Here is a 57,671-nt window from a genome sequence, read left to right as displayed (position 1 = left end):
TGAAAAAGGGATGAAGATAGACGCGGTTATCGCCCACCACCCCGAAGGGTGCGCCATGGTGAACTTTTATGAGGTAATGTCCATGCAGGCGGATATCTTTAACAGTTTCGGGGTAAACATAGCCGCCTCTGAAGCGCTGCTTGATAAAAGAAAAAAAGAAGTGGGAGAGCGCGTAAGCGCCGGCAACCATTACAGGGTACAGGACGCGGCAAAGCTCCTGAATATATCCATGATGAACATGCACACGCCGGCTGATAATAGCGTTGTAAAGTACCTGCAGAAAAGGTTTGATTCCGAAAAACCAAAAAAAGTATCCGATATTATAGACATGCTGATGGAAGAACCTGAATATAAGGAATACGCGAAAAGGGGCAACGGCCCGGAAATACTTGTAGGCAATAAGGACCGCTCTGTTAAGAAAGTAATGGTGGATATGACAGGCGGCACGGAAGGCCCCAAGGAAATTTATGAAAAAATAGCGGCCGCGGGCGTGGACACAATAGTGGGCATGCATTTTTCGGCTGACCACAAGAAAGAACTTGAAAAAGCAAATTTGAACGTTGTCATAGCCGGGCATATTTCTTCTGACGTGGTTGGAATGAACATTGTGCTGGATGCTATAGAAAAGAAATGCGGAAAGCTTAATGTGGTGGACAGCTCCGGTTTTATAAGGTTTAAACGTAAGTGAAAATAGTAATAGACGCGGACGCGCAGCCCTGCAGGAAAGAAATCATAAAACTTGCCAAAGCGCGCGGAATAAAAGCGGTGTCGGTAATGAGCTTTGCGCACCACACGGAAAAAGAAGACGGCGAAGAGATTATAAATGTTGAAAGCGAGCCTCAGGCGGCGGACATAAAAATAATGAACATAGCGCAGCCGGGCGACATAGCCATAACGCAGGACAGCCCGCTGGCATACGTGCTGCAGGGCAAAGGCGTAATTACGATAAACAGCCGCGGGTTTCTGCTTGACGCGGACACGGCGCGCGGCGCCATGGAAGCCGCGTCAAAAGCAAAAAAGTCGCGCAGAAAGAAAACAGGAAAAATAAGAATTAAAGGGCCGCATGCTTTTACGGATGAGGATAAAAACAGGCTTTTAACCGCTGTAGAAAAGGCAATAACGGGTTCACACATATGATACCGCCCGAAAAGATAGAGGACATAAAAAGCGCAAGCGACATAGTTGAAGTGCTTTCCGAATATCTGGAACTTAAGAAATCCGGGAGCAATTTTAAGGCAAGGTGCCCTTTTCACGGCGAAAAGACCGCGTCGTTTATGGTCAGCCCTGACAAGCAGATATATCACTGCTTTGGCTGCGGCGCCGGCGGAAACGTATTTACGTTCATTCAAAAACAGGAGAACCTGAACTTTGTGGAAGCGGTAAGGCTTCTTGCAAGGCGCTCCGGCATACAGATTGAAGAACAGCAGTACACGGGCGGAAAGTTTGATGAGCGTGAAAAAATAATAGCCATCAATAAAGCAGCTTTGGATTATTTCAGGGAAAACCTGGAAAAAAATCCTGCCGCCAAAGAATATATCAAGGCGCGCGGTATTTCACAGGAAACTGTGGATGAATTTATGCTTGGCTACGCGCCCCCGGGTTCGGGATTATTCGGCCTGTTAAAATCAAAAGGGTATTCAGAAGAACTTATATACAAAGCCTGGATTTGCAAGAAAGGCGACACAGGCGGCGGATATGACGTATTCAGAAACAGGATAATATTTCCCATTCTGAATGTCTACAACGACCCTGTGGCGTTTGGCGCAAGGGTGCTTGATGATTCGCTGCCAAAATACATTAATTCCGCCGAGACACCGGCGTATTCAAAAGGAAAGAACTTATATAATTTAAATAACGCAAGAAAACACGCGGCAGGTTCCGTGAACATTACCGAAGGGTATATGGACGCGATTGCAATGTACACTGCCGGGTTTAAAAATACAGCCGCGTCTTTAGGCACGGCTTTAACGCCCGACCAGGCCAGGCTTTTAAAAAGATACACTCAGAAAGCGTACCTTATCTATGATATGGATGAAGCCGGCAAAGCCGGAGCAGTGCGCGGAGGCGACAATCTTTTTGAAGCGGGAATAGACGCGGGTGTGGTAAGTTTTGAAGGTGCAAAGGACCCTGATGAGTTCATCAAAAAGTTCGGAGCTGAAGAATTCAAAAAACGAATTGATTCAGCCGTTCCGTTTTTTGATTTCAGGGTACAGCGCCTGATAGAAGCGGGTGATATAAAAAATCCTTATTATAAGGAAACGGCAGCAAGGGAGATTGCCTCCCTAATCGCGAAAGCCGACAGCCCCGTTATCAGGCGGGAGTGCGTAAAGCGCGCTTCTTTGCTTTTTGACATTCCGGAAGGTATAATTGATAGATATGTTTCCGGAAAAGAAAAACAGGAACCGGAAATAATTAAGGCGCCGGAAGAAAAAAAACCGGCGGGAATGAAAGAGAAAGGAAGAGAATCAGCGGAGCGGCTGTTGACCGTTTACGCGCTTTGCGCCTTTGAGCGCGACGATCGTGATGTCCTTTTAAGGCATCTGACAAACAAGCGCGAACTGTTAGGCATCGCACACGATGATTTTTTAAACGCTCTTTATTCCGCGGTATTAAAAAAGACGGAAGAGCTTTATGCTTTGGGTGAAAAAAACGTGATGTCGCGCCTGCAGATTGATTTCGGGCAGGACAATGACGCCATTGCTTTTATCTCTGAAGCGTTAAGCCGCGATACCGCAAAGTCGGCCACAGAAGACATTAAGAATATGATGGACGACTGTTTAGCCAGGATTCTTGGCGACAAGGTAACGGTAAAGTTGGCCGAACTGCAGGCAAAGATAAAGCAGGCAGAGCTGGAAAAAGATTTTGATAGGGTAACGCAGTATATAAAGGAAAAGCAGGAAATTCAGAACATACTAAGCCAAAGAGGTGAACATCTTGAGTAAGAATTTAAAGAATATGCCGGCAGTACAGGAACTGATAAAAAAAGGAAAAGAAAAAGGTTTCTTAACTTATGAAGAGTTAAACGATTCGCTTCCCAATGATTTTACGTCTGTTGAAGACATTGATAACATGCTTAATATCATGGAAGAGTTTGACATAGAAATAAAGGAAGACGGCAAGCAGCCGGTTAACGCGGAAAAACCTGCGGAAAAAGCGGAAGATGTGGACTATCTTGAAGCTGACACGGACGGTTTTTCGGCTGACCCCGTGCAGATGTACCTTCACGAGATGGGAAAGGTGCCGCTTTTAGAGCGCCGTGAGGACGAAGTCAGGATAGCAAAGAAAATAGAGACAGCGGAAATAAACGTAAAGAATATTATATTTGACACAAAGATAGGGTATGACGAAATAAAGAAGCTTGACGATGACCTTCATTCAGGCACGATAAAAATAGTTGATATAATCAAGACAAAGCTTGAAGGGGAAATCCCGCCGTCGGTGGAAAGCAGGCTTATAGACCGTTTCAGCAAGTATATTAAAAGCGCGGATAAAAAAGAAAAAGAAGCGGCAAAAGTAAAAGCAGCGCTTCAAAAGAAGGGGTTAACCCCGGCCAGAAAAGAAAAACTTGAAAAAGTACGCGACAGGCATATCCGTAAAAAACTTGATGATCTGCACATGCTTAAGCTTAATAACGAGCAGATTAACCTTATTGCCAAAAAGATAATGGGTATTGTGGGAAAAATAAACAAGGATGAACGCGACCTGCTTGTATATGAAAAGAAGTACGGCAAGACAGCGGAAGAATTTGTTTCGCTTGGCAGGGGCGGAAAACAGCTTAATGAATTTTTAAAAAAGAAAAGAATGAACAAGGCAAGGTTCACGGATGTTTTAAAAGAAGTAAAGGATATAAAAAACAGCATTAAACGGGAAGAAGATTTTGTAGGGATGAAAAAGGAAGATTTAAAGTCCATTGCCTACAAGATAAAAAAGAATATGCTTGAAGCGCGCATAACAAGAAAAGAACTTGTTGTGGCCAATTTAAGGCTTGTTGTATCCATCGCAAAAAAGTATATCAATAAAGGGCTGTCTTTCCTTGATCTTATTCAGGAAGGAAATATTGGGCTAATGCGCGCTGTAGAGCGGTTTGAATACAAGCGCGGCTATAAGTTCTCCACTTACGCCACATGGTGGATAAGGCAGGCAATTACAAGGGCTATCGCGGATCAGGCGCGCACAATCCGCATACCAGTGCACATGATAGAGACCATAAATAAACTAAATAAAGTGGCGCGCCAGTTTGTGCAGCAGTATGGCCGCGAACCAAAGCCGGAAGAAATAGCAAAAAAAATGGGTATGTCCGCGGAAAAAGTGCGTTCTGTGCTTAAAATATCACAGCACCCTATTTCGCTTGAAACACCCATAGGCGAGGAAAAAGATTCTCACCTTGGCGATTTCATTGAAGATAAAGACGCAATATCGCCGGCAGCAGCGGCGGTTAACGTACTGTTAAAAGAACAGATTGAAAAAGTGCTGCATACATTAAAGGAAAGGGAAGCGGAAGTCCTGCGCCTGCGTTTTGGAATAGGCGACGGAGTGCCGCACACCCTTGAAGAAGTGGGAAAAATATTCAAGGTTACGCGCGAACGCGTAAGGCAGATAGAGGCAAAAGCGTTAAGAAAATTAAGGCACCCTGCAAGGGCAAAAAACTTAAAAGGGTTCATGGACTAAAAAAAATAGCGTATTAAACATATAAGCAGTTAAGCAATTAAGATAAGCAAAGAAAAATATGAAAAGCAGCAGTGTTCTCGCTATAGCTTAAATGCTTAATTCGTTAAAGCGCTATTTTTTAAACGGAGCATAATGGAAAAAAACCGTAAAATCAGGATAGGCGTGATTAAAGCAGACGGAATCGGAGACGCAGTACTTGCGTCTCCGTTTTTTTTCGGTTTAAGGCAGCACTATAAACACGCGCACATTACCGCTTTTTTAAGCCCCGCGGGCAAAGAAGCGCTTGAAGGGCTTGGGTTGTTTGATAAAATAGAGGTAATAAATCCATTATGGCTGTCATATGAAAAGAAATCACTGTTTGAAAGGTGGGGTTCTGCTTTATCTGTTTTAAAACATGTAAACAAACACCATTTTGACACGCTTATTTCGCTTAGGTGGCAGGACAGGTTAAGCTCCTTAATACTGTCATTTTCAAATGCCCGCGATAAATACGGGTATGATGTAAACGGGGCGGGTTTTGGCATTAACAGAAAAATGGCATCTCCCAAAAGAAACATTCATGAAACTGAAAAACATATTTTATTTTTGCAGCGTATTACCGGAAAAAAATACCCGGTAAAACTTGGTTTTGCGCTGTCAAAACAGAGCGAAGAAAATATCACAAGGCTTTTAAAAAAAGGCGAAGTGGAAAAATTCGCCGTATTGCACCCGGTTTCCGGCCATTCTTCAAAGGACTGGGGGATTGATAATTACAGAAACCTTGCGGCCATGCTTGCAAAAAAAATCAACGTGGTGGTGGTGGGCAATAAAACAGACGGCGATATAATGTCAATTAAAGGCAAAAATATAGTCAACCTTTCGGGAATAATAACAGTAAGGGAGATGGGTTCGCTTATAAAGCGCGCGCAGATAGTGATAGGCAATGACTCCGCGGCTGTGCATATTGCATCCGCTTTTAACGTGAAATCACTTACCGTTTTTTCCGGCGCGGCGGATTATAAAGAGTGGGGTGCTTTGGGTAAAAATTCATACATAGTCACAAAAGACGTGCCGTGCGCTAAGTGCCAGCAGGCAGAATGCGACAGGGGAAAGATATGCCTTGAAATTCCCCCGGAATTCATCCATTCTATTGCGGACAGGATATTAAAAAACAAACAGAAACACAATATAATACAGTATGTAAAAGAGGACGAACTGTTTTAGGCAGCAGGAAAATGACATGAGAGGCAATCATGAAAAAAATTACAAAAATTCAAAAAGACCTGTATGACGGCAAAGACAAAGAATACAGGCCTATATATGAAGATAAAAAGTTTTTTATTGAATATATGAAATCCCACGTTGCTGACGCGCGTGATAACAGGATGCTGGGCGTAAGTTTTAAAGCCGCCCGTAATATTAAAGAACTTGAAAAACTTGAATTAAAGCCGGGTATGAAAGTTTTGGACGCGGGGTGCGGCCCCGGAGTCCTTATTAATCAGCTGGAAGCAATGTACAAAATAAAAGGGTATGGCTGTGACCTGTCCAAACTTGCGCTTCAGCGCGCCAAAGAAGCGGGTTCAAAAAAAATAACTTACAAAAATTCCGTGCTTGAAAAAATGCCTTTTGATAAAAACTATTTTGATGCCGTTGTTTCTTTTGATGTACTGGAACATGTGGAAAGCAAGGAAAAGGTTTTATCAGAAATGGTTAGGGTATTAAAACCCGGAGGAAAACTTTTAATTTATGCAATTTCCAAAAGGGATATATTCACATGGCACTGGTTCCTGCGTTTAATTACCTTTGGAAAACTTGGACAGGATACCGAAGGCGGCCATTTCAGGGAGCAGTTTGCCGAGCCATACAAAACAGCACATGCCGTATATAAACTTGGCTGCCCTGATGTTAAAATAGGGTTTCTTCACTCTTTTTTTACGTTGCTTGCGGATGAGTTATTGTTTAAAATGGTGAGGAATAAAATGAAAGGTAATAATGTTAAAAAAACGCCTGTGGATACAGCGGGCGGAAAAAAGAAGGCGGTATACCGTTTTTTTTACATACTGCGGCCGGTAATGGAATTTCTGGAGCTGCCGTGGAAACTTTTCGGGTTAAGCAACGGTTTTTTTGTTGGTGCGCGTAAAAAGCGGTAATTTTTTAGAAAATTTAAATGACAAGCGGAGGGCTTTTTGGAAGACAAAAAAAAGCAGTGGGAAGAGACGCAGTTAAAATGGGATGATAAGGATTTTCTAAAATATAAAGCCAATGCCCTTATGAAAAAAAGGTGGGTAAGGCTTAATAAAAAAATATGCCGTATTATTGCTGATGAAGTTGTGGAACAGAACGGATATATCACAATGCTGGATATCGGGGCGGGCAGGGGAGAGTTTTTTGGGGAAGTAAAGGATATTGTTAAAAGGTATGTGGGTATAGAACCTTCTGAAGCTATGCTTGAATTTGACATAAATGAAGAAGAATACCAGCTTAAAAGGGGTACAGGGGAAGAAATAACATATAAAGATGAATTTGACGCGGTTCTTATAAAAGAGGTGCTTGACCACTGTTATGAGCCGCAGACAGTGATAAAAAACGCTTATACCGCGCTTAATACAGGCGGCTCCCTTATAGTCACTTTAACCAATAAAAATTCTTATTATAAGGCATTATTTAAGAAAAAGGCAAAGCAGCTGGAAGAAGAACACAAAGACCACCTGTTTAACTTCAGCCCGGATGAAACGGCTGAACTTTTTAAAAACGCCGGTTTTCAGTCTGTTAAAATAATAAACACCAATTATTTAAGGCTGCCGTATGGCCTTGAAGACGCGCTTGGCAAAATGCCGCAGGGTTTTGTGTTTGGGCTTCTTAACCTGACAGATGCTGTAGGTTCGCTTTTGCTAAATAAAAAAGGCGGAAGTTTCATAGTGACGGGAAAGAAATGAAAACCAACAGGGATTTTATTATATGCGCATAGGGATAGACGCCAGAATAATGTACAGGCGGGGAGTGGGCCGCTATATTGCAAACCTGTTCAGCCATCTGCTTGCCGAAGACAGGGAAAATCATTATTTTATTTACCTTGACCGTAATACCGTGCTGGCCGACCTTATCACCGCAAAAAACTGCGTCATCCGCAGATTAAACACAACTAACGCATTTATGTATGAACAGTTTCACCTGCCTCTTGCCGCGGCAAAAGATAAAATAGACGTTCTGCACGGCACGGACAACACAATCCCATATATGATGCCGCTGTTTCGTGGCAAAAAAGTGGTGACCATTCACGATACAATGTTCATAAGGCCCATAACAAAAGCCATTTTAAAACCCAGTTTAAAACAGAGGCTGGTGGATATTTACAATAAGATTTCAATACCCATATCCGGAAAGACGGCGGATAAGGTGATAACCGTATCTGAGTATTCAAAAAACGACATAATAAAGCACGCGGGTGTTAAAGCAGAAAAGATTGCGGTAATAAAAGAAGGCGTTGATAAAAAATATAAAATAGTAAATGACAAAAACAGAAGCGAAAAAGTAAAAGCAAAATATAAAATTACCAAGCCTTATGTAATGATAAGCGCTGCCGCGGATTTAAGAAAAAATACCGAACGCGCGCTTCACGCTTTTAACCTTTTTAATAACATATGCGAGTATAAATACCAGCTGGTTATCACGTCCATAGGGAAAAAAGAACTTCAGACCACAAATATAGAAAAAGTAATAAAGGAAAAGAATCTTGAAAAATATGTAATCATAACTGAATATGTCGGGGATGATGACATGGTAATGCTGTATAATAACGCTTTATTTTTCTTTTTTCCGTCGATGTGGGAAGGGTTTGGCCTGCAGGTGCTTGAAGCTTTCGCGTGCGGCCTGCCTGTAATTACATCCGACAACACCTCTTTAAAAGAGGTGGCGGGGGATGCGGCCATGTTCATTGACCCTTTTTCCGCCGAAGACATGGTAAGGGCAATGACAGAACTGGAAAAAAGCGAGGCAAAAAGAAAAGCGTTAACGGAACTTGGACTTGAAAGGGTAAAAACTTTTTCCTGGAAAGAAACAGCACAGGAGACATTAAAAATATACCTATCAGCGGTGAAAAATGAAACTGAACATTAACGCAAACAGCGGGCTGTATCTTGTGCTTTTATTTCTGGCAGGGACGGCTTTAAGGGTAATCGGCATTTCAGGCCAAAGCATAGGGCCGGATGAATTTATAACCGCGCGTTTCGCGGCAGATTCAAATTTAATTACGGTTTTCTGGAACAGTTTCGCGTCACAGCCGCATCCGCCTCTGTTTTACATGATGCAGCATATTACCTGTAATATTTTCGGGTACTCGGAAACATCATTAAGGCTGCTGCCGCTTTTATTTTCAATTGCCTCAATGCTTGTGTTTTACCGCCTTGTGCGCGCGTTTTTCAGCGAGACAATAAGCCTTACAGCTTTCTTTCTGTTTGCTTTAAACCCGTACCTTGTTTATTACTCGCAGGAAGCCGCGGTTTTCAGTATGTTTTTATTTGTTTCCCTTCTTCTGACATATTATTTTCTGATGTCGGTAAAGTACAACAGTTTTCTGCTGAAACCTTTTGTCTTATGGTCGGTAGTGGGAATATATACCCACAGCCTTACCGCTGTGCTTCTTATTATTTTTAACCTGCTTATTTTCATAAAATACAGGGATGAAATCAGGATAAACCTGTGGATAAAGGCGCAGGTGATAATACTTATCCTTATTCTGCCGGCATTGCCTTTTCTTTTAAAGGGTGTTTCAGGGGTGGTTTTAAAGGCAAATACCCTGCTGGCGCCGTTTATAGCGCTTAAGGATTATCTGTTTGGCTTTACGGCTGATTTTAATTTTATTTCCGGAATAGGTTTTGCGGGAGTCCTTTACCTTATTATAATGGCGGTTTTCACATACAGGCATAAGAACATGAAAATTATTTCGGTTATCTCCTGGGTTACTCTTCTTTATTTTGTCATACCGTGGCTGGCAGCTGCTTTTGGCAGGTTCATATATCCGGAAAGCGGGCTTATCCTTTTATGCGCGCTTGTACTTGTGCTTTTAGCAATAGGCATATCTTATTTATCAAGAGAAGGCATTATACTGGCGCTGTCGGTGATGTTCATATTTTATGGCGTGGCTTTTTATAATTATTACGGAAATGAAAAATACAGGAAGATTGATTATAAAAAACAGTATTCTGAATTTGTTAAAGACGCAAAAGAAGGCGCGTTTGTCGTTCACAGCAGCATAAATTCCTATTCTGCCTTTGAATTTTATAACAGGGTTAAACACAGAAGTAATTTTGAAAACAGGTACATAGGCAAAGTAACTGAAACAAAGAAAAAAGGGTTAAGATATAACATAAGGGTAAAATGGGAAAAGTTCAGGGACGAAATTCTGGTAAAAAAGTTTAAACTTGAAATACGCGGCGGGGAAGACAAAAACCTTATAACAGAAAATGAACTTGCCGGTATTATCAGAAATTACAGGGAAGTGTGGTTTGTAAATGATGACAGTATCGGAATCAAACAGCCGTGGCTGCCCGCAGGCAGTGTGTGGCATTCCAAAAATAAATTTGAATCACCTTTAAACGCGGAAGAAATTAAATGGGTTAAAGACCGGTTTAATATAAAAGAGACAAAAAAGTATTACGGCACTGTAATATATAAAATGGAGCGCAGATGGCAATAGCGGCAAACCTGATATTTGCCGGGGGGTTTATATTTTTAGGTTTATTGTACGCAATACCGGATATTTACTTCACATCTCCTTTTATGTAAGGTTTTATTAATAAATGACAGGGGTGAGAAATGATATATGCATTTAGAGAGTTTTTTTACTACTTTAAAAGGTTAATCAGCAATTATAAAGGGAAAGAAAGGGTTGTAATGGCATCAACTTATACCGGGCTGTTCTTAAAATACATATTTTTTGTTAAACTTCTGCGGTTGAAAATTTTAAAAACCAAATTTCTTGGATTTAAAGTTAATTTTTTTGAGTTTTATACATTTTATGGATTATTTGAAGAAATATTTCTTACAAAACAGTATTATTTTGAAACCCAAGAGGCTGCTCCAAAAATACTTGACTGCGGCAGCAATATGGGGATGTCTGTTCTATACTTCAAATACCTGTATAAAAACGCGAAAATAACTGCATTTGAACCTGATCCGGAAACATTCAGACTGCTTAAAGAAAATGTAGAAATAAATGGCATTAATAATGCAACAATTGTAAATGCCGCTTTATATGACAGTGAAAAGACAATTGATTTTTATATTCCTGATAAAAATAAAGGCAGTCTGCAGATGAGTATATCGGAAAACAGAAACAGCAAAGGCAATAAATTGCCTGTAAAAACCGCAATGCTTTCTTCGTATATAAATGAAAAAATTGATTTTTTAAAAATGGATATTGAAGGCGCTGAAGATGCTGTGATGAATGAAATTACAGCGAGTAAAAAGATAAATGAAATTAAAGAGATGGTGATAGAAATACACCATAATATTGATATGAGCAAAGAAATAACATCTGTGATACTTGATCAGGCGGTTAAAGCCGGTTTTAAGTATCAGATAAGCACCAATATACTGCCTGTTTTTAAAAAAAATACATTTCAGGACATTTTGCTTTACGCATATAGGAATACAGAAAAGTAACAGTATTTAATTTAGCTTGCATCGCATTGACGTAAACCTATTAATCTTATATAATCTTGTTAGGTTCATATAACAAATAAAGGGTGGTTTAAATGGAAAATAAGCTGTCTGCCGCCATGGCGGATTATTTAAAGATAATATACCTGCTTGAAAAGGAAAAAAAGGTAGCCAGGGTTTCGGATATTGGGCGTAAAATGGAAGTGAGAAAAGCAAGCGTGGTATCCGCCGTCAACTACCTTAAAAGGGCGGAGCTTATTCAGCACGAGCGCTACGGGTTTATCACCCTGACCCCGCGCGGTAAACAGGCGGCAGAAGCCATAAACCGCAAATATGAAATACTATTGGACTTCCTTCAAAACACTGTAAAAACAGGTGAAAACAGGGCAAAAGAAGAAGCCTCCAAAATACAGCACTTAATAAGCGCTGAAAGCACGGATAAAATACAGCTGCTTGTAAATACGCTTAATAAAAGTTCAAAAGTAATTAAGGTAAAGCCAAAGTCAAAGGGTAAGACAAAAAAACGCGCCTAAATAATAAAATTATAAAAAGCTGAGAGGGATAAAATGAATAAAAAAGCTTTTATTACGGGCATTACGGGGCAGGATGGTTCTTATCTTACGGAATTTCTTATTTCCAAGGGTTATGAAGTTCATGGAATTATGAGGCGTTCAAGCGCGTTTAACACGGAAAGAATTGACCACCTTATGGACAATAAAGAAATAATGAATAATAAACTTTTTATGTATTACGGTGATTTGGCTGATGGAACAAACCTTTCCCGCCTGCTTGAAAAAATAAAACCGGATGAAATATATAACCTGGGAGCGCAAAGCCACGTAAGGGTCAGTTTTGATATTCCTGTTTATACAGGCGATATTACAGGAATGGGTACCACAAGGCTTCTTGAAGCCGTAAGGGAAACGCAGATAGAGACAAAATTTTATCAGGCGTCTTCAAGCGAATTGTACGGCCTTGCCCAGGAGGTTCCTCAGAAAGAGACCACGCCCTTTTATCCGCGCAGCCCGTATGGCGCCGCAAAATTGTACGCTTACTGGATGGCGGTAAATTACAGGGAAAGTTATAATATGTTTGCGTGTAATGGAATATTGTTCAACCATGAAAGCCCCAGAAGGGGCGGTACCTTTGTCACCAAGAAAATAACAAGGGCACTGGCAAATATTGCAGCCAAAAAACAGGATAAATTATTTTTAGGCAACCTTGATGCCAAAAGGGACTGGGGTTACGCGAAAGATTATGTTGAAGCCATGTGGCTTATGCTGCAGCAGGATAAACCGGATGATTATGTAATAGCAACCGGGGAAACCCATTCGGTTAAAGAATTTTTGCAGGAAGCTTTTTCATATGCCGGGCTTGACTGGAATAAATATGTTGAAATAGACCCGCGTTATTTCCGTCCGGCTGAAGTGGACCTTCTGATAGGCGATGCTACAAAAGCTAAAGAAAAGCTTGGATGGGTTCCAAAAACAAATTTTAAGGAACTTGTGAAAATTATGGTGGATGCCGATTTAAAGGAAGCCGGTGTAAATAAATAACAGGAGCCATATAATGATACACGTAGGAGACATGAAAATAGGGCCGGAAGAAAAAGCCGCGATAAACGCGGTTCTGGATTCAGGGCATATTTCCGAAGGCAAAAATGTAAAACAGTTTGAACGAGAATTCGCCGAAAAAATAGGCGTACGCCACGGCATAGCGGTATCGTCAGGCACATCGGCGCTTGTAGCCGGGCTGCTTGCCCTGATTTATTCGGGTAAAATAAAAAAAGGCAGCAGTGTTATTACAACCCCCGTCACGTATATCTCCACGGTAAGCGCTATTGTGCTTGCCGGGTTAAAGCCTGTTTTTGCGGATATTGAACCCGGCACGCTTAACATTGGGCCCGGTCAGATAGAAGAAGCGATAAAACGTGAAGGCGCGGACAAGTGTTCGCTTATACTTCCGGTGCACCTTATGGGATACCCATGCGACATGATTAAAATAAATGAAGTCGCGGCTAAATATGGCCTGCTTATTTTTGAAGACGCGGCGCAGGCACACGGTACAAAGATAAACGGCGTAAACGTGGGTAACTTTTCCATTCTCGCGGATTATTCATTCTATATAGCCCACAATATTCAGGTGGGCGAGATGGGCGCGGTGACAACCAATGATATGGCTCTTGCGCGCCTGGTAAGGCAGATAAAGGCAAATGGCAGGGTCTGCGACTGCCTTGTATGTACCAGGAATGACGGCATATGCCCGCACGAACCGGAAGATGAACGCGATATGGACCCAAGGTTCACGCATAATCTGATCGGGTATAATTTCAAAACAATGGAATTTACTGCCGCGCTGGGGCTTTTGCAGTTAAAGCGTTTTGATGAAATAATGGAAAAACGCAGGCAGAATATTGCGGCGATAAACAAAGCGCTTAAAAAATATGAAGATATATTCAGGCTGCCGGAATACATGGAAAATGTAAGCTATCTGGCTTATCCTTTGGTTATAAAAAAATCAGCCAAAATCAGCAGGCGTGACCTGCGTATAAAACTTGCAAAAAATAATGTGGAAAGCCGCCCGCTGTTTGGGTGCATCCCGACACAGCAGCCTGCTTATTCCTATCTGAAAGACGAATATGCGGGAAAATTACCGGAGGCCGAATTTATAGGGACTAATGGTTTTTACATCGGCTGCCACCAGTATATAGAAAAAGAGGATATCAAAATAATAGAAGCGGCGTTTGACGCGGCTTTAAAATAACGGGGGCAGATATGTCTTCATTCTGGAAGGATAAAAAAGTAACAGTCACCGGCGGCGGGGGTTTTATCGGGTCACATTTATGTGAAGCTTTGTGTGAAGCTGGCGCTATAGTGACATCAGCGGATATAAATGAAGGGCATATAGGGCAAAGCGTGCATAAAAATAAAATCAGGTTTTTAAAGACAGACCTTTTTGACTATAAGCAGGTTATTGAAAATTTTAAAGGGCAGGATATGGTAATGCACTTAGCGGCCAGGGTAGGCGGAATTGAATACAATATGAAATATATGGCTGAAGTTTACGCGGATAATCTGCTTATGCTGTCCGCGGTTACAAAATCCATAATAGAAAACAATATAAAAGAAGCGCTTTTTGTAAGCTCCGCTTGCGTTTATCCGCATGATGCCATAATCCCCACGCCGGAAACAGAAGGTTTTCGTTCTGACCCGGAAGAAACAAACGAAGGCTATGGCTGGGCAAAACGCGCGCTTGAACTTTCCGCTAAGTACCTTAAAAAGTATAAGGGAATAAATGTGGCTGTGGTCAGGCCGTATAACGCCTACGGGCCGCGTGATAAATTTGACCCAAAGCATTCGCATGTTGTTGCCGCGCTTATTAATAAAGTGTACGGCGCGGCTGACGGCACAATACAGGTGTGGGGAAGCGGCAATCAGACAAGGGCTCTTTTATATGTAAAAGACGCTGTTAAAGGCATGATGCTTGCTGCCGAAAAATATCCGGAAGCTGACCCCGTAAACCTTGGCAATGACAGGGAATACACAATAAGAGAAGTGGCAGAAACAATAATTAAAATATCGGGGCTTAATGTGAAGATTGTTTATGATACTTCAAGGCCGGAAGGTTATGAGAGAAGAAGTTCTCTTAATCAAAAGGCAAAGGACAAAATTGCTTTTGAAACCGAATATACCCTTGAACAGGGGCTGAAAGAGACCATGGAGTACTATAAAAATTTCATAATTAACAGTCAAAAAAAATAATTTTTTCAATACGGCAGATTGCGTGACACTATAAACGGAAAAGTAAGAAAAAGTATTATCTTTTTACTGATATAGTTTTGGACGCAGAACAGTCCTGCAGGTTTAAAGCATTGACATATCCGTGATTTTTCCTTGAAAGACAGCCATAGAAGTGGTAAAATTTAAAAAAAAATGGGAGGTTTAAATGAAAAAAATCATTCTTGTTTTGTTTGTTTTAGTTTTTGCTTCATCTTTAATTGCAAATGATAAATTAATTAAGATTTTCAGTCAGGCAGAGCAGACAGGTAATGTAATGGATTTAATGAAGGATAAAGAGTACAGGGATGCTGTTGATGACGGCGGAAGGACAGCCCTTATGTATGCTACATCAAAAGGCCAGGTAAAAATTGTAAATGCAATTCTTAAAGCGCTTGTTGCTTATAAAGGGGATATAAATGTTCTGGATAAAGACGGAAGAAGCGCGCTTTATTATGCCGTAGCCGACGGCAATGCTGACATTGTTAAAAGCCTTATAGCCAACGGAGCAGAAGTTAATATAGTTGATAAAGAAGGAATAACGCCTCTTCTTTATGCCGCGTTTAAAAAACACAAGAATGTTTTCCCTCTATTAATAGAAGCAGGTGCTGATTTAAATGCAAAAGAAAAGAACCAGGGAAATACAGCCTTAATTACTGCGCTTGCAACCGGAAAGGGAGACGGCAAGATAGGCCTGATGCTTGTTGAAGCCGGTGCTGACGTGACAATAAAAAATTCGCAGGGAATAGATGCTTTTTTAGCAGCTGCATGGAAAGGCAAAATAGATGTTTTGAATGCCATAATTGAAGGCGATAAAAAAAGAAAAGTGAAAGTCGCCAATCCAAATGCAAAAGATAAACAGGGTAATTCAGTTCTTATTTATGCGGTTCAGTCAAAAAAAATAGACGTGGTTAAAACTATTCTTGATATGGGCGCTGATCCCACTTATAAGGACAGTAACGGAAAAATAGCCAGGTCATACGCGAATCATTTGAAATTGTGGGATATTAAGGAAATGCTTGTTCAGGCGGAAGCTGACTGGGCAAAAAAGAATAAGTAAATACAGTTATTAAGTAAAAAAGGACGGCTTATTATAAGCCGTCCTTTTTTTATTGTTTGATTTATATTAAAATGTGTAATAATCTGTCAGATAAGGTTATTTTATCAATAAAAATAATTACAGCCGTAAAATGGAGCGACTGCATGAAAACATGGTACATGATACCCGTCAGAGGCGGTTCTAAAGATGTTTTAAGAAAGAATGCCAGGAATCTTGGAGGCAAACCCCTTTTGGCGTATGTTCTGGAAACTATTTTGAAAGTTGAAAATAAAAAACAGGTTGTTGTTGTTACTGATGATGCAGAACTGAGTGAAATTGCCCGCGGTTATGAAGTTAATATTGTAATGGAAGAAAAAACAACAGGCAAGGCAACCCTTGATAATGTGGCTTATAATACACTCAGTGAACTTTATAAATTAGGGGCAAAAGGGGATGATTATTTTTTTACTGTCCAGGCAACCTGCCCTTTTTTAAAGACCGAAACCATAATTAAAGCAAAAAAGCTTATAAAAAATAATGGTTCAATTTTGACAGCTGTGGATGACAGGTTTTTGTCATGGAAAATGAACAGCAAAGGGGAGCTGATTCCGGCGTATAAAAAAAGGGTAAACAGGCAGGAACTGCCTGCCAATTACATTGAATCAGGCGCAATTATAGGAGCCAGGGTAAAAGATATTCAAAAACATAAAACAAGAATAATAAAACCGGTTGCTGTTATTTCGGTTGATAAAGTTGAAGGCATGGATATCGATGATTATATAGACTGGTACGCGGCAGAGTATATAGTAAAAAGGAAAAGAATACTTATAAAAGCGGATTCAAGCCTGAAAATTGGCATGGGCCATCTGTACAGAAGTTCCGCAATTGCTTATGAACTTTCAGAACATGAAACGTATATTGTTTCAAATATTTATGGAAATAAAAAATTAAGCAGCTCTTTTTTTAAGGATATGCCCCATAATTTTATAGGCGTAAAAAGTGATTCTGAATTTGTAAAACTTTCCCAAAGAATGAAGCCGGACATAATTATTCTTGATCAGCTTGATACACGGTATGATTATGTAAAGCGGTTGAAGTCCACGGGTGCGGTTGTTATAACACTGGAGGATATGGGGCCCGGGGCTAAAATTGCGGATCTTCTTATAAGCGACCTGTATAAAAACCCGGAAGTGGAAGACGCCAAACAACTGACAGGAGTCCAAAATGCTTTTTTACACCCCTCATTTACTTGGGTTAATCCGGATAAGAAAATAAATAAATCTGTTGATAATATTCTGCTGCTTTTTGGAGGGACAGATCCTTCAAATCTTACAATAAAAGCCTTAAACGCGCTTAAAGCAATTAAATATAAGGGGTTTGTCAGGGCAGTACAGGGACTTGGCAGAAAAAACAGAAAGATAGATTTAAATGAATACGGTTTAAAAGGCGAAGTGCTTACCAATGTAAAATATATGCCAAAAATAATGAAAGAAGCGGATATTGCGCTTTCAAGCGCCGGAAGGACAATAACGGAACTTATGACGCTGGGAACTCCCGTGTTATGTATGTGTCAGAATAAAAAGGAAACCACGCACACGCACGCAAAAAAAGAATGCGGGGTAATAAATCTGGGGTTAGGCGCGGATATCAGCGATAAGAAATTATCTGAAGAGATAAATAAACTGATACAAAACTATGAATTAAGGAAAAAACTTCATTTTTACGCCAAAACAACGGTCAAAGGCCGGACAAACAGGGAAATAGTCAGAAAAATATCCAATATAATAAAAGTTGAATTATAAATCCGTGATTTTATCGGCCGGCTGCGCGTAATAATCTGAAATATTTGCCGCTAATCCGGCTGTGTTTATTTTTAAAGCCAGTTCTTCCGGTGTTTTTACAAGAATGGCGTCTTTTTTTTCAATAACCGGCGCCATATATTCGGATCCTGCCATGTCAATAAGTATAATTTTTGTATTAAGCACCATTCCTTCAAAAAGGGTGGTTGAGAAGACCCCCGCCTGATATTCTGACATTGCCAGAAGTTCAAATATGTTGTATTTTTTTTCTGTTAATGAAAAATTCTTTAAAGTATTTTCTGAAAAAAGTTTTTCATAATCATTGTAATTTTCACTTGGATGCGGGTTAAATTTGATGTTATAAGAAGGCAGTATTTTCGCGGTTTGAAGGGCAAAATTGAAAAGTTTTTCTCCAATAACGCCCTGAGAAACAAAAAGGACGGAGTTTTTTTCTTTTTGTGCGCTGTATTTTTTACCCGGTTCAAGGATAAAAGGGGCGCCTAAAACCGCTGTTTTTGTATTTGAAGGAAGGGGTGTTGATTCATACCAGTATTTTCCAAAACACAAAAGCTTGTCCGGCATGTAGTGTATATTTCCTTTGTCAGGATAACTGTAACCAAGGTGATATTTTGTAATTATACCGTGCTGAAGTTCTATGACTTCTGTATTAACGCTTTTAGCCGCGGCTATCAGAGGGGTATTAACATACCCCACGACCACATAAAGTTTTTTAACTTTTTTTTGCCTGAGAAATTTACGATATACGGCGAGAAGAAATTTAAAGTTGATTATGTTGTATTTAATAAGCGGTAAAAGGTCAAGGCGGACAGCGTATTCGGAATATATTTCCTGTTCTATGTTTTTAATTACTTCCAAATCGGCAGGGGAAAGCGAAATATATTTTTTATTGATAACCGCCCATATATGCGCGGCTTTTTTATATGGATCAAATGTAACGTAATCATTTTCAGGAGAACCCATAACATCAAATATGTAAATGTCCTTGTTAATTCTCTTAAATTCTTTTAGAAGTGAAGAAGAATATATGTCCTGCCGGGATATTTTTCTTGGATGAAGAAGGACAGCAGTGTCTGTGTTTTTTGTTTTTAAGAAAGGGTTATTAAATACAAAATAATAAAATTCTGTCAATAATTTTAAAGCCCTTCCCATAATTGTTTTCTTGCGAGGGGGAGCAGGAGGGGTAAAAAGGCCTATTTTGGCGGTTAATTTATAATATACGTCTATTCTTAAAGCCTGCCAGATATAAATTCCGTTAATGCTGCGGTTTAAAAGGTTATATTTTTTTTCTATGTTCCAGAAAAAACCGCATACATCATTAACGGAATGGTTTTTTCCCATTTATTTAACCCTTTTTAAAAAGAAAAGCCACGGCATCGGAAATCTGGAATTACTGAATATAAAGAGCAAAATAAACATAAGAAAAAATGCCGCCGCTGTCGCCTGTGCGGCGCCTATCATTCCGTAATACTTAACCAGGATAATGGTAAGTATTACATTGAAAACACCTGATATTACCGAAATTACGGAATAGATGTAAGTTATTCCAAGATAAGTCATATATGGAAAGATTGCTATGTAAAGCCCTCTAAAAAACGCCGCTAAAGCGGCCCAATAAAGGACAGGCACCGCTGAATGGTATTTTGGATCTATGAAGAAATTAATATAAAGGCTGCCTCCGGCACAGACCGCGATAAAAGCGGCCGTTAATACCGCAATAAAAATGTATGTATTTTTTACTATAAGAATTTTTATTTCTTCGGATATTTCCGTAAGCTTTTCATATATCCAGGGGCCCCAATTTTTGTTAAAGGCTTCAATAAAAATATTAACAGTCATTCCAAGGGCATATCCAACGGAATATATACCCACTATTTCCGTGGTGGTCATTTTTACAAGAATAAGGCGGTCGCTCATCGCGATTATTGAAGCGGCAGCCGCGTGAGGAAGCAGAGGTATTCCTATTTTTACAGCTGATTTTACCGCTTCTTTGGAAAATTTAAAAATAAGAAAACCATTTTTTCTGAAATATATAAGCGAAAATACGGTTATTAAAAAGGCGGATAAGACAGAACCGGCAAGCATGCCTTCCCATTTCATAATATCCGATATAATCAGCGCGACCGCGATTGTCCAAAGAATCAGGGTGCCGCTTAATTCAAAAACAGCGTAAAGAAGGGGTTTCTTTTCATATCTTAATATAGTGGTAAAATATTCGGAAATGCATGTTAAAAAGGCCAATAAAGGAATCAGGTATATACGGTAGTCCAGAAAAAAGTTTTTATAAAACAATGAAAATATTAAAGAAAGAAGAAAAATGGAAATGCTGCTTATCAGGGTTATAAAAATGACATTAGAAAGTAATTCCCCCATTTTTTCTCTGGATAATTTGTAATATGACCTTGCTATATGATATCTCATCATTAAGCCGGCAAAGGGGACGGTAAAAACCAGTATTGAAGAAAAAACCGACCATTTTCCGTATTCTGCCGGTATAAGAATTTTTGTAATTACCGGAAGCAGTAAAAAAGGTATTATCTTTGAAATAATGGTTGAAGTAAAGTATATTCCAAAATGAAAAGTAAAATGGTTTAATAAAGAATTTTTTTTCAATTATATGCCCTTTAAAAAATTTTTCATGACAGGAAATGTTTTTTTCATTTTATTTACGGCGCGTTTAATTGCCGTTCCTTTTGTATGAAAGTGGGCGTCAATTTCTTTTTTTAGGGCGGATACCGTATCAATTCCGCATATATCCGGGGTGCCAAGGGTGGCTGACTGCCCTTTGGCCCTGCTGTCTTCTGAAATAAGAAGTGTGGCTTTTCTTTCTGAAAGGAAGAATATATGGGCATGAACCCTGTAACCTATGTGAAGGTCCACATCGTCATAGATTTTAAATTTTGAAGAACTTGAATTCATATCTTCTGTTTTAAAGCCGTATTTTTTTGCGTAAGACGCGCATTTTAAAAAGCCAATCATGGTTTTAATGCCGTCCCTGTCAAATCTGGTGAAAAAACCGTGATGAAAAGTGCATATAAGTTTTTTTTCGGAAAATCTTTCTGATATATACTTCATTATTTTAATTGTATCCGCTGTTACTTTTGCGGGTACTGAAAAAGCAACTTTATTAATCTGCGATTCTTTTTTAAAGGTAAAATTTTTATTTAACTTATCCATATTATACCAAGCCGGGCATCCCGTCATTATAACGTTGTTGATTTTAATCTTTTTTAAAACTTCTTTTGTCATTATATCCCTGGCGCTTGAATTTTTAATTTTTTTATGTATAGTCCTTATAAAATCAAGGCTTTTTTCTGAAAAACTGAATTTTTCCGATGCTTGTTTATAACCAAGCCCAAGCGGAATGACGGGGGCGTTTATTCTGTTTAAATCAAGGTTATATATTTCAGGGTAAATATTTTCCTGATATGCGGGCCCGCCGCACAGGATAACGGCTTTTGCTTTATTAAAAAGCCGGTAATCAGTTTCTTTAATATGTTTTCTGTTAATGTTTATTATGTCTTTGTCAGAATATTTCCGCAGAAGCGTTAATGCGCGGTCAACAATCAGGTGGTCTCCCGCGTTTCTAAAAGCGCCTGTTATGGTTATTATCATAGAGGCACCGGGGATAAAAAATTATTCAGAAATATCATTGTTTTCAAGCGGCTTTCCTGAAGGAATGTCCGCTGCCGCTTTTTTTCCGATAATATTATCCCAGAAAGATACTTCTATTCCTGTATTTGCCCTTAATGCAATAATGTTGCCTTCATTGATTTCATCGCCGGTTTTAATGTTTTTGGATGCGACAATGCGCCTTCTTGCATTTGTTACGGCTTTTTTTTCCCATTCAAGATTTCTTTTTCCGCTGCCGTAAATTTCTTTATATTCTGAAAGTTTTATCCTGAAAGCTTTCAGGTCTTTTTCATCCATTGCGTGATAATGATCGTTGCCTTTAAGTTTTTTGTCATGGGTAAAATGTTTTTCTATAATAACCGCGCCCTGAATCGCCGCCATTTCAAGCGCCGGCATTGTTCCGTCTGTGTTTGGGGCAACGTGATCGGAATAGCCGAATCCCGAAACGTTTTTAAAATCCGCTTTAAGATTTGTCAAAAGGGCCAATTGCGCGTGTTCTTTGGGGGTGGGGTAATTAAGAACGCAGTGTAGCAGATATATTTCAGATAAGTCCGGGTTGTATAAGGTATTTATCGCGTTTGTTATTTCTTTGTTTGTGGATGCTCCCGTGGAAAGAAGTATTGTTTTTTTCTTTGACGCTATTTTACGCAATAATGGGATATTGGTAATGTCTGCCGATGCGATTTTGTGAAACGGCACAAGCGGGTCAATCATATCTGCTGATTCCAGGTCAAACGGGGTGGACAAAAAATCAATATTATTTTCATCACAGCATTTTTTAAGTTCTTTGTATTCAGTTTCTCCAAATTTGTCATACATTGAAAAAAGAGAGTGCTGATTTTCAGCAGGTTCTTCGTTAATATCCCAATAATAAGGAGAATGTCCTTTTGATGCCAGTTTATCGGCTTTGTAAGTTTGAAATTTTGCGGCATCAGCCCCTGCTGCGGCAGCCAGTTGTATTATTTTTTTAGCCAGATCCATACTGCCGCCGTGATTAACGCCGATTTCGGCAATAATATAAGGGTCCAAATACTCTGCGTTTTTAAGTGTTTTTTTCATTTTTTATCCGGAATATTATATTTTTTCTGCGTAAAATGAGTATACAACAAGTAAATATTGATTTCCACTTAAAAGTAGTTTACAATACTGAACAATAACCGCAGAGGAGGAATTAATGCAGGTTTCCGTGATTATTCCCGTATATAATGAAGAAAAATACATTAAAAAATGTATTGATTCAATAAAAAACCAGACATATCCGCATGGTATTGAAATTATTGTTATTGATGACGGTTCAAAAGACAGTACCCTTGAAATCCTTAAAAAGGAAGATGTTGTAATTCTTCGCCAGGAACATAAGGGGGCGGGTACGGCAAGAAATTGGGGAGCCAAAGAAGCAAAGGGGCAGATACTGGTATTTATTGACGGAGATATGTTTTTGCAGGAAGATACAATTGAGAAACTGGTTAAACCTATTTTGGACGGGAAAGAAGCGGGTACATTTATAGGGATTGAAAAGGTTGCGAATCCTGAAAATAAAGTTTCAAGGCTGTGGAGCATAGCCCATAATGAACCTTTTGACAGAAAGGCTTTTCCGATAGGCGCTGATGCGGAGTATTATGACGTATTCAGAGCCATTAAGAAAGATGTATTTATAAATTGCGGCGGAAATCATGTTGAAAGGGCTCAGGGACAGGATGTCATTGCGGACAGGGTGGGGCGTAAGGCATTTATTGTTAAGGATTCGGTGGCTTTTCATTATAATCCCGATACCCTTGAAAGGGCATATAATGACGCAAAAAAATACGGCAAAGGAAGAATACACCACGTAAAAAACGCTGCCGCGGTTATAAAATTGCTTTTAAAATATTCAATATTCAGGTCAATTCCCATAGGATTATATAAATCATTGAAATTCAAAAGCCCGTTATTTTTATTTTTTAAAATAATGATTGATTTTGCAATAACTTCCGGATTCATTATCGCTTCTTTCAGAAAAGACACCGGAGAATAAAATAATTAAAGTATGCAGGGGGGATTCGTTATTAACCTTTCGTCAAAAAAACTATTGTTACTGTTTACAGCCGCGGCATTTTTAATTTTTTCACAAGATACATTATTAAGGGAAAAGATTCTGTTGTGCTTATTCATGACAACCTTGACCGGGTTAACCTTGGCGAAATATTTGATAAAACTTTTAATGGTGAATTTTTTCCTGGCGGCATGGAAAATAGCGCCTATTTTTGGGGTAAAAAGGGGGAATGTTGAAGCTTTTTAAGTTTATGGAGCCTGTTAATTACTCTGTAAAAACTTTAAATTGGATTTTTTTCAGTTTACTTGGGATATCTTTTTTTAACAAAATGTTATATGTTTTTAATATTCCAATTCCTCCTACAGACTACATCGCAATGGAAGAGCTTGGTTATAATCTTTTACATGGGTATGGTTACGAATCGCCTAAAACCGGAACAGGTTTTAATTTATTAAGAAGCCCTCTTTATCCCGCAATACTTGGATTTATATCGCTGATTACAAATGATGTATTCTTATGGGCGAAAATTTTTAACAGCGTTGTTACAACGCTTATCCCATTGTTGCTTTTTGTCAGTCTAAAAGATAAAGTAAATATTTTTGTGCTATTTGCTTCGTCATCGGTTTTACTGTTTCATCCTCATTTATTTTTCTTATCGGGCAGCGCCCTTGGTGAAGCTGTGTTTTCATTTTTATTATGTCTTTTATTTTTATTATCATTAAAGAATACATCTCTTGGTTTTAATGAAACTATACTTTCAGGTTTTTTAATAGGTTTATTATATTTTGCAAGGCCGGAAGCTGTCTTTCTGCTGCTGTTATACATTGTTATAATTATTTTTTTAAAACAATCGTCTTTAAAAAAGAAAATATTACATGCTTTTTTACTTGTTGTTTTTGTATTAATTACTGTTTCTCCATATATTATGTTTATAAAATCTAAAACGGGTGAGTTTAAAATATCCGGTAAATCCAATCTGGTTTATTCGCAATCAAAATCTTTTGTTTCTGATAAGTATTCGTGGGAAGAAACAGAAAAAAATAAATCAACTTTATTTTCTGACATAATTTCGGATCCTTTTATGGTTGTTAAAATTGTTTCATATCACGGCGCCAGAACGCTGAATTTTCTATTAAAAGAAAACGGCGCAGGTTATATTTTTATTATTATTTTACTGTTGTTAATTTTGACGAAGCTAACTAAAGAAAAGCCGAAAATCAATATTCGTTTTTTAGCAACAACAGTCATATTTCTGCTGTTAATTTTTGTATATTTTATTTTTCACGCGGAGGAAAGATATTTATATTCTTATTCTTTTTTGGTGATTTGTTTAATTATGTCGTTATTTAATTCAAATTCCAGAACAACTGATATAACTGCTGTATTGTTATTGCTGGTTATACCGGTTTTTCTGCTGTTTAATATAAAGCTGACGGCCAGTCATTTTAATTATGATTATATAAAAGACAACTACCCTGTTGAACATAGAGATGCAGGTTTATGGCTTAAAGAAAATCATATTTTGCCTGCTTCTTTAAGAATCAGTTCACGCAAAAGTTTTGTAATTTATTATTGCGATGCCTGGCAAGTTAAACTTCCATCTGTTGATACGAAGATACCTGATATTAAAAGATTTTTTGCTGAAAATGAAGTGGATTATATAATTGCGGATAAAAGATTTATGTTTCAATTAAGAAATAACCTTAAATTTTTAATGTCACCAAAAGAAGCGGAAAAATACGGATTTATATCAGTTAAAATTTTTAATGAAGGCAAAGAAAATGAATTAATTATATATAAAATTTTATAATTGGCGGGTACTTTTAATACACCTGTCCCGTATTGAAAAACCCAAATATACCTTTCATTTTGCCAGATTTTTTGGTAAATTTAAGATAACCGACAAAATATCACGGGGTGGCAAAGAGTTGAAAAGGCTTGTAATAACGGTATTACTTACTGTTTTTATCACAAATGTTTTTGCCGCTGACAGTCTGGCTGTCAAATATTACAAATATGCCATAACCTACCATAAGCAGAATGACCTTAATAAGGCCCTTCAATATTATAATGCTGCAGTCAAGAAAGATAAAAAAATGTGGCAGGCGTGGCTTGGGCTTGGAATGTGCTATTACAACATGAAAAAGTACCGTAATGCCAAGCTTATTTTCAAATACGTGCTTATGATAAAACCCGGCGAAAAAACTGCTGAAAAATATCTGGATATGATAAACCCCAAAATAAATGAGCCTTCCAAAACAGCCGCAGCAGGAAAAAAGCAGAAGAAATTAAAAGGCGATATTATGTGGCGCTCCGCGGTGTTTCCGGGCCTTGGGCAGTTTTACAATGACGAGCTTGTAAAAGGGTACATATACTCGCTCTCATTTCTTGCCAGCACCGCTGCGGTAATTAAATATACAATTGATCAGCAGCAGGCTGTGGACGCTTATTACAACGCCAATACTGATTTTGATTTAAAATATAAGGCCGCGCAGGATGCTAACAGCCGCGTAATCATACCGCTTGCCATGCTTGGAACCGTGTGGCTTATTTCCATAGTGGACGGCTTCATGACAGGCGCGGAGTATGATAAAATCGGTGTGGATATGAACAAAATGAATTCTATGATAGAAATAAAAGGCGATATGCTTGCCTTTAATATCATAAACTACAGGTATTAATATGCGTAAATTTAACCTTCTTTTCATACTGATTTTAACAGCTGTTTTTTCCGGATGCAGCGAACTTTCACGGAAAAATCCGTGTGATCCGTCTTCGGCAGACTACAGGGGAATTACCTATAAAGGGGAAGAACTTTATCCTGCAGATTTTCAGATAGAATCAATTGCTTACGCCGGCGGCTATATTGCTTACGCTGTGACAAAAGAAAATTACGGCGGCTGCGTTGTAAAAACGGCATCAGGTACGCCGCTTGGTTTGTTTAGCGGAATTTCTGATATATGCGCGGATGACAGCGGAAATATTTATGGCGTTGACAGGTCCGAAAACGTGCAGAAAATTCAGAATGATATGTTTAATACGATAACCCCGCTTGCCTTTACCGCTTCTTCGGGAATTGACAGCTTATATATAGAATGGATGAACGGCAATTTATACATTTCCAACGAATATGACAATGAAATATACCGTATTTCTGACACCGGCGGCGCGCAGTTAACTGTACCTGTAAGCGTGACCGCGCAGGGTTACTTTACTCCGGGGGAGATTTTTAAGTTCAACACTTCCGTATATGTGGTAAACAAACTTAATAAAAAACAGGTAATTAAATACGACCAGAATTTAAGCAATCCGCAGGTAATTGATTTTACCGCCAATATTATAGATGCATGTATTCAGGAAGGCGCGCTGCAAATATTGTCGGAAAGCGCGGTTTACAAAACAGACGGCGCGCTTGAAGTTTTGCTTAAGTGGGGGGATTTTGGCGAAGGGCCGGGCAGGGTTTTAAACGGAAAAAGTATTGCCTATAATGCCGCTGACGGGTTAATATATATCCAGGACGGTTCAACTATAAAGAAATTCGGGGAGTAAAAATAAGATGAAAAAAAGTATTTTGTTCATGATAATAATTTGTTTAATCGTTTCATCTGCGGCATCTGCTTTTTATGAAGAAACAGAAAAAGCACAGAGCGAAGATGAAGCCATGTCTGTATTTCTTCAGCAGGTGCAAACTGAATCCGAAAAAATGAAAAACCCTGTGCGCGACAAGGCAATGTTGTATTTTAAAAAGGGAGAAGCTCTGTTTAAGGCAAAAGATTATAAAAATGCTGCAAGGTTTTTTTACGCGTCGGTTAAAATAGACCCCACGTTTAAAGAAGGGTGGAAAAATACGGGATTCTGCTACTATCAGATGAAACAGCATAAATACGCGCTTCCGCTTTTCAGAAAAGTGATGGAACTTGACCCCGAAGATAAAGATGCCAAAGATTTTATGGAATATTATAATTCTTTTATAGAAAAAAAGCAGAAAGCCACGCAGCCAAGGGAACCCATAGATTCTATCTGGCGTTCAGCCGTGCTGCCTGGGTTCGGGCAGATGCATAATGGGCAGCATTTAAAAGGGGTATTAGTGGGCGCGTCATTTGCCCTTAGTACAGCCCTTACAATTTACAATGTGGCAGACCAGCATACAAAATATGACAAGTATTTAAAGACAAATGAAAACCAGGAAGCGGCTTTTAAAAAAGCGGAAGAAGCCGCGACAAGCGCGCTTATTTTCGGGCTGGTAGCGGGCGGGCTTTATGCCGCCGGCATTGTGGACGCGGGGTTAAGTTATAACAGCCCCGAAGCCAGAGGTGTTGTGTATATAAATGAAAGCGGCGCGGTTATGGCGTCCGCGGAAATAAGGTGGTAAATATGAAAAAAATTATTGTAATGGTTATTGCAGTTATATTTATAATATCCTGCAAGGACATGAAACGTGTTAACCCCACCGACCCTGCAGCATCCAATTATGCCGGAATGCACTATACCGGAAGCATAGGCAATTTATCTGAAGTGACGGATTTTGACGCTTATGGCAATGATATTTTTATTGTTGATGAAACCGCCGCGCTTCTTTATTGTTTTGATAAAAACGGCGATGAAAAATGGGAAACAGAACCGGATGTTTTTAAAGCGCCCAAAAGTGTACATCTGAATAATTCATATATTTATGTGCTTGACGCGTGGGGCGCGCCGGATGGAAATACTTTAACAGTTATATCAACATCGGGTATTTTATCTGATTTTGCGGTGAATCTTACCGCTAACGCCCATAAAGTAATTGTGGATGACAGCTTTATTTATATAGCCTATGAGACGTATATTGAAAAGTACAATAAAGATATAATTTTAAACAAACTGAATTCCACAAATATTATTATTGGCTCCGCGGGGACGGCTGACGGGCAGTTTATGGAAATTTCTGATATGTGTTTTTATAATAATGAAATAGTAGTCGCGGATTCAGAGCTTGACAGGATATCGTTTTTAAATCTAAGCGGCGGTTTTTTAAGAAAAATAGAGCCCGGTACGGATATAAAAGGAATAGACGTTAAAGACGGAATTTTGTATGTGCCTTGTGAAGCTGGGATAATGGAATACAGCTGTTCAAACGGAAATAAATTAAAGACGTGGGCGGATTACGGCGAAGGAAACGGTAAAGTTATAAAACCGTCTTTAATAGATGTAAACAACACTTTTGTTTATGTTGAAAACGCGGCAAGCATAAAGGTATTTGAACCGTAACTGGAAAAAAAGGAAGATTGTCTGCATAAGGAGTTTTATGGCACGCCACAGGTTTTTTGTAAATAAGATATCACAAGAAAGCGCGGAAATAACAGGAAATGATTACAACCACGCCGTAACCGTGCTGCGGATGGAACCGGGCGAGAAAGTTAATGTGTTCAACTATGAACACGGCGAATATGAAGCGGAAATAAAAGAAATAGACAGGCACGACGGGGTAATAAGGATTAAAGTCTTAAATAAAATACGGGACAGAAAGAAAAGCACAGCGCAGATATGCGCCATAATTTCGCTTATTAAAAAAGATAAGATGGAACTTATGCTTGAAAAATTAACCGAACTTGGCGTGGATGAAATAATACCCGTAATAACAAACCGCACTATAATAAAAATTAAGGATGAAGAAAAAAAGAATGACAGGTGGGAAAAGATAATTTATACAGCCGTAAAACAGTGCGGCAGAATGAACAAACCAAAATTACTGCCGGTTGTTGAAAGCGTATCCGCGCTTGAAACTGCTGAACATTCGCTTAAATTTTTTATTTATGAAAAAGAAGAAAAGAATTTTTTGATAGATGAAGCGGTAAAACTTGAAGGGTTTGAAGAAAAGGTATATTTTATAATAGGGCCCGAAGGCGGCTTTGACGAATCAGAAGCGGAAATCCTGATAAAAAAAGAATTCATACCGGTCAGCATAGGCGATACCATTTTAAGGGCGGAAACCGCGGCCATTGCGGCGGCAACTGTTCTGGTGCAGGCGATAAGGAGAAGCACGTGGAAATCTTAAAAACTGTACTTGCAGAAATAAACGCGCTTGGGTTAAAAGGCGACGCTTACTGCGAAGAAAACCTTAAAAATGAAACAATGGTTAACGACGGTGAAATTGACCAGATAAGGCAGTCAGATTCTTTTGGGTGTGCTGTAAGGGTTTTTAAAAACGGAAAAATGGGTTTTTCATATTTCACGGCTAAAGATGCGGCAGAGGCAAAGAATGCGGTTCATAAAGCCGCTGACACGGCCCTTATAGAAGGATATGAAACATATACAATGCCGTCTTTCTGCAAATGCACCCCTCCGGATACCATTGACCCTGATTACAGCAGTATCACTTCAAAGATAAGGCAGGACAAGGCGCTTGAAACTGAAGCGGCGGTAAAAAAATACGGAAAAAAAGTTAAGTTTGTAAGGGATACAAATCTTACAGACGTAAAAAGCAGCTCCCATTACATGAACACGCAGGGCGCTGTTTCTTCATCTGACAAGACTTATTTTTACTGTTTTACTTCCGCAATATCTTCAGACGGCGCCGTTCAGGAAGCGTCAGAGGTTATGACAGGTTCGTGTGTATTTAAGGATATTAACGCTGAAGCGCTTGGCCGTGAGGCCGCACAAAAAGCGGATATGCTTTTAGGCGGCGGCGCGTTAAAGACAGGAAGATACGACCTTATACTGCCGCCTCAGGCTGCTGTGGATTTTTTGCAGATACTTGCGCCGTTATTTTACGCTTCCAATATCCGCAAGGGCAAATCGCTTTTTGGCGCCAATAAAGAAGGCGACACGGTTGCTTCGTCCATACTTAATATTAATGATGATGCGCTTCTGACTTTTCGCGCGGGCAGTTTTGGAACAGACGGCGAAGGGACTGCCGGCGCCAATAAAATGCTTATTAAACACGGCAGGCTTATGGAATTTTTATATGACATATCATCCGCGGATTTCTTTAAAAAAACGCCGGGCGGCAACGGCATACGCGGCAGTTTTAAGACGCTTCCGGAATGCGGGGTGTCCAACTTCTACATTGTGCCGGGGGATTCCAGGAAAGATAAAATAATGAAAGGCAGCGGCCTTATAATAAACTCTTTAATGGGGCTTCATACCGCTGACCCTGTGTCCGGTAATTTTTCGCTTGGTTTAAACGGGTGGCTGCTGGAAAAAGGGGAAATAAAGCAGGCGGTAAAGGAAATGCTTGTAACAGGCAATATAAAAGACGTGTTAATGAATGTGAAAGATGTATGTGAGGACAGCGTATTTTATTTTAATTATGGAAGCCCCACAATTGTAATAGGGGATATGACAGCTGCAGGAAGATAAAAGATAATCAGGAGCAGATAATGAAAAAAACAATCACCGGAATAATCGGGTTTCCTCTTTCCCATACCTTATCACCTGTAATGCACAACGCTGTGTTTAAAAAATACAAAATGAACTGGGAATACAGGGTGTTTGAAACAGAACCGGAAAATGTACCCGCCATGATAGAGCGCGTAAGAAAAGAAAATATAAAGGGTATTAACGTCACAATTCCGCACAAGCACGCTGTAATGCCTCTGCTGGATGAAATTGACGCAGCGGCAGAACGAATAGGTGCGGTTAATACCGTTAAAAACGTCAATGGCAGGCTTACGGGATACAATACGGACTATCTGGGGTTTCTTGCCACTCTGAAAAAAGCAAAGATAAATCTTAAAGGCAAAAAAGCGGTAATGCTGGGAGCCGGCGGCGCGGCGCATGCAATTGGCTACGCTTTGATGACACAGAAACCTTCCAACTTTTATATTTATAACATAGATATTCCAATGACAAAAAATCTTGTTAAGAAACTGGGATTAAAAAAAGCCGTGATAGGGGATATTAAAAAAAGCGCTGCAAAAGATAAAGTTATTGCCTCCGCGGATTTTATAATTAACTGCACGTCAGTCGGCATGCACGGCAATCACGTGGTGTATGAAATTGAAAAGTTAAAAAAAGGCGCGGTTGTTTATGATATTATTTACAACCCCGAAAAAACGGAGTTTCTGGCGCGCGGGGAAAAGATGGGCGCGAAAATAATAAACGGGCTGGATATGCTAATTTATCAGGGGATGGAATCTTTTAAAATATGGACAGGAAAAAAATCCGACTATCCGCTTATAAAAGAGAAACTTAATAAATACTTTAATAAAAAATAAATTGTTTTAAGGGGGTGTGTTGTATGAGCGATGAAAAACTGACTCCTATTGACACTGACAGGTCAATGCGCATTGACCAGAGGCACAATGCAGTCCAGCCCGCGCACAACAAAGGAAAGCATAAAAAAAACTTTAAAGAAGAACTTATTAAAAAAGAAAAAGAAGTGCTTGAAAAAGAGCAGCAGGAAATAAAACCTGATACAAAGGCAAAATATAAGGACGGGAAACGAATCTGATGAAAAAAATCTCGGTAATTTTTATAGCGCTGCTGTTAATGGCGGCGTGTACGGCCAAACCTGAAAAAATAGAAAAGGTATTTTATCCTTCAGGAAAGCTGCTGGCAGAAATACCCATTGTCAAAGGGCTTAAGCACGGCAAACTTATCTGGTATTACGAATCCGGCGATATAAAGATAACGCAGGAAGTTAAAAAAGGCTCAGCCAACGGCATGATAGTTTTTTACTACGAGGGTAATGTGAAAGAACACGAAGGTGTTATAAAAAAAGGCAAACGCGTCGGCGAATTTAAATATTATGACAAACAGGGCAAACTGATAAAGTCAGAGTATTATAGGAATGGAAGCGTGGTCAGGCAGAAAACATATACGCCGTAATTGCCATAAACTCCGTCCGCGGTTATTATTCGTTCTTTATAGTAGAGACGCAATATATTGCGTCTCGCTTTGATTAGTTGAATTTGCAGTGGTAGACGCGGGTCTTCAGCCCGCGGGTTTAGTTTTTAAACGGGAGCGGTTATCGGGAATTAAAAATTCATTATGGGATATGTTATGAAAATAAAACATCCTGAAATGGGGATATGCGGGTTATCGTGCAGGCTTTGCCCCAATTATCACACAGACGCAAAAAGCAGATGCCCGGGGTGTAAAAGCGCTTATAGAATGTCCGCGGGATGCCCGTTTATCACCTGTGCTGTAAAAAATAAAGGGATTGAATTCTGCTGGGATTGTGAAGAAAATAAAACGTGCGGTAAATGGAAAAAACACAGGGAAGCCGGGAAAAAGCACGACTCTTTTAAATGCTATCAGACACTTGAGGGTGATATTGCTTTTGTTCAAAAATACGGTGTTAAAGAGTTTATTAAGGGACAGAAAGTAAAAGAAAAACTGTTGAAAGAAATGCTGAATGATTTTAATGAAGGCCGCTCTAAAAGTTATTACTGTATCGCGGCCACCGTTATGACTGCGGAAGAATTACGGCAGGTAATTGTTAAGGCAAAAAATGACTCCGCTGGGATGGATATAAAAGAAAGGGCAAAAGTAATGCATGAAGTTCTTGATGTAACCGCAGCAAAAAAGAATTACTGTTTAAAATTAAGAAAATTCGTATGAAATATTAAAAGTATTTTTTTTAATTGACAAAAATAGAGTCTGAATTATACTTACAAAGTATTTAAATCTCATAAAAACTCATAGAGGGGTATTATGAATAAAATTATGTCCTTGTTTTTTTTCGGTTATATTCAATGAATTCTCTTGTTCCGGTTGAAATGATAGAGAGTAAAATACTTGTAATACGTTCGCATAAAGTAATTTTGGATAAGGATATTGCATCCTTATATGGCGTAAGTACTAAAAATCTAAATAAGGCTGTATCAAGAAATCTTGATAGGTTTCCGGAAGATTTTATGTTTGTACTGAAAGAGGAAGAATTCCAAAACTTGAAGTTCCATTTTGGAACATCAAGTTGGGGAGGAACAAGAAAACTTCCAAGGGCATTCACGGAACAGGGTGTTGCTATGTTGTCCGGAATTCTTCGGAGCAAAAGGGCAGTACAGGTAAACATACTTATTATGAGGACATTTGTGAAATTAAGGCAGATGATAGAATCACATAAAGAGATTCTTAAAAAGATAAGGGAAATTGAAGTGAGAATGGAAAAAGGTGAAAAAAACATATACGCAATTTTTGAAACTTTAAGAAGAATGATAGAAAAACCAAAAGATGAAAGTGTAAAAAAATATGGATTTAAATAAGATATTTAATGAAATAGAAGAAAATAGGTTTATCAGGGGAATGTGGAGGGATTGAATTCAGGTACAAAGCGCAGGTAGAAGTTGAAAAACACAATTATATATTCAATTTATCTGCCGGAGTTTTACAGGTTTCTTAAAGGAGAAAAAATGAAAGTATCTTTTTTTAATGTTAAAAGAAAAATGAAATTAATTTTATCCGCTATGGATAAAAAAGAAAAAGTGATACTTACCCACAGGGGAAAAGAAAAGGGTGTTATATATCCTATTAATTTAGTGCCGGAAGGGGTATATAATCTTTTGGAAGATCCGGCTTTTGGGATGTGGGCAAAGCACAAGAAAAGCGTGTGCCGGACTGTAAAAGATTTAAGAAAACCGCGCCACGCAATTCATGGATGACGGATTTATAAATAAAAGCTGTGCCTTGAAAAGGCCGCTGCACGGGCGTATAATGTTTTAAAAACGACGGTGAACATGAAGATACTGAAAATATTGATAATGCTTTTATTGCCTGTGACGGCATATTCCTATTCCAATGAATTCAATCCGCCGCACTGGCCCGGGGAAGGTTATAATTCAAATTATTTTATATTGGGCGTGCCTGATTCCAAAATGCAGATAAGCACAAAATTCCGCGCTGTTCAGGATGGCGGGCTTTTTGTCGCCTACACGCAGCAGATGTACTGGGGGCTTTGGGAAGATTCGCATCCCATGTATGACGTTAATTACAACCCTGACATGTTTTTCAGGATAGTTGTTGAAAACAAACGTTCTGCCTGGCTTGACATAGGGCTTTTAGACCATGAATCTAACGGGATGCAGGGTGAAGATTCGCGCAGTTGGAACAAACTTTATCTGCGATACACAGACGGTATGTTTATAGGGCAGGAGAACGAGCTGCACTGGACATTTAAAGTGTGGTATCCATATGTGCCTGACCCCACTTCTCCTGACTTGCAGCGTTACAGGGGCACGTTTGAACTGCAGGTTATTATAAATAATATTGCAAAAGTATTTTTTGACAGAAGTGACATTACAATAAGGTTATACCCGGGCGGCCCGTCATCTGTTGATCTTTTAAAAGGCGGGCAGGAAATAACGTTTCGCGGAAATTTGTTTATCATGAAACAGTTTCTTCCGGTTGTAGTTCTGCAGTTTTTTCATGGATATGGGGAAAGGCTGATAGATTACAAGGTAGAACGTACAGTTTTCAGGGCAGGTATAGGGTTTTAAAACAAAATTTCAGGAGGTAATAATGCAAAATTCAAATCAATACCTTGATAGGAATGAAACTCTGCGCAGTATAAGGGACAGAAGAAGCATACGCACGTTTTTAGATAAGAATATCAGTGATGATGACCTGTTAACAATACTTCACGCGGCTCATCAGGCGCCGTCCGCCCACAATCAGCAGTCGTGGAAATTTATTGTTCTAAAAGATAAGGCAAAAAACGACCTTGCGGCAATGGTGGCCGAACGTTCATCAAATTTTCCCAAGCCTTCCGCCGTGCTTCTAAGGATGGCGTCGCGCAGCATTATAAACGCGCCGGTAGTGGTGGGTGTAATGAACACAGGCGAACTGATTAGAAGAGGTACAGAGCTTTTTAAAATTGATAAAGAAACAGCGCACGACTTTTTCAGGATAATGGAGGTTCAAAGCTCCGCGGCCAGCGTGCAGAACATGCTGATTGCCGCAACATCGCTGGGGCTGGGCACTGTGTGGCTTGGCGTGCTTGCTTTAATGCAGAAGGATGTGCTTGGTTTTCTTGGGGAGCCCGAAGGCGAATTTGTGGCAATTATTCCAATCGGCTATCCGGCCAAGCCGGGCGTTCAGCCTTCCAAACACGAACTTGATGTGGTGGTAAAATACCTGTAATTATTTGTTTCTGCAAAATATATGGCTAAGTACCGGTTTGTGACTTTATTGCTGCTGTTTTGGCAGTTGTAGTATGACAAGGTTAAGCAAATCTGTTGCTATAGAAACGGCTTTTTCTGCTTCTCCGGGTTTAATAAGGCGTTCTTCATATTCCGCCATATTCTTCATTTTGATTATTGTATCAAAAAGTTTAACAATTTCGGAATTTTCTTTTTTTGCATGTGAAGAATCCATAATTAATGAAATAACGTCCTTGTGGTCTTCTGAAGCGCATCTTTTGCCAAGTCCATAAACACATAAGGTGTCTGCTGAAGATATGGCTGAATGAACAGCGCTTACGGCCGCTGCGTTGAAAGCTTTTTCTTTTAAAGCATTCCCGGCTGAATCACAGTTTTCAAAAGCCTTTTTCAGGTAGTTAATATAAAAATGTTTTTCAACTTCTTTTGTTTTTACCTTCCTTGTCATAAATAACTATCCCCCCGTCTATGTTTTTTAATAATGCTTTATTTTTTATGGCTGACCGTTCTTTTTTGGTCAATATGTATGGGCTAAGTGTATTGCCGTATAAGTAAACAAATGATAAGGATAATTCTTCAAGTTGTTTTAAGGTTTTGTCTTTTGCTTCTGTTGAAACGGCAAGGACATAAAAGTCAATATCACTTGATAATCTTTCAGAACCTGATGATACAGACCCAAATAATATAGATTTGTATATAAGGCTGCTGTTATTCAGGCTCCACTGCTGAAGCCGCTTTATTAAATCAGAAACGGGATTCAGCAATTCACTGTTTTTAAAGATGCGAACTAAAGATTTGAATGCATAGCTGCCGGGTTTTGCGCTCCATACAACTGATTTTCCGGCACGCCTTCCAAGTACCAGATTATATGATTCAAATATTTTTAATATAAGAATTACCTGTGAATGGGAAATTCCGGATACACGCGAAAGTTCCCTGCCTGTCATGTTGAATCCGGATGTAAGTATATAATTAATAAGTGTAATTTTTGACTGTGTATTAAATAATTCTGAAAGGCTGCTGTTTAGTTTCATAATCCACCTATATTTGATTTATATGACAATTGTAATATAAATATTACAATTGTCAAGCGGTTTGAACAAGTATTTGTTTGGGATGCATGTATATGCGCAATTATTGAAAAAACTTAAAATCAGGTGTTATATTTATTGCGATTAAAAAATGGGTTAAATGCTGAAATCAGATCCGGATCCTGGTTTTATTATCCACTTGATGCGCAGAAAGAGGCAATATGACGGTTTTAAAATAAACCGGTTTTTTTAAGTGATTAATAACATATTCAAATTAACAAAAATACCCTATAAAAATAATTAAAATAACCTGTATATTTTTGTTGACACAAATGTATACATTGTGTATACTTGTGCCATGAAGAAACATACACTTAGTTCAAAGGAAACAGAGTTGATTAAGGCTGTAAGAAACACCCTGATGAAGGGGCACAGCCCAAGCGTGAGAGAGCTTATGGAGGAGCTTGGTTATAAGTCGCCGCGGTCAACCGCGGAGCTTATTAAAAAACTCGCGGCAAAGGGCTATGTAAGAAGAAACGCGGAAGGCGGCCTGCAGATCATTGAAAACTTTTCCGGTGATGAAAGCAGGGTCCAGACCGTTGAAGTGCCGCTTGTGGGGCAGGTGGCGTGCGGTTCGCCCATTCTGGCGGAAGAGAACATAGAACAGATGATACCGGTGTCCACGCGCATTGCGTCGCCGCCATACAGGTATTACATGCTGCGCGCAAAGGGCGATTCCATGAACCTTGCCGGAATCAACGACGGGGACGCTGTGCTTGTAAGGCAGCAGGGCACTGCCCGCAACAAAGAAATTGTGGTGGCGCTTATTGACGACGAAGCCACAATAAAGGAATTCAACAAAAGCGGGGATATGGTCCTTTTAAAACCAAAATCAAGCAACCTTAAACACAAACCGATAATACTGACAAATGATTTCATGATACAGGGAATTGTTGTCACAACCATACCGGGACTATAACAGGAGGATGAAAATATGTCGCCATTTATTGTAAGTGCTGTAAGTGAAGTGGACGCGTTTAGGGTAATGTACGGGTGGAAAATGGGAAGCAGAAGCGGCGCTTTTATAAGGCTTGCCAATTATCACGGGCCAAGAAAGGGCAATCCGGGTTATGAAAAAGCCGTAAAGATGTTAACCGCGCTTGTGCTTGGAAAAAGAATACATGTTGGAAAGGTTGTAAAGGTGAAGGGAAAAGACCTTGTGGCGGAAATATTCGTGAACGGCAGAAACTTAAACGAGTATCTGAATTAATATAATAGGAAAGCGGCAGAATTATCCGGCAAGAAGGAAACAAAGGGCGCAGTACAAAAAAACATAGAGGAAAACAAAGGGAGGCAACAGAAATGAGCGAAGAGAGCAAAAGGGAAGAAAGTAAAAGTGAAAAGAAAAAAGCGTTAAGCCTTGCAATAGCGCAGATTGAAAAGGAATTCGGCAAGGGGTCCATTATGAAACTGGGACAGACACAGACAGGAAAGATAGAATCAATACCTACCGGGGCTTTATCTTTAGATTTAGCGCTTGGTGGAGGCGGTATACCCAAGGGAAGAATAATTGAAGTATTCGGGCCGGAATCTTCCGGTAAATCCACACTTGCGCTTAACATCGTGGCGCAGGCGCAGAAACTTGGCGGCGTGGCCGCTTATGTGGACGCGGAAAACGCCATGGACGCGGAATACGCGGCTAAAGTGGGCGTTGATGTGGGCGAACTTCTTATCTCCCAGCCGGATACCGGGGAACAGGGGCTTGAAATTGTTGAAAAACTTGTAAGAAGCGGCGCTGTTGACATAATTGTAGTGGACTCTGTGGCAGCCCTTGTACCTAAAGCCGAAATTGAAGGCGATATGGGCGACAGCCATATGGGGCTTCAGGCACGCCTTATGTCACAGGCAATGAGAAAATTGACGGGCATAATAAATAAATCAAAGTGTATCGTCATTTTCATTAACCAGATAAGGGAAAAAATAGGCGTTATGTTTGGCAATCCGGAAACCACACCGGGCGGACGCGCGCTTAAGTTTTACTCATCCATCAGAATAGATATTAGAAGGGTGGAAACAATAAAGAAGGGCGAAGAAATGGTGGGCAACAGGGTAAAAGCAAAAATTGTAAAAAACAAAGTCGCGCCCCCTTTCAGGGAAGCCTTCTTTGACATCATCTTTGGCAAGGGAATTTTAAGGGAGCCTGCCACGCTGGAAGCTGCTGTAGATTTTGGAGTGGTGGAAAAAAGCGGAAGCTGGTACATATACAAAGGTGAAAAAATCGGGCAGGGCAAAGAAAATTCAGTTAATTATCTGACGGCACATCCGGAAATTACCACAACTATAGAAGAAGAAACAAAAGAAAAGTTCTTTGCAAAAGCGGCAGGCCAGGCGCCGGAGCCGGTTGAAGAAGAGGAAGAAGATGATTTAGAAGACTTGGAAGGCACTGAAGAAGTAAAAGCGGAAGAAACTGAAAAACCTAAAAAAGGGGCAAAAAAGAAATAGGTTTTAAATTTATGGGACAGGGAGTCCCGAAAAAAGAGGGGTAGAGCTATGGAAAAAGAACAGTTCAGCAAAGAAATGTGTGAAAGGACTTTGAAATTTGGGGCAGACGCGGCAACAGCGTGCGCGAAACTTCCGGACAAGACAGAGGCAGACATTCTGGGAGAAATGATTGTCAGATGCGCGTCTTTGGCCGGCGCAAGTTACAGGGCGGCGTGTAAAAGCAGTTCCGGAAAAGATTTTCTTTCAAGATTAGAAGAAACAGAAAGGCTTTCAAACGAGGCAAAGCATCTTATGGAAGTCCTGCAGCTTGCCGGGCTTGAAAAGGAAGGTTTGTTTAATGAACTGGTAAAAGAAGCTGGTGCAATTTCCCAGATCTGCGGTTCTGCAATAAAGTCCACGCGGGAAAAATTCACCGCTTATAAAGATAAAAACAAAAAGGAAAACTTAAAGGCGGCTGTATAATAATGTTACCCCATTAGCATATATCACGGTTTAAGGCAAAAACCATAAACCGTTTATTGACGCCCTTTGTTTTCCGGCCGGCGCGGGCCCTGTGAGGCCCCGCCGGCCATTTTGTTTTTATAGGGTATAAAACTGAATATATAAGTTTTGTATATGCATTATGCAACCCTTTCTGCTAAAATGACGTCAAATGTAAGGAGGTAATACAATGAAAAAATTCTTAAAGGTTGTGTTAATAATTACAGGAATAATAGTCTTATTGCTTGGCGCTGCCACGGCAGCTGTCTACATTATGTTTCCGCCGGAAAAGATAAAACAGATTGTAATAAAAGAAGCATCTGAAGCTACGGGACGTGAAATAGGGCTTGGAGAACTTAAATTTAATATTTTTAAAGGTATAGAGATAAGTAATGTTTATATAAAAGAGGGCGGAGCCGCTAATAAGGAAAACTTTCTTAAATCCGAAAGTGTTGTATTCAAGTATAATCTTTTAGCCCTGCTAAAAAAAGATCTTATTATCAACAGAATAGAACTTGTTTCACCCTACGCCAAAATAATTAAAAAGCCGGACGGTAAGTTTAACTTTTCTGATATGTTAAACAGCGAAAAGAAAGCGGCAAAAAAGAAAAACCTGAAGAAAGATAAAAAATCAGATAAACCCTTATTTAATAACATAATAGTTACAGGGGTGGCGGTAAAAAAAGGAAATTTTATATATTCCGATGTTTCAAAAGTTAAAGCGGTAAACGTGCAGTTAAAAGATTTTAATTTTTCAACAGGCAATCTGCTGTTAAGCGCCGCGGTTCCGGTGGATATTAAATCTGATTTTACCGCTGTTTATGGTTCTTATAACATACCGGTGGATTTAAAATCACAGGTAAGGCTTGACCTTAAATCAAAAGACGCGGATATTGCCGTGGGAAAACTTGTAATTGCGGGAACGGTAAGTGAAGGGAATATAAAGCTTGCCAATTTTAAAGATGTAACAGGTAAAATTACAACTACTGCTGATATCCCCGGTATAATAAAGATACTGCCCGAAGCAACTGTTTCCAAGTTGAAAGATGTCACTCTTTCCGGAGTTGTAAAAAATAATATAAAATTTTCTATTATGAACGGTAAATTTACATTTTCGGATTCAGCCGCTATTGAAAAGGCGGAAGTGTTGTATCTTGGAAAAAAAGCGGTGGAAAACTTTAACGGCATGGCAGAAATAACATCTGCATATAATTTAAAATCAGACATGGACTTTAAACTTGCCGGTAACAATGTAAACGTAAAGATAAACGGGACCAATGTTACAAGCTTGGATAACGGAGTTTTTAATATTGATATATACTCGCCCAAACTTGCCGTGGAATACCTGCTGGCATTGATACCAAAAAAAGAAAAGTCAGCTGTAAAAAAAGAGTTAGTAAATACAAAAACAGCTGCTGCTAAAACAAAAAAAGCCATAAAGGCACCCGGTGCTTATCTGAATATTAAAGCCGATGCAATTTCCTTTAAAGAAATAGAAATTGGAAAGACAATAGCAAATGTAAGGCTTGTTAATAATAAATTTTATATGGAAGCTTCAGCTGCCGCTTACAGTGGAAACATAAACAGCAGCGCGGTTTCTGACATTAATAAAGAGACATACTCATTTGACTTTATAACTTCTAAAGTACAGATGACCCGCCTTATAGATGACGTGATAGCGGTGCTTCCAAGAAAAGACCCTGCAAAGAAAACGTTTATTGACGATTTAAAAGGAAAAGTTCAGGGCAAAGCCGCCATTAATGCAAAATTTTCAGGCGTGACATTTAAAGATGTTTTACATACTGTAAAAGGAAGCGGTCTTTTTAATGTGTCAAACGGCCTTGTGGGGCCGCTGGAAATGGGAAAAGATATTGCTAAAAAAACGGGGATAACAGATTTTGGAAATGCGATAGAATTTGACACTATGGGCGGCAGTTTTAATATGGCTTCCGGTAAAATTGACATAAAAAACTTCCGCCTTGATAAAGGCGCTGACGGAAAAGCAGGCGATATAAAAGTGAAAGGCGCGGGATGGATAACCGTGGACAGGGCTCTTGATTTTAAAGCAGAAACTGATATTAGCCCAAAACTTGCAAAACAGTTTGAAGCAAATATTGCCGCGAATTTTGGAATAAAAGATGCGGGATACGCTTATGATAAAGAAGGCTGGATGCCTTTTGATTTCCGTGTATATAACACGACAGCGCAGAAGAAGTACGACTATTCACAGTCAAGGATGATGGATAATATAAAAAGGAACCTTGCTAAAAAGCTCGAAGAAGAAGGCAAAAAGTACATGGAAAAAGAGGGTGGAAAATTAATAAAACAACTTTTTGGAAAATAGCGTCCGCGGCAGCACTGCTTGGTTTAATCGGGTTATCTGCGGGATGCGCTACGGTGAAGCCGGAAGATAAGGCGCAGTTACAGCAGGATAAAGGCGTAATTACGCAGAACATAAATGGTTCAAATATTATAACGCTTGTGGGCGATATAATGCCGGGAAGAAAACTTTCCCCTTTGATAGATGTTAATGGAATTGGGTACCCATATGAAAAAGTTAAAGAACTGTTTAAAAAATCATCAGTTGTGTTTGGGAACCTGGAAGCCCCTTTAGTAAATAAAGAAAGCCTTTTAAATTTAAAAAAGCAGGGAAAGGATAAGTCTGTTCATCTTTATGGTTTTGAAAGGGATGCCCGGGCACTGGCAGACGCTGGAATCAATATAGTATCACTTGCTAATAATCATATTTTGGATTACGGGCAGTATGGGCTTACACAGACTGTGCAGGCGCTTGAAAAAACGGGTATTGACCACTGCGGAATAAGAAAAAATAACCTTTGGAAACCAAATGTTCCGTGCGTGAAGTATGTCAATGGAGCAAAGGTCTCATTTTTATGTTATTCAAACGTATCCCATGAAACCTTTTTCGCGGGCAAAGACAGATACGGTACAATACCCGCGCTTATGGATGAAATACAAAAAGACATAAAGGCCCACAGAAAAGAGAGTGATATTTTAATTGTTTATCTTCACTGGGGGAGGGAATATGAAGAGGTAAAAAATTATCAGAAAAAATTCGCAAGAAAATTAATTGATTCCGGAGTTGATTTTGTTTTTGGTTCTCATACGCACCTGTTTCAGGACGTTGAAAAATACAACGGTAAATATATATTTTATGGCCTTGGGAATTTTGTATTTGACCTTGAACGTGAAGACACACACAAAAGCGGCATAATAAATCTTGAAATAGAAAATAAAGTAATAAAAAAAGTTAAGTTTATACCGGTAAAACTTGTAAATTATAGGCCTGAAATAATGCAGGACTCCGCAGAGATAAAGGCGTTTATTGACGCGTTAAAGTTTGAAGGTATTGATTTAAAAGAACTTGGTTTATAAAGTAGAGACGCAATATATTGCGTCTAAGGTTTTGTTTTTAAATCTGTGAGATAAAATGTATCTAATTGTAAACACTCCTATATTACATATAAACCGTGTAAGCTAAAGGTGGGTATAAAAACGAGACGCAATATATTGCGTCTCTACATTAAGAACTTAAAGTACTTTGGCAAAACCATTCAAGCCCTGCAGGGCCATAAAATAAAAAAAGCGTACACAAGGTACGCTTTTTTTATTTTAAATGGTGGGCCCTGTAGGACTTGAACCTACGACCAATAGATTATGAGTCTACTGCTCTAACCAACTGAGCTAAGGGCCCACTTTTTGTTAATTTCAAAGTGTTTTATATTATATTTTTTTAAGGTATAATGTCAAGGGAATAATAAAGAAGTATGCAGGGAGGTTGTTATGGGTAAAGGCATTATTAAACTGTTTCTGCTGCAGGTATTCATTTTAATTTCAGTATCGGGGGGATTTGCCATGGAAAACAATATGACGGCAGAGCAGATAATAAAAAATATGACATGGTTTCACCACGACTCATTTATGCTGAAACTTGATAAAAAAATCATTTATATAGACCCTTTTAAACTTGATGCCGGGATACCGGCAGATTATATCCTGATTACCCACGAACATCATGACCACTGTTCGCCTGAGGATATAAAAAAAATCACGTCAAAAAACACAGTAGTAGTATGTACGGAAAAATGCGCTGATAAACTTAAAGGCTATAATCTTAAAATAGTAAAACCCGGGGATTCTATCATGCTTGGCAATATAAAAGTGGAAGCGGTTGCGGCATATAATAATAAAAAACCATTTCATCCAAAAAAAGACGGCAAAGTGGGGTATATCCTGAATTATGAAGGAACAAGAACATACCATATGGGCGACACTGACCTGATAGACGAAATGAAGAGTTTGGGTAAAATATCAGTGGCGCTTGTGCCTGTATCCGGCACTTATGTAATGACACCAAAAGAAGCGGCAGAAGCTGTGGATTTGATAAAGCCTGAAATCGCGGTTCCAATGCATTACGGGCTTATTGTGGGAAATAAAAATGACGGGGAAGAATTTAAAAAACTTATTAAAAATAAAAATATAAAGGTATTTATACCTGAAGAAAAGAAGGTAAAAAATGCTGAATAAACAGCAGCAGGATGAAATCTTAAAACTTGCCAGAAATACGATAGAGCAATATATAACAAAAAGTATTATTCCGCGGTTTAATTCCACTGACCCGGAGTTTAATCAGACCGGCGGCGCTTTTGTCACTATTCATAATAATGGGCAGCTTAGGGGCTGTATTGGAACAATAGAAAGCAATGAACCAATACATAAAACAGTTGAAGAAATGGCAATAGAGTCTGCAACACAGGATCCAAGGTTTGAACCTGTAAATGAAGAGGAGCTTAAAGATATTGATGTGGAAGTATCCATACTGTCACCCAAGCGAAGGGTGTCCGGTATTGATGAAATTGAACTTGGCAGGCACGGCGTAATAGTTAAAAAAGGTTTTGCGGCAGGCGTATTTCTTCCTCAGGTGGCTGATGAAACCGGGTGGAGTAAAAAAGAATTTATGGAACACCTTTGTGAAGGAAAAGCCGGATTGTCAAAGGACGCGTATCTTGACCCTAAAACCGAAATATATGTCTTTGAAGCGCAGGTTTTTGGGGAAAAAGAGAATCGCTGAACAACAAACCGTTATTTAAAACGGCAGCATATGCGGAAATTGATTTTAGTGTTAAAGACAATCCTAACGGGCTAAAAAAACCTATTTTAGGAGGGCGGCATGTGCAGATTTTTAGAAGAAGAAATTGATTATTCGGAAGCGGCTAATGAACAGGGATGGGTGGAAAAAAACCGCAGGGTATGCGCTTTAAAAAGAGAAAACTGCAATAAAGGCGGGGATCAGACAGATATCTGCTGCGGGTTTGCCGAAACAAATAGTTTTGCTAAATGCGGCAATTACAGGGCACAGTAAAACAAGCCGACAAATTTAATTAAAAAAAGCTGTTGATTTCTGAAGTCAATACTGTATAATTTAACCAGATGGTTAAACTAATCAGTTAAATTAAACAGGCGGCTGTAATGGAAATAAAACAGGCAAATCAAATCAACATCAAAGACGCGGTAAAATTAAGCGCTGAAGTCTTTAATTCATCTTTTCTTAATACATCCATAATGAAAGAAGAACAGTTCTCATATAAAAACATAAGGTTGTTATATGAAGGTAAAAAACTTGTCAGCATGGCGTGCGTTCTGCCAAGGGAAATATATATAGACGGTATAAAGGTAAAAGCGGCAGGTATAGCCGGAGTGGCAACCGCGCCGGATGAAAGGGGAAAAGGGTACGCTGCCGTAATAACACGAGACGCACTGGAATTTATTAAAAAAGAAGGGTATCCGCTTACATACCTTAATCCTTACAAAACCTCCTATTATAAGCAGTTTGGGTTTTCACCGGTTATGTTTCCGTTTAAAGTTATGGATTTGGATGACAAACTAAAAATACAATACGGGTACGCTGTAAAAAAAGCGGATCCGTTGAAAAAAAATAATATCAGAACAATGGCACAAATACATGAAAAATTCTGCGCGGATAAAACAGGCCCGGTGGTAAGGCCGCTTAATACATGGGTACTGGGGTGTAAATACATTCACAAAGAAGGATTGTCGGAAGGAGTCGGGATATCTCCGGCTTATATAGCATATAAAAATAAAAAAGCATGCGGTTATCTTTTAATGGGCCCTGTAAATCATATTGAAAAAAATACGCTAAAAATATCCGAGCTGTGTTATTTACCGGGGCATGAAGAAGCCGCAAAAGCACTTGCGGCAAAGGCATTTGAATATGTAAAACAAAAAGGTTTAAATAAAATATATTATGACAATGGCAAAGGGATAGAAATAGAAGGTTCCAGAAAACCTGTAAAAAAAGAGATTGATTTATATATCACTCCCAAATATATCAGAATGTACAGAATCGGCAATTTTGAAGGATTAAAAAAAGTAATTGTTCCTCTCATATTAAAGCGGTTTAAAAAAGCCGGGATAAACGGTACATTTGATATGAAAAGGACAGAAAAAGGCCCGCGGGGAAAGATAACGTTTTACTACAATCAAAAAATAATAGCGCAAGTTAACGAAGGCATATTTATGAAAATGGTGCTTGGAATAAAATATAAGGCCGGAAGTAACAGTAAAATATTAAAGGCGGCATTCCCTTTGCTTAAACCTTTATATATGGACTTTGATTTCCTATGAAAAAATCTGCTGAAATAAAAATTTTTGTTCCGGAGTGGAATTTTTACTTTATTTTCGCCGGAAAGAATACGGAGGTTAAAAGTGTCAAAAAAACAGGATCCGGAAAAAGAGTTAAAGGCAAAAGAAAGAATACTTAAAGCCGCGTCTGATGAATTTGTTGAATACGGGTTTTACGGCGCAAGGACGCAGAGGATAGCAGACAGGGCAAAAGTGAATAAAGCGCTGCTTCATTACTATTATTCATCAAAAGAAAACATATATGAGCAGGTTTTAAGGACGGTTTTTGGCATATTGATAGAAAGGATAAACGCGATTGATTTTGAAAATGGCGGGAAGACAGAGAAAGTTATGGAAGAAATACTTAATGTTTATGAAAGGATGTTTGATGAATACAGAAGCCATCTTAAACTGATGGTATATGAAGTGATAAGCGGTGCAAAACATATGCCAAAGATAATAATTGAAAATTTCAGCAAAATACCCTTTAATCCGGTAAACGGAAAACTGTATAAGTATCTTAGTAAAGAGATGAAAGAAGGCAGAATGAAAAAAGTAAATATCTATCAGTTTTTAATCAGTTTTATTGTTCAGCTTGCACCCGTGTATATGGTTAAACCTATGGCGGAAGATATTGCGGGCAAAATTGGATTTAACAGGTTAATAGTAGGCAAATTCGTAAAAGACAGAAAAAAATATATTATGGATAATTTTAAAAGCTCAATGCTGCCGGAAGATAAAAGGAGGAAACAGTAAATGAAAAAAAATACTGCGCTTCTAATTGTTGTACTTTCCATATTTGCAATTGCGGGCTGTTCAAAACAAAATACGGCCATATCAGGTTCCGGGACTGTTGAAATAAAAGAGGTGGATGTGGCGCCTAAAATTTCAGCAAGGGTGATAAAAAAATTAAAGGATGCGGGGGAAACCGTAAAAGCCGGTGAAACTGTTGCCGTCCTTGAAAGTGTAATAGTACAGGCGCAGCAGCAGGGGGCGTATTCTTCCTATAATACCGCAAAAGCCGCCTATGACAGGGCTAAAGAGCTGTATTCTTCCGCTTCAATTTCAAAGCAGCAGGTTGAAGCATCGGAAGCGCAGTATAACCAGGCAAGGTCAGCTTACATTACAGCGGATGAAATGTTAAAAGAAGCGCAGGTTAAGGCGCCGTGGGATGGTTTAATAATGGAAGTACATGTGGAAGAGGGCGAACTTGTATCTCCAAACACTCCGGTTTTCACTCTGGGTGATATGAATACCGCGAAGGTTACAATTTACATCCCGCTTATTGATATGAGCAGGGTAAAACTGGGCAGTACGGCTTCTGTAAAAATAGACGCGTATAAGGATAAAGTGTTTAAGGGAAGTGTTTCCCGTATATCACAGGACGCGGAATTTACGCCAAAAAATGTCCAGACAAAAGATGAAAGGGTAAAACAGGTATTTGCCGTTGAAATAACCGTCAAAAATGATGAAGGCATGTTAAAGCCCGGAATACCGGCTGATGTGGTTATTAACTTATAAAGTATAAGCCACAGCCCATAAATACTAAAATTAAAGGAAAGATGAGAACGGATAAATAAAGGAGCAAAATGGGAAGCATAGTATCTGTAAATAATTTAAAAAAGAGTTTTGGAAAAGTGGAAGCGGTGTCCGGATGTTCTTTTGAAATAAATTCCGGAGAAATTTTTGGGCTTATAGGCCCGGATGGCGCCGGCAAAACCACCACTCTAAGGATGCTTGCGGGTATTATGCACCAGGATTCAGGGGAATGCACTGTGCTGGGATATCGCCTTCCAAAAGAGGCGGAAGGCGCCAAAGAGCATATGGGATACATGCCGCAAAAATTCTCTTTATATACCGATCTGACCGTTCAGGAAAATATGGAATTTTTTGCCGATATTTTCAGCATAGACAGGATGACGCTTGCTAAAAGGCTGGAGCCGTTGTTAAAAATGACCAGGCTGGAACCTTTCAAGGACAGGCTTGCCGGAAATTTATCCGGGGGAATGAAACAAAAACTTGCTTTGATGTGCACGCTTATTCACAGGCCAAAGCTGCTAATACTTGACGAACCCACCACGGGAGTTGACCCCGTGTCGCGCAGGGAGTTCTGGGAAATACTTCAGGAAATTAGAACTGAAGGGGTAACTTTGATTGTAAGCACTCCTTACATGGACGAGGCCGAGTGGTGTTCCAGGGTGGGCCTTATGTACGCGGGAAAATTTCTGATGTCCGGAAGCCCGGTAGAACTGAAAAAAAGCATTAAAAGTTCGGTTTACGAAGTGACAGGTAACAGTGAAAAAATAAAGGAGTCCGCAAAAGGGCTTGCTTCACTTGAAGACTTACGGCCGCTGGGAGCCCATTACAGGATTGTGATAAGTGATGAATCTGATATGGAAATTTTCAGGCAGAGAATTGGCGCTGACGCGCAAATAAGAAAAGCAGCCGTGACTATTGAGGATGTATTCATAGAAAAAATAACTTAAGGGGAAATAATTTGAATTTTGCGGTAGAAGCACAAAATCTTACAAAAATTTTCGGCAGTTTTACCGCCGTTAATGATATTTCTTTTAAAGTAAAAAAGGGTGAAGTATACGGTTTTTTGGGTGCAAATGGCGCGGGAAAAACCACCACTATACGTATCCTGTGCGGGCTGCTTGAACCCACAAAAGGCGACGCCATTGTGGCGGGTTACAGCGTAAAAAAAGACCCGGAAGAGATAAAGAAAAAACTTGGATATATGTCGCAGAAATTTGCCCTTTATACAAACCTTACCGCCGCTGAAAACATTGAGTTTTACGGCGGTATTTACGGAATGAAAGATGATGACATAAAAGTCCGCAGCAAAGAGGTTATGCACCAGCTGGGGCTTGATGAAACAGCGGACAGGCTTGTGTCCGGTATTGCAGGCGGGATAAGGCAGAGAATAGCCCTTGCCTGCGCTATAGCGCACAGGCCTGAAATTGTATTTCTTGACGAGCCAACCGCGGGAGTGGACCCCATACTGCGCAGAAAGTTCTGGGAAATAATAGATAATATTTCAAAACAGGGTACCACCGTATTTGTGACCACCCATTACATGGACGAGGTGGAAAACTGCGGCAGAATATCCCTTATGGACGGCGGAAAGATTATTGCCGAAGGAAATATACGGGAGCTTAAAAATCACGCGTTTAAACTGCCGGTATATGAAATGGAAACAGAGGATGTAAGCAAAGCATACAAACTTCTGGCCGGTGATGCAGAAATTGGAGAAGTCTCAATGCACGGTGCCATGCTGCATGTTATTTCCGGGATTTTAATGGAAACCCTGCAGGATAAAATAAGCGGGCTTCTTAACAAAGCCGGAATTATTCATGGCAGGCTGAGTATTTCACAACCCACTATGGAAGATGTGTTTGTAAAGCTGGTAAGAAAATAATGGAAGGTGAAAAGTGAAAGGGCAGGGCAGGCTTGACATAAAAAGGGTAATTCCCGTCATGCGAAAGGAATTTTTGCAGATAAAACGGGATCCGCGCTCGCTTGGAATAGCGCTTTTAGCACCCGTGGTGCTGCTTATCCTTTATGGTTACGCGGTTACTTTTGACATAAAGAACATAAACATATCGGTGGTTGATTATGACAACACCGCTTACAGCAGGCAGTACGTGTCAAAATTTGAAGCATCGGGATATTTTACCCTGTATGAACCCGCGTATAATGACATGAAAAAAAGCGTGGAGGCTTTAAGGGTAAATAAAGTAAGGGCAATACTTTCAGTGCCAAAAGGTTTTTCTTCGGATTTAAAAAGCAATAGAAAAACCTCTGTGCAGCTTATTTGCGACGGGTCAGAACCAAATACGTCCACAGTGGCTATAGGTTATGTCTCTGCCATTACGATTATATATTCGCGCGGCATAATACTTGAAAAGGTAAAGATGCGCGGTGTAAACCCAAAAAATATTCCGGCTGTTATGGCAGAACCAAGGGTCTGGTATAACCCGCAGATGAAAAGCGTAAATTTTATCGTGCCGGGTTTAATTGCAATTCTTATGATGCTTATCGCGGGTACGCTTACATCGCTTACTGTTGTCAGGGAAAAAGAGCGCGGTACATTTGAGCAGCTGATATCCACACCGGTAAAACCGCTTGAACTGATGGCGGGGAAACTTTTTCCGTATGTGATAATAGGATTTGTGGATGTGATAATAGTGGCGGTTGTGGGGATGCTGTGGTTTAAAGTGCCGTTCAGGGGGGATTTGATAGCTTTCCTCTTAATGTCGGTAATGTTTATATTTACCGCTATGGGAATGGGAATGCTTATTTCCAGTGTGGCGCCCAATCAGACAGTTGCCGTTATAGGCACTGTAATGGCGACAATGCTGCCTTCCATACTGCTGTCGGGGTTTGTTTTTCCGGTGGCTTCAATGCCGAAAATAATACAGGTAATAAGTTATGTTGTGCCGGCCAAATATTTTCTAACCGCTTTAAGGTCGCTGTTTTTAAAACCCGGGGTGGGGTTTAATGTCCTGTATCCGGAAGCGCTGCTGCTGCTTGTGTTTGGATTATTTTTTGTGGCTGCATCCGCGAAAAGATTCAGAAAATACATGTGAGGCCGAAATAACAATGAAACATCCCATATTTTACATGATAAAAAAAGAGATGACAGAAATTAAAAGGACCGGCATGATAAAAATGCTTATTGTGGCGCCTATAATACAGATGATTATTTTTGGATACGTGGCAACGACCGATATTAAGCATGTGTCCACGGCAATATGTATTGAAAAACCGTCGGCGCAGGCGCGCGGCCTTGCGGATAAATTTATAAACAGCGAATATTTTAACGTAAAATACGTCATAAATAATCCTGAAGAAATTGATGAAATACTCGGCAAAAGCAAAGCGTTAATAGCCATAAGGATACCGGGGGATTTTGACACTTTGATAAAAAAAGGCAGGCCGGTAAAAGTGCAGGTAATAATTGACGGCAGCGACAGCAATGCATCGCTTATTTCCATGAACAGGGCGTCATCAATAATTCAGGGTTTCTCCGCGGATGTATTCGCGGAAAAAATGGAAATAATGAAGCCGCTTATCGGCAACCTGCCTGAAATAAAGCTTGAAGAGCGGGTCTGGTACAATCCGGAGCTTAAAAGCGCGCAGACAATGGTCCCGGGGGTAATGGGGATGATTCTTATGATTATAACCATTATCATAACAGCTGTATCAATAGTGCGGGAGAAAGAGAACGGTAATATAGAGCAGCTTGTGGTAACGCCCATAAAACCAATGGAAATTATTACAGGAAAAACAGTACCCTATATAATATTTGCGCTGATAGATATTGTGCTTATAACAGTGCTGTGCCTTTTACTTTTCAGAATAAGCCTTGAAGGCAGTTTTATCCTCCTGTTGACGCTTTCCATGTTTATGATATTTGCCAATCTGGGGCTTGGCATCCTTATTTCCACGGTTTCTTCCACACAGCAGCAGGCTATGCTGACATCCATGTTCTTTATTGTTCCAAACATACTGCTTTCAGGGTTCATCTTTCCCATAAACAACATGCCTGCCGCGCTGCAGTTTATTGCTTACGGCCTTCCGCTGACGCATTACAATGTAATACTTAAAGGAATTTTTTTAAAAGACCTTGGATTTATGGAACTTTTGCCGCAAACACTTGCGCTTATTGCGTTTGGCGGCATAATTTTTGCCATTGCCATAAAGCAGTTTAAAAAAACAGTAAGCTGATAAACCGGCAGCCTTTTTCACTTTTATTACGTCCAATCTGCGTGAAACCCTTTACATTTTGAATTGATTACCTTATAATTTTTAAAATTATTTAAAGAGGTAATGATGAAAAAATTGTTAATAATAACAGTGCTTATGGTGTTTGCAGCCATTCCGGCATACGCCAAAAATTATTTTAAAGAAGGCAATAAAAACTACTTAAACGGGCAGTATGATAAAGCCGTGTCTGACTATAATGAATTTATAAAAAAACACCCAAAGTATTATGAAGGGTATTATAATGCCGGAAACTCCCTTTTTAGAATGGAACAGTACGAAGACGCCCTGTCTATGTATAAAAAAGCGGAAGAATTAAAACCTAAGGATGAAGATATAAAGTACAATATAAAAGTGACACAAGAGAAGATAAAAGAACAGCCTCAAAAGAAACAGGACAATAAGGATAACAAGCAGGATAAGCAGAAAGAAAATAATGATAAAGGGCAGGGCGATAAACAGGAACAACAGAAAAATCAGGACAAGCAGCAGCCTGATAAAAATAAAGCCGGTGATGAGAAGCAGTCCGAAGACGGCGCCGGCAAATCAGAAGAGCAGCAGGCAAAAGAACAACAGGAAGCAAGAAAGCAGAAGCTTGGCGGGATGAGTGAAGATGAAGCGCAGGCAATGCTTAATATGATGCAGAAACAGGAAAAACAGCTTCAGCAGTATTTTAACAGGCAGGGAAAAGAGCAGCAGAAGCAAAATAATACACGGCAGCTTAATCCCTTTGATATGATGCGTATGTCCCCTGAAGAGATAATGCAGTATATGCAGCGGCAGATGAATGAACCGCAGCAGGGGCAAAAAGACCCGAATTCAAATGAGAAGGACTGGTAAGAAGGCGGAAGGTTAGATGGTTAGAGGCTTGGATGCTTGGCAAGTACAAAAAAACAAGATTGCTCAGCAGTTTGGACGTTTTAGTAGATGCGAGTCTTTAGCCCGCGGCAGTTGATTTGGGTTTTTACCAAGCATCCAAGCGTCCAAGCATCTAAGCAGATACGGGATAACAGTTTATTGGATAAATCAGCATTAAAAAGGATGTTTACAATATATGATTGAAAAATATTTTACAGAAGATGTGCCTTCGGTAATACCGGACTTTGAAGAGAGGCCTGAACAGATAGCAATGGCCAAAGCGGTGCATAAGGCCATATCGCGCGGGGAAAATCTTTTAATAGAAGCAGGCACAGGCGTGGGTAAAACGCTTGGCTACCTTATACCGGCCGCGGAACACGCCATAAAAAATGATACCAGGGTGATAATCACCACTTATTCAAGGACGCTGCAGTCGCAGATTATCAAAAAAGACCTTCCTGTGGTGCAGAAGATATTTCCGGAATTAAAATTTGAAGCCGCGTATGGAATGTCCAATTATATGTGCCGCAGGCGCGCTTTCGCGCTGCAGGATAAGAGTACGCTGTTTCAGGACGCGGGAGGTTCCGGCAATATTATTGATTTTCTAAATAACGCGCAGGGGTTGAAAGAAAACAGCCCTTTTCACATACCCGAAGAAGTATGGTCGTCCATTAACAGGGATAAAAACCAGTGCGCGGAAGAATCATGCGAGCATTTTCGCAAGTGCCATTACTGGACAATGAGAAGGCGTTTAAGCAAGTGCCACATTGTTGTGGTAAATCACCACCTGTTTTTCAGCGATATAGTTTTCGGCGCGAAGATACTGCCGGAAGCGTCATGTGTGGTTTTTGATGAAGCGCACAAGCTTGAAGAGGTGATGAGGGAGATGATAAGCAGGTGCTTTTCCTCATTTGGTTTTGCATCGCTGCTTGCGGAAGCCGCGGATTTTGTTTATGGGGCGGGAAAAAGCAGAAAAAAAGATAAAAATTCCAGTACGGCAGCTGTTAAAAAATCCGTGGATGAATTCATACGCCTGCTGTTATCAGAAAGGGAACTGCAGCTTGACAGAAAAAATACCGCGCTTATAGACAGGCAGGTTTCTTCATTTATTGACCTGCAAAAAGAACTTGCAGACCTTATGTATATATTGAAGGGAAAAGCCGCCGAGGCAGACACTTCTGACGAGCGCAAATACGCTGAATATTTATTCGGCTCGCTGGAAGGTTCCGCCATTACCGTTAAGGACTGGCTGAACAGGAACAATCCAAAATACTTTTACTGGCTGGAACAGGAACCTGACAGCAATGTGAACCTATGGATAACCCCTTACAGGCTTGATGAGGATTTTGAAGAAAAGATAGCTTCGTCTTATGAAAGTGTAATTATGACTTCTGCCACGCTTGCCGCGGGGGAGGATTTTTCATACATCACAAAACAATTCGGCGTGCATTCCGCGAATCAGGGGGTTTTAAAATCCCCGTTTGATTATAAAAAACAGAGTATCCTGTACCTTGAAAAAGAACTGCCGCTGCCTTCTGAAAAAGAGTTTGCACCCGCTTTGACAGGCAGGCTTCAGGAAGTGATAGAGATTACAGGCGGCGCCACTCTGATACTTTTTACCAGTATTGACCTTATGAAAAAATCGTATGAAGCGTTAAAGCCTAAATTTAGGGGTATAAAATTTCTTATGCAGGGGCAGTTTAACGCCGTGAAACTTATTGAAAAGTTCAGGGAAGGGCCCGCTGTTTTATTTGCTACAAGTTCTTTCTGGCAGGGAGTGGACATAAAAGGCGACGCTTTAAAATGCGTGGTTATAACTAAACTTCCGTTTGAAGTGCCGGAACACCCGCTTCAGAAAGCCATATACAGGCACGTGAAAGAGCAGGGCGGGAATGATTTCGCGGACATTGCGCTGCCAAGGGCTGTCTTTATGTTAAAGCAGGGATTTGGCAGGTTAATAAGGGGCAAGGAAGACCGCGGCGCGGTTATAATACTTGATACACGTATCACAAAAAAAACCTACGGTAAAAGTTTCATTAAATCCCTTCCGGATGCGGATATTACAAGCAACATGGATAATGTTATAAACTTTTTTAATAAATAAAGGCGGAAGGCAGAATAATAATTCCGCCTCCCGCCTTTAATATATTGATTTAGATGCTGATGGCTTTTACATTTACTCCTTTAATTTTCTTAAGTTTTGTTGTCATTATAGCGGCGTCTTTGGGGTTAATGATTTCCAGTATTAAAAGCCCGGTATTGCTGCAGGTGGTGGCGGTTGCGTCGTGAATTCCAAGCCTTGTTTTAATGCTGCAGCCGTGTTCGGTAAGCACTTTCTGTACAGGCACCGCGTCGTCCAGCCTTTTTGTGATTGAAACAATAATAAGTTCTTTTTTCATCCCGTCCTCCTAAGGTTTATTTATCTAATTATATATCGTAAAGGCAAAAAAGCAAACAGCAGTTTATGAAAAAAATATTTTAAAGGCGGTATTTATTTTTGTGTGAAATTTGATTATTTGCATTTTATGAAGTATAATTAATATGCAAGAGAAAGGAAATAGAACGGGATAGAGAAAAGAAACAGAAACAGCACCGGAACCGGAAAGTGCAAAGCAACAGAAAGTGCACCGGAACTGGAAAGAGCTCCAGACAGGGAGTGCCGGAAGCAGCATCAGCAGTACCGGCAGGCGGTTTTGGAAACAGTCACGGGCAAAAGGGTTCGCAGCCCTACATGAAAAAGAAGCCCCTCCGACAGTTGCCAAAACCGCCGTTCTTTTTTTATATCTCATAAAAAATCCCTGAATTTTATTTAATATTTCAATGTTTATGTATATAATTATGCAGGTAAGCAGAAATATTTTTATAAACAAAAAAGGGGATATATGAAAAAATACGGTATTGCTCCTTATACTGTTGCGGTTATTCATGGCGGCCCGGGGGCAGCGGGTGAGATGGCGCCTGTGTCAGAAGAGTTGTCTGAATTGACCGGAGTTTTAGAGCCGTATCAGAAACAGGATACAATAAAAGGGCAGGTTAATGAGCTTAAAGATTGTATTGAAAAGTACGCGGATATTCCTGTTGTACTTATCGGTTATTCCTGGGGGGCCTGGCTTTCCGTTATATTCGCCGCCGCGTATCCTTCACATGTAAAAAAGCTTATCCTTATATCAAGCGGGCCGTTTGAAGAAGAATATGCCCTGCAGATAGAAAAGACCCGCATGGAAAGGCTTGAGCCAAAAGAAAAAGAAGAACTTGAAAAGTTAAGCGCGCATATGCAAAGCCCGGCTGCTTTTAAAAGGTTTGGTGAAATATTTGGCAGGGCGGACAGTTATGACCCGATAGACAGCAAAGATGAAGTAAAATTAAACGCAGAAATATTCAATAAAGTCTGGAAAGAAGCGGCAGAATTAAGAAAAAGCGGCGGGCTGATTAATTTTTTAAGGGAAGTACAGTGCCCTGTAACGGCAATTCACGGTGATTATGACCCGCATCCGGCGGATGGGGTGAAGATACCGCTTGAACAGGCGGTTAAAAATTCAAAATTTATCCTTATTGAAAACTGCGGACACACGCCATGGCTGGAAAAAGGGGCGTCTGAAAAGTTTTACAAAATCCTGAGCGCGGAAATTCAGCAGATTTGACCCGGTACTTGACAAAGGAGTATTATGAGAATATAATTCAAATTAACACATCAAAAATTCACGCTAAAAATTCTACTGTTATTCTTGTGAATAACAGAAATTTATTCCAAAGAAGGAGAAATAGAAATGAAAAAAGGACTTGGTTTTTTTATGGTAATGTTTTTCATGACATTCGCAGCTGCAGCAATTGCGGATGAAGCAACAGACATTGCAAAGGATGAAGCAGTAGTGGAAGAAGTGGTTTATGAAGCTCTCCCGGTACAGCAGCAGGAAGCGGCAATTGCGGAAGCAACTGGTAAAATGACAGAAGCAGGAAAAGTGGCAGCCGGAAAGAAACTTGAAAAAAAGTACGCAAAGATGAATGACAAGAAGAAAGCCGCAGAACAGGCAAAAGTTGAAAAAAAGTTTAATGGATTGACAGAAGAACAGAAAGAAGCGGTTAAGGCAAAAGCGGCTGAAAAGATGAATGCCCTTCCGGAAGCGGAAAAAGCGCAGATAAAGGCAAAGGCGCAGGAAAAAATAAACGGCCTTACGCCTGAAAAAAGGGCTGAACTTGTTGCAAAAGCAGAAAAACGCTGGACAAATATGAGCGAAGAAAAAAGGGCTGAAAAGCTTGCAAAGGCAAAAGAAAGATGGAACGGCATGTCCAAAGAAGAAAAGAAGATGATGAAGGAAAATAAATCCAAAGAAGAAAAGATGAAAAAAGAAATGAAGGGTAAAACAGAAGAAATTAAGGGCGCGGTTGAAGACGCAGCCAAGAAAGTAAAGGAAGAAAAAGGCAAAGGAAAAAAGTAATAATCAGACAGCAATAGAAAAAGGCGCCTTTAACCGGGCGCCTTTTTTATTTTACTTCTGGTCTTACCGGGGTTGGGGGAATGAAGTGGCAGGCGCGCCTTTTAATACCGAGCCTATAATAAAATTGCTCGGTATTATGCGCGGCAGTTGATTTTTTATTTACTTCTTTCCATCCGGCCATCTGTGTATCCGTCCCTGGGTTTCACAGGGGTTAGGTATATTTTTTCAGTACGCGCCGCAAATTGGTGTTC

At 39.7% G+C, this 57,671-nt stretch carries 61 protein-coding genes and 1 tRNA gene (1 of these 62 running past the window's edge); 53 read left to right on the top strand and 9 right to left on the bottom strand.

Annotated elements, in window-relative coordinates; translation table 11 throughout:
* The 16 genes from CVV21_10495 to CVV21_10420 all read left to right on the top strand — a co-directional run.
* Positions 1 to 688, top strand: partial view of an NGG1p interacting factor NIF3 gene (locus CVV21_10495; protein ID PKL90964.1) — the 3' portion only. 269 nt of this gene lie to the left of the window's left edge; only the last 688 of its 957 coding nucleotides appear in the window; the start codon falls outside the window, past its left edge; the stop codon is at positions 686 to 688.
* Positions 685 to 1,137, top strand: a complete 453-nt coding sequence (locus CVV21_10490; GenBank protein PKL90963.1) for a YaiI/YqxD family protein — start codon at positions 685 to 687, stop codon at positions 1,135 to 1,137. Before CVV21_10495 ends, CVV21_10490 begins: the two co-directional genes overlap by 4 nt.
* Positions 1,134 to 2,942: a DNA primase gene (locus CVV21_10485; protein PKL90962.1), complete on the top strand. Its 1,809-nt coding sequence runs from the start codon at positions 1,134 to 1,136 to the stop codon at positions 2,940 to 2,942. Before CVV21_10490 ends, CVV21_10485 begins: the two co-directional genes overlap by 4 nt.
* Complete coding sequence (locus CVV21_10480) at positions 2,935 to 4,668, top strand: RNA polymerase sigma factor RpoD (GenBank protein PKL90961.1); 1,734 nt, start codon at positions 2,935 to 2,937, stop codon at positions 4,666 to 4,668. The genes CVV21_10485 and CVV21_10480 overlap by 8 nt, the downstream gene beginning before the upstream one ends.
* 132 nt (positions 4,669 to 4,800) lie before the next feature.
* Positions 4,801 to 5,871, top strand: a complete 1,071-nt coding sequence (locus CVV21_10475) for a hypothetical protein (GenBank protein PKL90960.1) — start codon at positions 4,801 to 4,803, stop codon at positions 5,869 to 5,871.
* 29 nt (positions 5,872 to 5,900) lie between these two features.
* Complete coding sequence (locus CVV21_10470) at positions 5,901 to 6,797, top strand: hypothetical protein (GenBank protein PKL90959.1); 897 nt, start codon at positions 5,901 to 5,903, stop codon at positions 6,795 to 6,797.
* A gap of 36 nt (positions 6,798 to 6,833) precedes the next feature.
* Positions 6,834 to 7,583 (top strand): hypothetical protein, encoded by a 750-nt coding sequence (locus CVV21_10465; protein PKL90958.1) that lies wholly within the window; start codon positions 6,834 to 6,836, stop codon positions 7,581 to 7,583.
* Between the two features lie 22 nt (positions 7,584 to 7,605).
* Positions 7,606 to 8,763, top strand: coding sequence for a hypothetical protein (locus tag CVV21_10460; GenBank protein PKL90957.1), 1,158 nt, complete (start codon positions 7,606 to 7,608; stop codon positions 8,761 to 8,763).
* A complete protein-coding gene (locus CVV21_10455) occupies positions 8,747 to 10,342 on the top strand; it encodes a hypothetical protein (GenBank protein ID PKL90956.1) in 1,596 nt (531 codons plus the stop codon). The genes CVV21_10460 and CVV21_10455 overlap by 17 nt, the downstream gene beginning before the upstream one ends.
* A gap of 119 nt (positions 10,343 to 10,461) precedes the next feature.
* Positions 10,462 to 11,310, top strand: a complete 849-nt coding sequence (locus tag CVV21_10450; GenBank protein ID PKL90955.1) for a hypothetical protein — start codon at positions 10,462 to 10,464, stop codon at positions 11,308 to 11,310.
* Positions 11,311 to 11,402: 92 nt separating this feature from the next.
* Positions 11,403 to 11,840, top strand: a complete 438-nt coding sequence (locus tag CVV21_10445; protein PKL90954.1) for a hypothetical protein — start codon at positions 11,403 to 11,405, stop codon at positions 11,838 to 11,840.
* Positions 11,841 to 11,873: 33 nt separating this feature from the next.
* Positions 11,874 to 12,863 carry a GDP-mannose 4,6-dehydratase gene (gmd, locus tag CVV21_10440; GenBank protein PKL90953.1) on the top strand — a complete coding sequence of 330 codons (990 nt, stop codon included), beginning with the start codon at positions 11,874 to 11,876 and terminating at the stop codon, positions 12,861 to 12,863.
* A gap of 13 nt (positions 12,864 to 12,876) precedes the next feature.
* Positions 12,877 to 14,070 (top strand): hypothetical protein, encoded by a 1,194-nt coding sequence (locus CVV21_10435; GenBank protein ID PKL90952.1) that lies wholly within the window; start codon positions 12,877 to 12,879, stop codon positions 14,068 to 14,070.
* Positions 14,071 to 14,081: 11 nt separating this feature from the next.
* Complete coding sequence (locus tag CVV21_10430) at positions 14,082 to 15,068, top strand: hypothetical protein (GenBank protein ID PKL90951.1); 987 nt, start codon at positions 14,082 to 14,084, stop codon at positions 15,066 to 15,068.
* A 184-nt stretch (positions 15,069 to 15,252) separates the two neighbouring features.
* On the top strand, positions 15,253 to 16,143 hold the full coding sequence (locus CVV21_10425; protein PKL90950.1) for a hypothetical protein: 891 nt from the start codon (positions 15,253 to 15,255) through the stop codon (positions 16,141 to 16,143).
* 56 nt (positions 16,144 to 16,199) lie between these two features.
* Positions 16,200 to 17,924, top strand: coding sequence for a hypothetical protein (locus tag CVV21_10420; protein PKL90949.1), 1,725 nt, complete (start codon positions 16,200 to 16,202; stop codon positions 17,922 to 17,924).
* On the opposite strand, the gene CVV21_10415 is transcribed toward CVV21_10420, so the two are convergent.
* Genes CVV21_10415 through CVV21_10400 form a run of 4 tightly spaced genes read right to left on the bottom strand, consistent with a single transcriptional unit; the run spans position 17,919 to position 22,631 of the window.
* Positions 17,919 to 19,280 (bottom strand): hypothetical protein, encoded by a 1,362-nt coding sequence (locus CVV21_10415; protein PKL90948.1) that lies wholly within the window; start codon positions 19,278 to 19,280, stop codon positions 17,919 to 17,921. The two genes, CVV21_10420 and CVV21_10415, sit on opposite strands and share 6 nt — an antisense overlap.
* Positions 19,281 to 20,552 carry a hypothetical protein gene (locus CVV21_10410; GenBank protein ID PKL90947.1) on the bottom strand — a complete coding sequence of 424 codons (1,272 nt, stop codon included), beginning with the start codon at positions 20,550 to 20,552 and terminating at the stop codon, positions 19,281 to 19,283.
* Entirely contained in the window at positions 20,553 to 21,554 is a 1,002-nt protein-coding gene (locus tag CVV21_10405; GenBank protein PKL90946.1) for a hypothetical protein, read from the bottom strand.
* Positions 21,555 to 21,575: 21 nt separating this feature from the next.
* Entirely contained in the window at positions 21,576 to 22,631 is a 1,056-nt protein-coding gene (locus CVV21_10400; protein PKL90945.1) for an acetylneuraminic acid synthetase, read from the bottom strand.
* A gap of 115 nt (positions 22,632 to 22,746) precedes the next feature.
* Here CVV21_10400 and CVV21_10395 point away from each other — a divergent pair, with 115 nt between their 5' ends.
* From CVV21_10395 to CVV21_10315, 17 genes are all read left to right on the top strand, one after another.
* The gene (locus CVV21_10395; GenBank protein ID PKL90944.1) at positions 22,747 to 23,586 is read left to right on the top strand and encodes a hypothetical protein; all 840 of its coding nucleotides are present in this window, start codon (positions 22,747 to 22,749) and stop codon (positions 23,584 to 23,586) included.
* 12 nt (positions 23,587 to 23,598) lie between these two features.
* Positions 23,599 to 23,850: a hypothetical protein gene (locus tag CVV21_10390; GenBank protein ID PKL90943.1), complete on the top strand. Its 252-nt coding sequence runs from the start codon at positions 23,599 to 23,601 to the stop codon at positions 23,848 to 23,850.
* Entirely contained in the window at positions 23,837 to 25,414 is a 1,578-nt protein-coding gene (locus CVV21_10385; GenBank protein ID PKL90942.1) for a hypothetical protein, read from the top strand. Before CVV21_10390 ends, CVV21_10385 begins: the two co-directional genes overlap by 14 nt.
* 118 nt (positions 25,415 to 25,532) lie before the next feature.
* A complete protein-coding gene (locus CVV21_10380; protein PKL90941.1) occupies positions 25,533 to 26,285 on the top strand; it encodes a hypothetical protein in 753 nt (250 codons plus the stop codon).
* Between the two features lies 1 nt (position 26,286).
* Entirely contained in the window at positions 26,287 to 27,153 is an 867-nt protein-coding gene (locus CVV21_10375; GenBank protein ID PKL90940.1) for a hypothetical protein, read from the top strand.
* A gap of 7 nt (positions 27,154 to 27,160) precedes the next feature.
* The gene (locus CVV21_10370; protein PKL90939.1) at positions 27,161 to 27,976 is read left to right on the top strand and encodes a hypothetical protein; all 816 of its coding nucleotides are present in this window, start codon (positions 27,161 to 27,163) and stop codon (positions 27,974 to 27,976) included.
* A gap of 2 nt (positions 27,977 to 27,978) precedes the next feature.
* On the top strand, positions 27,979 to 28,851 hold the full coding sequence (locus tag CVV21_10365; GenBank protein PKL90938.1) for a hypothetical protein: 873 nt from the start codon (positions 27,979 to 27,981) through the stop codon (positions 28,849 to 28,851).
* 37 nt (positions 28,852 to 28,888) lie between these two features.
* The gene (locus CVV21_10360) at positions 28,889 to 29,638 is read left to right on the top strand and encodes a hypothetical protein (GenBank protein ID PKL90937.1); all 750 of its coding nucleotides are present in this window, start codon (positions 28,889 to 28,891) and stop codon (positions 29,636 to 29,638) included.
* On the top strand, positions 29,626 to 30,942 hold the full coding sequence (locus CVV21_10355; protein ID PKL90936.1) for a hypothetical protein: 1,317 nt from the start codon (positions 29,626 to 29,628) through the stop codon (positions 30,940 to 30,942). The genes CVV21_10360 and CVV21_10355 overlap by 13 nt, the downstream gene beginning before the upstream one ends.
* 20 nt (positions 30,943 to 30,962) lie before the next feature.
* Complete coding sequence (locus tag CVV21_10350) at positions 30,963 to 31,799, top strand: shikimate dehydrogenase (GenBank protein PKL90935.1); 837 nt, start codon at positions 30,963 to 30,965, stop codon at positions 31,797 to 31,799.
* A gap of 23 nt (positions 31,800 to 31,822) precedes the next feature.
* Positions 31,823 to 32,035: a hypothetical protein gene (locus CVV21_10345; protein ID PKL90934.1), complete on the top strand. Its 213-nt coding sequence runs from the start codon at positions 31,823 to 31,825 to the stop codon at positions 32,033 to 32,035.
* Positions 32,035 to 32,412, top strand: coding sequence for a hypothetical protein (locus CVV21_10340; protein ID PKL90933.1), 378 nt, complete (start codon positions 32,035 to 32,037; stop codon positions 32,410 to 32,412). Before CVV21_10345 ends, CVV21_10340 begins: the two co-directional genes overlap by 1 nt.
* A gap of 174 nt (positions 32,413 to 32,586) precedes the next feature.
* Positions 32,587 to 33,147 (top strand): hypothetical protein, encoded by a 561-nt coding sequence (locus tag CVV21_10335; protein ID PKL90983.1) that lies wholly within the window; start codon positions 32,587 to 32,589, stop codon positions 33,145 to 33,147.
* A 134-nt stretch (positions 33,148 to 33,281) separates the two neighbouring features.
* Positions 33,282 to 33,791, top strand: coding sequence for a DNA-binding protein (locus CVV21_10330; protein ID PKL90932.1), 510 nt, complete (start codon positions 33,282 to 33,284; stop codon positions 33,789 to 33,791).
* 81 nt (positions 33,792 to 33,872) lie between these two features.
* Entirely contained in the window at positions 33,873 to 34,187 is a 315-nt protein-coding gene (locus CVV21_10325) for a hypothetical protein (protein ID PKL90931.1), read from the top strand.
* A 75-nt stretch (positions 34,188 to 34,262) separates the two neighbouring features.
* Positions 34,263 to 35,021 (top strand): hypothetical protein, encoded by a 759-nt coding sequence (locus CVV21_10320; protein PKL90930.1) that lies wholly within the window; start codon positions 34,263 to 34,265, stop codon positions 35,019 to 35,021.
* Positions 35,022 to 35,043: 22 nt separating this feature from the next.
* On the top strand, positions 35,044 to 35,664 hold the full coding sequence (locus CVV21_10315) for a nitroreductase (GenBank protein PKL90929.1): 621 nt from the start codon (positions 35,044 to 35,046) through the stop codon (positions 35,662 to 35,664).
* Between the two features lie 45 nt (positions 35,665 to 35,709).
* Here the strand turns inward: CVV21_10315 and CVV21_10310 are convergent, their stop codons facing one another.
* Together CVV21_10310 and CVV21_10305 are read right to left on the bottom strand one after the other, a co-directional pair.
* Positions 35,710 to 36,129, bottom strand: a complete 420-nt coding sequence (locus CVV21_10310; GenBank protein ID PKL90928.1) for a hypothetical protein — start codon at positions 36,127 to 36,129, stop codon at positions 35,710 to 35,712.
* Entirely contained in the window at positions 36,098 to 36,715 is a 618-nt protein-coding gene (locus CVV21_10305) for a hypothetical protein (protein PKL90927.1), read from the bottom strand. Before CVV21_10305 ends, CVV21_10310 begins: the two co-directional genes overlap by 32 nt.
* Before the next feature lie 355 nt (positions 36,716 to 37,070).
* Between CVV21_10305 and lexA the strand changes: the two genes are divergently transcribed.
* The 6 genes from lexA (at position 37,071) to CVV21_10275 (ending at position 43,090) form a co-directional block, all read left to right on the top strand.
* Positions 37,071 to 37,691 carry a repressor LexA gene (gene lexA / locus CVV21_10300; protein PKL90926.1) on the top strand — a complete coding sequence of 207 codons (621 nt, stop codon included), beginning with the start codon at positions 37,071 to 37,073 and terminating at the stop codon, positions 37,689 to 37,691.
* A 15-nt stretch (positions 37,692 to 37,706) separates the two neighbouring features.
* Positions 37,707 to 37,982 (top strand): hypothetical protein, encoded by a 276-nt coding sequence (locus CVV21_10295; protein ID PKL90925.1) that lies wholly within the window; start codon positions 37,707 to 37,709, stop codon positions 37,980 to 37,982.
* A gap of 92 nt (positions 37,983 to 38,074) precedes the next feature.
* On the top strand, positions 38,075 to 39,214 hold the full coding sequence (recA, locus tag CVV21_10290; protein PKL90924.1) for a recombinase RecA: 1,140 nt from the start codon (positions 38,075 to 38,077) through the stop codon (positions 39,212 to 39,214).
* Between the two features lie 48 nt (positions 39,215 to 39,262).
* The gene (locus CVV21_10285; GenBank protein ID PKL90923.1) at positions 39,263 to 39,676 is read left to right on the top strand and encodes a hypothetical protein; all 414 of its coding nucleotides are present in this window, start codon (positions 39,263 to 39,265) and stop codon (positions 39,674 to 39,676) included.
* Positions 39,677 to 39,884: 208 nt separating this feature from the next.
* The gene (locus CVV21_10280; GenBank protein PKL90922.1) at positions 39,885 to 42,038 is read left to right on the top strand and encodes a hypothetical protein; all 2,154 of its coding nucleotides are present in this window, start codon (positions 39,885 to 39,887) and stop codon (positions 42,036 to 42,038) included.
* A gap of 53 nt (positions 42,039 to 42,091) precedes the next feature.
* Positions 42,092 to 43,090: a hypothetical protein gene (locus CVV21_10275; GenBank protein ID PKL90921.1), complete on the top strand. Its 999-nt coding sequence runs from the start codon at positions 42,092 to 42,094 to the stop codon at positions 43,088 to 43,090.
* 242 nt (positions 43,091 to 43,332) lie between these two features.
* Here CVV21_10275 and CVV21_10270 read toward each other — a convergent pair.
* Positions 43,333 to 43,409, bottom strand: a tRNA-Met gene (locus CVV21_10270).
* Between the two features lie 188 nt (positions 43,410 to 43,597).
* Here CVV21_10270 and CVV21_10265 point away from each other — a divergent pair.
* The 12 genes from CVV21_10265 to CVV21_10210 all read left to right on the top strand — a co-directional run bounded on the left by CVV21_10265 (position 43,598) and on the right by CVV21_10210 (position 55,088).
* Positions 43,598 to 44,242, top strand: a complete 645-nt coding sequence (locus CVV21_10265) for a Zn-dependent hydrolase (protein ID PKL90982.1) — start codon at positions 43,598 to 43,600, stop codon at positions 44,240 to 44,242.
* Complete coding sequence (locus CVV21_10260; GenBank protein PKL90920.1) at positions 44,232 to 44,786, top strand: AMMECR1 domain-containing protein; 555 nt, start codon at positions 44,232 to 44,234, stop codon at positions 44,784 to 44,786. The genes CVV21_10265 and CVV21_10260 overlap by 11 nt, the downstream gene beginning before the upstream one ends.
* Before the next feature lie 99 nt (positions 44,787 to 44,885).
* Positions 44,886 to 45,077, top strand: coding sequence for a hypothetical protein (locus CVV21_10255; GenBank protein PKL90919.1), 192 nt, complete (start codon positions 44,886 to 44,888; stop codon positions 45,075 to 45,077).
* Positions 45,078 to 45,184: 107 nt separating this feature from the next.
* A complete protein-coding gene (locus CVV21_10250; protein ID PKL90918.1) occupies positions 45,185 to 46,360 on the top strand; it encodes a hypothetical protein in 1,176 nt (391 codons plus the stop codon).
* Between the two features lie 24 nt (positions 46,361 to 46,384).
* Positions 46,385 to 47,113, top strand: coding sequence for a hypothetical protein (locus CVV21_10245; GenBank protein PKL90917.1), 729 nt, complete (start codon positions 46,385 to 46,387; stop codon positions 47,111 to 47,113).
* On the top strand, positions 47,114 to 47,878 hold the full coding sequence (locus tag CVV21_10240) for a hypothetical protein (GenBank protein PKL90916.1): 765 nt from the start codon (positions 47,114 to 47,116) through the stop codon (positions 47,876 to 47,878).
* 68 nt (positions 47,879 to 47,946) lie between these two features.
* Positions 47,947 to 48,843: an ABC transporter ATP-binding protein gene (locus tag CVV21_10235; protein ID PKL90915.1), complete on the top strand. Its 897-nt coding sequence runs from the start codon at positions 47,947 to 47,949 to the stop codon at positions 48,841 to 48,843.
* Positions 48,822 to 49,778, top strand: a complete 957-nt coding sequence (locus tag CVV21_10230) for a multidrug ABC transporter ATP-binding protein (GenBank protein PKL90914.1) — start codon at positions 48,822 to 48,824, stop codon at positions 49,776 to 49,778. Before CVV21_10235 ends, CVV21_10230 begins: the two co-directional genes overlap by 22 nt.
* A 13-nt stretch (positions 49,779 to 49,791) precedes the next feature.
* The gene (locus CVV21_10225; protein ID PKL90913.1) at positions 49,792 to 50,949 is read left to right on the top strand and encodes a hypothetical protein; all 1,158 of its coding nucleotides are present in this window, start codon (positions 49,792 to 49,794) and stop codon (positions 50,947 to 50,949) included.
* Positions 50,861 to 52,090: an ABC transporter permease gene (locus CVV21_10220; GenBank protein ID PKL90912.1), complete on the top strand. Its 1,230-nt coding sequence runs from the start codon at positions 50,861 to 50,863 to the stop codon at positions 52,088 to 52,090. Before CVV21_10225 ends, CVV21_10220 begins: the two co-directional genes overlap by 89 nt.
* 105 nt (positions 52,091 to 52,195) lie before the next feature.
* Positions 52,196 to 52,966, top strand: a complete 771-nt coding sequence (locus CVV21_10215) for a hypothetical protein (protein PKL90911.1) — start codon at positions 52,196 to 52,198, stop codon at positions 52,964 to 52,966.
* A 214-nt stretch (positions 52,967 to 53,180) separates the two neighbouring features.
* Positions 53,181 to 55,088, top strand: coding sequence for a hypothetical protein (locus tag CVV21_10210; protein ID PKL90910.1), 1,908 nt, complete (start codon positions 53,181 to 53,183; stop codon positions 55,086 to 55,088).
* A 49-nt stretch (positions 55,089 to 55,137) separates the two neighbouring features.
* Here CVV21_10210 and CVV21_10205 read toward each other — a convergent pair whose 3' ends face one another.
* Together CVV21_10205 and CVV21_10200 are read right to left on the bottom strand one after the other, a co-directional pair.
* Positions 55,138 to 55,383 carry a hypothetical protein gene (locus CVV21_10205; GenBank protein PKL90909.1) on the bottom strand — a complete coding sequence of 82 codons (246 nt, stop codon included), beginning with the start codon at positions 55,381 to 55,383 and terminating at the stop codon, positions 55,138 to 55,140.
* Between the two features lie 63 nt (positions 55,384 to 55,446).
* Entirely contained in the window at positions 55,447 to 55,854 is a 408-nt protein-coding gene (locus CVV21_10200) for a hypothetical protein (protein PKL90908.1), read from the bottom strand.
* Between the two features lie 12 nt (positions 55,855 to 55,866).
* Between CVV21_10200 and CVV21_10195 the strand changes: the two genes are divergently transcribed.
* Positions 55,867 to 56,625 carry an alpha/beta hydrolase gene (locus CVV21_10195; protein ID PKL90907.1) on the top strand — a complete coding sequence of 253 codons (759 nt, stop codon included), beginning with the start codon at positions 55,867 to 55,869 and terminating at the stop codon, positions 56,623 to 56,625.
* A 126-nt stretch (positions 56,626 to 56,751) separates the two neighbouring features.
* A complete protein-coding gene (locus CVV21_10190) occupies positions 56,752 to 57,420 on the top strand; it encodes a hypothetical protein (protein ID PKL90906.1) in 669 nt (222 codons plus the stop codon).
* Positions 57,421 to 57,671 lie beyond the last annotated feature (251 nt).

This window comes from Candidatus Goldiibacteriota bacterium HGW-Goldbacteria-1 (genome assembly GCA_002839855.1).
Taxonomy (GTDB): domain Bacteria; phylum Oederibacteriota; class PGYV01; order PGYV01; family PGYV01; genus PGYV01.
Note: the sequence above shows the minus strand (reverse complement) of the source record. Positions and strands in the feature narration are given on the sequence as shown.

What these genes read in the sequence shown, in the direction of transcription:
- CVV21_10445 (PKL90954.1), top strand. Translation starts at nt 11,403, where the DNA reads ATGGAAAATAAGCTGTCTGCCGCCATGGCGGATTATTTAAAGATAATA.
- CVV21_10345 (PKL90934.1), top strand. Translation starts at nt 31,823, where the DNA reads ATGAGCGATGAAAAACTGACTCCTATTGACACTGACAGGTCAATGCGC.
- CVV21_10370 (PKL90939.1), top strand. Translation starts at nt 27,161, where the DNA reads ATGAAAAAAAGTATTTTGTTCATGATAATAATTTGTTTAATCGTTTCA.
- CVV21_10240 (PKL90916.1), top strand. Translation starts at nt 47,114, where the DNA reads ATGAAAAAAAATACTGCGCTTCTAATTGTTGTACTTTCCATATTTGCA.
- CVV21_10250 (PKL90918.1), top strand. Translation starts at nt 45,185, where the DNA reads ATGGAAATAAAACAGGCAAATCAAATCAACATCAAAGACGCGGTAAAA.
- CVV21_10260 (PKL90920.1), top strand. Translation starts at nt 44,232, where the DNA reads ATGCTGAATAAACAGCAGCAGGATGAAATCTTAAAACTTGCCAGAAAT.
- CVV21_10285 (PKL90923.1), top strand. Translation starts at nt 39,263, where the DNA reads ATGGAAAAAGAACAGTTCAGCAAAGAAATGTGTGAAAGGACTTTGAAA.
- CVV21_10255 (PKL90919.1), top strand. Translation starts at nt 44,886, where the DNA reads ATGTGCAGATTTTTAGAAGAAGAAATTGATTATTCGGAAGCGGCTAAT.
- lexA (PKL90926.1), top strand. Translation starts at nt 37,071, where the DNA reads ATGAAGAAACATACACTTAGTTCAAAGGAAACAGAGTTGATTAAGGCT.
- CVV21_10205 (PKL90909.1), bottom strand. Translation starts at nt 55,383, where the DNA reads ATGAAAAAAGAACTTATTATTGTTTCAATCACAAAAAGGCTGGACGAC.
- CVV21_10305 (PKL90927.1), bottom strand. Translation starts at nt 36,715, where the DNA reads ATGAAACTAAACAGCAGCCTTTCAGAATTATTTAATACACAGTCAAAA.
- CVV21_10350 (PKL90935.1), top strand. Translation starts at nt 30,963, where the DNA reads ATGAAAAAAACAATCACCGGAATAATCGGGTTTCCTCTTTCCCATACC.
- CVV21_10470 (PKL90959.1), top strand. Translation starts at nt 5,901, where the DNA reads ATGAAAAAAATTACAAAAATTCAAAAAGACCTGTATGACGGCAAAGAC.
- CVV21_10455 (PKL90956.1), top strand. Translation starts at nt 8,747, where the DNA reads ATGAAACTGAACATTAACGCAAACAGCGGGCTGTATCTTGTGCTTTTA.
- CVV21_10280 (PKL90922.1), top strand. Translation starts at nt 39,885, where the DNA reads ATGAAAAAATTCTTAAAGGTTGTGTTAATAATTACAGGAATAATAGTC.
- CVV21_10220 (PKL90912.1), top strand. Translation starts at nt 50,861, where the DNA reads ATGTCCTGTATCCGGAAGCGCTGCTGCTGCTTGTGTTTGGATTATTTT.
- CVV21_10320 (PKL90930.1), top strand. Translation starts at nt 34,263, where the DNA reads ATGAAGATACTGAAAATATTGATAATGCTTTTATTGCCTGTGACGGCA.
- CVV21_10475 (PKL90960.1), top strand. Translation starts at nt 4,801, where the DNA reads ATGGAAAAAAACCGTAAAATCAGGATAGGCGTGATTAAAGCAGACGGA.
- CVV21_10190 (PKL90906.1), top strand. Translation starts at nt 56,752, where the DNA reads ATGAAAAAAGGACTTGGTTTTTTTATGGTAATGTTTTTCATGACATTC.
- gmd (PKL90953.1), top strand. Translation starts at nt 11,874, where the DNA reads ATGAATAAAAAAGCTTTTATTACGGGCATTACGGGGCAGGATGGTTCT.
- CVV21_10330 (PKL90932.1), top strand. Translation starts at nt 33,282, where the DNA reads ATGAATTCTCTTGTTCCGGTTGAAATGATAGAGAGTAAAATACTTGTA.
- CVV21_10460 (PKL90957.1), top strand. Translation starts at nt 7,606, where the DNA reads ATGCGCATAGGGATAGACGCCAGAATAATGTACAGGCGGGGAGTGGGC.
- recA (PKL90924.1), top strand. Translation starts at nt 38,075, where the DNA reads ATGAGCGAAGAGAGCAAAAGGGAAGAAAGTAAAAGTGAAAAGAAAAAA.
- CVV21_10215 (PKL90911.1), top strand. Translation starts at nt 52,196, where the DNA reads ATGAAAAAATTGTTAATAATAACAGTGCTTATGGTGTTTGCAGCCATT.
- CVV21_10485 (PKL90962.1), top strand. Translation starts at nt 1,134, where the DNA reads ATGATACCGCCCGAAAAGATAGAGGACATAAAAAGCGCAAGCGACATA.
- CVV21_10365 (PKL90938.1), top strand. Translation starts at nt 27,979, where the DNA reads ATGAAAAAAATTATTGTAATGGTTATTGCAGTTATATTTATAATATCC.
- CVV21_10210 (PKL90910.1), top strand. Translation starts at nt 53,181, where the DNA reads ATGATTGAAAAATATTTTACAGAAGATGTGCCTTCGGTAATACCGGAC.
- CVV21_10415 (PKL90948.1), bottom strand. Translation starts at nt 19,280, where the DNA reads ATGGGAAAAAACCATTCCGTTAATGATGTATGCGGTTTTTTCTGGAAC.
- CVV21_10340 (PKL90933.1), top strand. Translation starts at nt 32,035, where the DNA reads ATGAAAAAAATCTCGGTAATTTTTATAGCGCTGCTGTTAATGGCGGCG.
- CVV21_10395 (PKL90944.1), top strand. Translation starts at nt 22,747, where the DNA reads ATGCAGGTTTCCGTGATTATTCCCGTATATAATGAAGAAAAATACATT.
- CVV21_10235 (PKL90915.1), top strand. Translation starts at nt 47,947, where the DNA reads ATGGGAAGCATAGTATCTGTAAATAATTTAAAAAAGAGTTTTGGAAAA.
- CVV21_10405 (PKL90946.1), bottom strand. Translation starts at nt 21,554, where the DNA reads ATGATAATAACCATAACAGGCGCTTTTAGAAACGCGGGAGACCACCTG.
- CVV21_10425 (PKL90950.1), top strand. Translation starts at nt 15,253, where the DNA reads ATGAAAAAAATCATTCTTGTTTTGTTTGTTTTAGTTTTTGCTTCATCT.
- CVV21_10430 (PKL90951.1), top strand. Translation starts at nt 14,082, where the DNA reads ATGTCTTCATTCTGGAAGGATAAAAAAGTAACAGTCACCGGCGGCGGG.
- CVV21_10315 (PKL90929.1), top strand. Translation starts at nt 35,044, where the DNA reads ATGCAAAATTCAAATCAATACCTTGATAGGAATGAAACTCTGCGCAGT.
- CVV21_10435 (PKL90952.1), top strand. Translation starts at nt 12,877, where the DNA reads ATGATACACGTAGGAGACATGAAAATAGGGCCGGAAGAAAAAGCCGCG.
- CVV21_10360 (PKL90937.1), top strand. Translation starts at nt 28,889, where the DNA reads ATGGCACGCCACAGGTTTTTTGTAAATAAGATATCACAAGAAAGCGCG.
- CVV21_10375 (PKL90940.1), top strand. Translation starts at nt 26,287, where the DNA reads ATGCGTAAATTTAACCTTCTTTTCATACTGATTTTAACAGCTGTTTTT.
- CVV21_10310 (PKL90928.1), bottom strand. Translation starts at nt 36,129, where the DNA reads ATGACAAGGAAGGTAAAAACAAAAGAAGTTGAAAAACATTTTTATATT.
- CVV21_10450 (PKL90955.1), top strand. Translation starts at nt 10,462, where the DNA reads ATGATATATGCATTTAGAGAGTTTTTTTACTACTTTAAAAGGTTAATC.
- CVV21_10335 (PKL90983.1), top strand. Translation starts at nt 32,587, where the DNA reads ATGAAAATAAAACATCCTGAAATGGGGATATGCGGGTTATCGTGCAGG.
- CVV21_10390 (PKL90943.1), top strand. Translation starts at nt 23,599, where the DNA reads ATGCAGGGGGGATTCGTTATTAACCTTTCGTCAAAAAAACTATTGTTA.
- CVV21_10295 (PKL90925.1), top strand. Translation starts at nt 37,707, where the DNA reads ATGTCGCCATTTATTGTAAGTGCTGTAAGTGAAGTGGACGCGTTTAGG.
- CVV21_10195 (PKL90907.1), top strand. Translation starts at nt 55,867, where the DNA reads ATGAAAAAATACGGTATTGCTCCTTATACTGTTGCGGTTATTCATGGC.
- CVV21_10400 (PKL90945.1), bottom strand. Translation starts at nt 22,631, where the DNA reads ATGAAAAAAACACTTAAAAACGCAGAGTATTTGGACCCTTATATTATT.